We start from the raw sequence: 57,671 nt of genomic DNA, 5'->3' as shown, positions 1-57,671 counted from the left end.
ATTGGCTTTTGCCTGCTGTTTTTGCAATTCCTGGCCGATTTGCTGGGCCTGGTCACAAACCGCACCACGCCCTTCGACATTCCCGAAGACGCCGTATAAGGAGAGCACCTGATGGATCCCCTGCTTCTTGCTGCCCTTGTCGGCATCGCGACCACCCTTGTTCTTTTTTCCGGCATCCCGGTGGGCATTGGCCTTCTGGTGATCAGTGTCGGCTTTCTCATGATATTTGATGGCGTCGGGTCGCTGCCACTATTGCCCGAAATCCTGTTTGGCAAACTGGAAAGTTTTGAAGTTCTTGCCATTCCCATGTTCATTTTAATGGGGGCGGTTGTGGCGTCCTCGCGCGCGGGCGGCGATCTTTATTCCGCACTGGATCGCTGGCTGACCCGTGTTCCCGGCGGGCTGGTGATTTCCAATCTGGGGGCGTGTGCCATATTTTCCGCCCTGTCGGGGTCATCCCCGGCGACCTGTGCCGCGATTGGCAAAATGGGCATTCCCGCCATGCGTGAACGCGGCTTTCCCGATACCGTGGCATCGGGGTCGATTGCCGCAGGCGGCACGCTTGGCATTCTGATCCCGCCCAGCGTCACCATGATCATTTATGGCATTTCCACCGAAACATCGATTGGCCGCCTGTTTTTGGCCGGTTTGCTGCCGGGCCTGATGGTGACGGCCCTGTTTATGACCTGGTCGCTGTATTCCACCTGGCGGCAGGGCCATGCGGGCACGGCGCTGGCATCGGTTTCCTATAGCTGGAAAGAAAAGTTTGAAATCCTGCCGCGCATTCTGCCCTTTCTGGTCATCATTGCCGCTGTGCTGTTCGCCCTTTATGGCGGGGTGGCAACACCGTCGGAAACGGCAGGAGTTGGCGCGCTGTTCTGTCTGATTACCGCGGTGATTGTCTATCGCATGTGGCAGCCTGGCAAAATCTGGCACATTCTGCGCGATACCACCCGTGAATCGGTGATGATTTTGCTGATTATCGGGGCGGCGGGCCTGTTTAGTTACATGCTGTCCAGCCTGTTTATCACCCAGTCCATCGCCCACTGGATTTCCGACCTTGATGTCAATCGTTGGGTCCTGATGGCCTTCATCAATGTGTTTTTGCTGATCAGCGGGTTTTTCCTGCCGCCGGTTGCCGTGATCCTGATGTCGGCCCCGATCCTGCTGCCGGTCATCATCAATGCCGGGTTTGACCCGTACTGGTTTGCCGTGATCCTGACGATCAACATGGAAATCGGCCTGATTACTCCGCCAGTTGGCCTGAACCTGTATGTGATTAACGGCATTGCGCCGGATATTCGCCTGCAAACCATCCTGAAGGGTGCCATGCCCTATGTTGGCTGCATGTTTGTTGCCATCCTCATCCTGTGTGTGTTCCCTGAAATTGCCACCTGGCTGCCCAACGCCATGATCGGAGGAGGCCGCTAATGTCACGCATGTCCGTTCGTAACTGGATTTCATCCATCGCCGATCGCGGGCGCGAGCTGCTTGACCTGCCACTCAGCGCCCCGCAGGACCCGTTCATGCGCCTGGCAACCCTGTGCCATGATCTGGTCTCGCAAAAGGGCGAAGCCCGTGGTACGGCGCTCGCCCGCGAAGTGGTGCGGGGTTGGGAAGATCTGGCGGAAAGCGAGCATCTGCGTTTTTTCAACATAATGCAGAACGAATTTTCCGCCGACCGCATTGCCGTGATCGAAGCCGCAGAGGCCTATAAAGCCGATCCCACTGAAAGCAACCTTGCCACCCTGACCCAGGCATCGGAACCCGCCCGTCAGGAGCTGCTGCGCCGCATCAACATGGCACCGGGGGGCACACGCGCCATTGTTGATATGCGCAATTCGTTGCTGAATGCGCTTAAGGAAAACCGCCATCTTGAACCCCTTAATGCCGATATGCAGCATTTGCTGACAAGCTGGTTTAACCGGGGTTTTCTGGAACTGCGCCATATTGACTGGGAAACATCGGCATCGATCCTGGAAAAACTGATCCGCTATGAGGCGGTACATGAAATTCAGGGCTGGGATGATTTGCGCCGCCGCCTGGCCGATGACCGCAAATGCTTTGCCTTTTTCCACCCCGCCATGCCCGATGACCCGCTGATATTTGTCGAAGTCGCCCTGGTGCATGGTCTGGCCGATAGTGTGCAGGCGCTGCTGGCCCCGGAAATTGATGAAACCGCACAATCCAGGGCCAATACCGCCATTTTCTATTCGATCAGCAACTGCCAGACCGGCCTTCGCGGCATTTCCTTTGGCAACTTCCTGATCAAACAGGTGGTCGAGGAGCTTAAACGCGAATTTCCCAAACTCGAACAGTTTGCCACCCTGTCGCCCATTCCCGGTTTTATGGGATGGCTGCGCACCCGGCAAAAATCCGACACTGACGATGCCAAGCAGGCGGCCGAAATCCTGAAGGCAATGGAAGATGACAGTTGGGTAAATGATGCCGCCCGTGCCGAAGCCCTGAAAAAAAACGCCATGCAGCTTTGTGCCCGTTACCTGGCCCATGCCAAACGTGGCAAAGCGCCGATGGACCCAACGGCACGTTTTCATTTGGGCAATGGGGCGCGGCTTGAACGCCTGAACTGGATGGGCGACATTTCCACCAAGGGACTGCGCCAGTCCGGCGGGATCATGGTGAATTACGCCTATCATTTGAATGATATTGAACGAAACCACGAATCACTGGTTAATGACGGCAAAATCGCGCTTTCGCGTGCCGTTTCACAGCTTGCCGGAAATCAAGGATAGCCTTTCATGTCACAAAACCTGCTTTTAGAATTCATCAAACGGTTCCCGGCCGATCGTTCGCGCCCGTTTCTGGTGGAATATGACGGGTCCGAAGTCAGCTTTGACAAACTTCTGGACCTTACCGGGCGCTATGCCAGCGTTCTGGCGTCTCATGGTGTGGTCAAGGGTGACCGCGTTGCCGTTCAGGTCGATAAATCATCCGATGTGATTGCGCTTTATCTGGCCTGTTTGCAACTGGGTGCCATTCATCTGCCGCTCAATACCGCCTATACTGGTGATGAAATTGCCTATTTCCTGGGCGATGCCGCCCCGCGCGTTTTTGTTTGCATCCCGAACCGCCTTGAAACATCCCAGGACCTTGCCCGCAAAAACAACGTTGCCGCCGTTCTGACCCTGGGCACCAAGGGCGATGGCACCCTGAATGACCAAGCCGCCAGTGCGGACGCCAGCACCGACATTGCCGATGTCACCGAAGATGATATTGCAGCCATCCTGTATACATCGGGCACAACGGGGCGTTCCAAGGGCGCAATGCTCAGTCATGGCAACCTGACGTCAAACGCCCTGACCCTTCATAAAGCCTGGGGGTTCCAGCCGGGTGATGTTTTGCTGCATGCCCTGCCGCTGTTTCACACGCACGGGCTGTTTGTGGCGGTCAATATCATGCTGCTTAATGGTGGCAAGATCATCCTGCTGTCCAAATTCGATGCCGATGACGTGATTGAACGCCTGCCGAAATCCACCGTATTGATGGGTGTTCCCACATTCTATACCCGCCTTCTGGCGCATCCCGGCTTCACCCGTGATGTTACGTCGAACATGCGGCTGTTTGTTTCGGGATCCGCCCCGCTGCTGGCGGAAACCCATGACCAGTTTTTTGAACGCACCGGCCATAAAATTCTGGAACGGTATGGCATGACCGAAACCTGCATGAACACATCCAACCCGCTGGATGGCGAACGCCGCCCCGGTGCGGTTGGCCCGGCCCTGCCCGGTATTGAAGCCCGGGTCTGCGACAAGGATGGCAATATCCTGCCGCATGGCGAAATTGGCGTGCTGGAAGTTCGCGGCCCCAATGTGTTCAAGGGGTACTGGCAGATGCCGGAAAAAACCGCATCCGAATTTCGCAAAGACGGGTTCTTTATCACCGGCGACCTCGCCACCCTGGGCGCGGACGGATATGTCACCATTGTTGGCCGCGACAAGGATTTGATCATTTCGGGTGGCTTTAACGTCTATCCCAAGGAAGTCGAAGAAGTAATTGGCGAGTATGACGAGGTGGGTGAAGTCGCCGTCTTTGGCCTGCCCCACCCCGATTTTGGCGAGGCGGTTGCCGCCGTGATCGTGCCTGCCAATGCCAACGGGTTTGATGAACAGGAACTGATCAACCGCACCCAGGACAAGCTGGCGAAATTCAAGGTGCCCAAACGCATCTGGAAAATTGACGAATTACCGCGCAACACGATGGGCAAGGTGCAAAAGGCACAGTTGCGTACCCAATATGCCGATACCTTCAAGGGTAATGCAAAATAATCTCCCGGGGGACGGGTTGCGGCAGTGGCGGCACCTTCGTTGCACGCGCCCTGCCGCCAACCGATGTTTCACCCTCCCTTGCGCCGGGCAACAAATGCTGTTGTCTGGCGCTTTTTTATTCGGTCAAATCGGATTTATCCGACGTCACGAAGAAAGAAGCATACCATGCCCGATCTTACCGCCCGTCAAATCATGATCGACACACATGGCCCCGCCGGGAACATGATTGTCAAAAACATTCCCCTGGGTGCCCCCGGCCCCGATGAAGTCCGCATCCGCCAAACCGCGATCGGTTTTAACTTTATCGACGTCTATCAACGCAGCGGTGCCTATCCGCTTTCGCTTCCCAGCCCGCTGGGCCATGAAGCCGCCGGCGTGATCGAGGCCGTTGGCCGCAACGTCACCCACCTTAAACCTGGCATGCGGGTAGCCTATATGAATGCGGGCCTTGGCGCCTATACCGATTTGCGCAATGTCAACGCGGACAAGCTGGTACCCCTGCCCGATACAGTATCGGACGAACAGGCCGCCGCCACGATTTTCAAGGGCATGACGGCGCAGTACCTGCTCAAACATACCTGCCCGGTTCACGCAGGCGATATGGTGATTATCCATGCCGCCGCAGGGGGTGTGGGGCAAATCCTGTCGGGCTGGGCCAGGGCATTGGGGGCCTTTGTGGTGGGGACCGCAGGTTCGGACGAAAAATGTGCCATTGCGCGTGCGGCGGGGTGCGATATCGCCATTAACTACCGCAACGAAAACTGGATGGAAGAACTGCTTGATGCGACCAAGGGCCGCAAGGCGCGCGTGGTGTATGATTCAGTGGGCAAAGACACCTTTCTGCAGTCGCTCGACTTGGCACAGCCTTTTGGCATGGTGGTGCTGTTTGGTGCGGCATCTGGCCCGGCACCGGATATTTCGCCGGAAATCCTTAATAAAAAGGGCTGCCTGTTTTTAACCCGGCCATCGGTTTTTCCGCATAATGCGGACCCGGAACGTTTCCGCGCCAATGCGGGCGATCTGTTTGACGCCATCGCCAAAGGCTTTGTCAAAGTGGAAATCGCGGCGCGTTTTGCCCTTGAGGACGCGCCTGCCGCCCACGAACTGGCCGAAAGCCGAACCACAAGCGGGGCGATCCTGCTGGTACCCTGATCGGTCCTGAATGTTCACCATCGCCAGCCCGGTTGCTTTTTTGCCAGAAACCGGGCTGGCTGTTATCTGTCAAACGCACTAGGTTCAAGGACGCACCTTCTGGCAACAGGCAGATAAACATGAAGAATTCGGCCCTTTGGTATCGGCAGTTTGGCGACCCGCTTGACGTTCTTGGCCTTGAAACGGCCCCGCTTAAACCGCTTCAAAGCGGGCTGGTCCGGGTGGAAATGATGGCATCCCCCGTTAACCCGTCCGATCTGATCCCGGTGACGGGGGCCTATCGCCACCGTGTTTCGCCACCGCAAATTGCCGGGTATGAAGGGCTGGGCACCATTGTTGAAAATTCGGCGGGTGACATCTGCCCGTTTTCTGTTGGGCAGCGAGTATTACCCCTGCGCGCAACCGGTACCTGGCAAAACTTTGTTGATGCAGACCCTGCCTGGATGGTCGCCGTACCCGACAATATCAGTGATGACATTGCCCTGCGCGGTTATATCAATCCGCTGGCGGCATGGTTGATGCTTGATCTTTGGCCGGTGAAGGGCAAAAACATCGTTGTTACTGCTGCCGGGTCTTCCTGTGCAGACCTGTTGACCCAGTGGGCATTGGCACAGGGGGCGACTTCTGTTACCGGCATTTACCGCAGCGCCACACGCAAAACCGGCATTGAGGGCCTTGGCGCCCATCCCGTTGATATGACCGACGAAGCCGCCCTGGTTGATGCGGCCAACAGCGCCGATATTGTGTTTGATGCCGTGGGCGGCGACCTTGCCCGGCATTTGCTGACCCATATGCCAGAAGGCAGCATTATGGTGTCCTATGGGCTATTGTCAGGTCAGTTATTTGCTTTGCCGGAAAATGCCGTGGCACGCATTCAGCGGTTTCATCTGCGCGACCGGCTGGAAACGGTTTCACCGGCAAAATGGCAGGGCTGGTTTGATCAGCTCTGGCCGTTATTAAACGATGCCAGCCTGCCGCCCCTGGCCGTTTTTGACCTGGCAGACTGGAAAGACGCCCTTACCTTTTTTCATCAGCCCGGCCGGTTGGAAAAACCGGTTTTGCAATTCTGATACCGGGATCACCCCCACCATCAAACAGGACGATAAACAGATGAACGACACGCAACATCCCAGGGTCGCCTTTGTCACCGGTGGCGCTCAGGGGCTGGGTTTGGGCATCAGTCTGCATTTGCTGAATGCGGGCTGGAAAGTCATGATGTTTGATCTTGATGAAGAAGCAGGCCGCAAGGCAATGGAGGCCCTGAGCACCGAAAAGCGGGAACGCTGCCTGTTTTTTGCCGGGGACGTCGCGAATGAGGATGATGTTGCCCTTGCCATTCAGCGCACGATTGACCGCTTTGGCCGGATAGACGGGCTGGTTAACAATGCCGGCATCGCCAACCCCGATAATGGCCCATTTGAACATCTGGCTTGGGAAAGCTGGCTTCGCGTGATCAATGTCAATCTCGGCGGGGCGTTTCTGGCGGCCAAACACGCCACCCAGCATTTGCGCAAAAACAAGGGTGCCATCGTCAATATGGCCTCCACCCGCGCCTTTCAGTCCGAAGCCAATAGCGAGGCCTATGCTGCCACCAAAGGCGGGATTGTCGCGCTGACCCACGCCATGGCCGTCAGCCTTTCTGGCGCGGTGCGCGTGAATGCCATTGCGCCGGGCTGGATCGAGGTTGCGGACTGGCAAAAATCAGCCAACCGCAGCACGCCGGTCCATAGCGAAACCGACAAAAGCCAGCATCCGGCAGGGCGTGTTGGTATTCCGGCCGATATTGCCAATGCGGTTGCCTTTTTGCTCGATGGGGAAAAATCCGGCTTTATCACCGGGGAAACCCTGCGCATTGATGGCGGCATGACCCATAAAATGATCTATCAGGACTGATCTGTTCCTTCTGCGACTCGTTCGCAATATTTCACTTTCCAGATTTCCCGGCAGGGCTGACGAAAGGGCATTTTCGTCAGCCCTTTTGCATGTCATGGCGCAAAAAACACGCATTAGGAGCAGTTTCGGCAAATTTCGCCAAAATGAACACGCACAGGTTTTATTTGTCTGAAACGGGAAATTGTGAAATTGAGCAATTATATCGCTATTGATAGTCATGATCATTATCATTGAGATTAATTATCAATAGTGATAACTGGAGGGCAGTTTTGCAGGTCAGAAGACCTGCGTGAAATTCTTGGGAAATCGACATGTCACTTTCTGCAAAAAGTCGCAGCCCGTTTGCGGTCGCGCTGCTGGCATCGGCAAGCCTGCTTGCCCTTTCTGTCCCCTCTGTTTCTGCTCAGGAAACCACATCATCGCAACAGGCCGGGGCCGAGGATAAGGCCGTCAAACTGAAGCCGATCACCATTGAAGGCCAGGCCGAACAGGAAGCAGGTGATCCCACCCCGCCCGCCTATGCCACCCCGCCCGCCTATGCGGGCGGCCAGGTTGCCACGGGCGGGCGTGCCGGTGTTCTGGGCAACAAAGATGTGCTTGACACCGCCATCAACAGTTCGGCCTATACCGAAAAACTGATCCGGGACCAGCAGGCCGATACCATTGCCGATGTGGTTGATAATGACCCCGGTGTGATCACCTCCTACAGCTATGGCGGGTCGGGCGACCGTTACATGATCCGGGGTTTTGTGCTGGATGGCGACGATGTGTCGCTGGATGGCCTGTATGGCACGGCACCGCGCCAATTGGTCGATGTTTCGATGTATGAGCGGGTTGAAGTCACCAAAGGTGCATCGGGTTTTTTGAACGGTATGTCACCGGGCGGCAGCGGCATTGGCGGGTCGATCAATCTGGTGCCCAAACGCGCCACCGATACGCCGATCACCCGCCTGACCACGACCTATGGCATGGATAGCGAAGTGGGCAGCCATCTTGATGTCGGTCGCCGTTTTGGCAAGGACAACCAGTTTGGCATTCGCGCCAATCTGAAATACAGCAACGGCAATACCGCAATCGACGACGAGCAGCGTGAAACCATCGCCGGCGCCCTGTCATTTGATTATCGCGGTGATGATACCCGCATCACCATCGATAGCGGTCATAACGAAAAAAACACCGATCATGGCCGCACCTCCATCACGCTCAACAGCGCGCTTACCAGCATTCCCGATGCGCCCTCCGCCTCGCATAATTTCAACGCCGATGGCACCTGGGCCGATTTGCAGGATGATTTCATTCAGGGCCGTGTCGAACATGACTTCAATGAAAATGTCATGGGCTATATCGCACTCGGCACCCGGCATATGGAAGAATCCGGTATTTATTCCACCTCGCGGATTGACGGTACCGATGGTTCCATGAGCTATAGCAGTTCCTATATTGTGCGCAACGATACCACCAACACGGCAATGGGCGGGGCGCGCATAAAATTTGATACGTTCGCTGTCTCACATGAACTGAATGTCGGCGCATCTGGCATGTGGAACAAAAGCCACCAGGCCTGGGCCTTTGCCAGCGGTTTTGCGCGGAACAGCGGCAATATCTATGGCGAAACGCCGTCATCCTATCCGGCGCTGGGGGCGGCCACCGGCGATTTGAACGATCCCGGCCTGCGTAACACCAACGACCTGACCAGCTATTTCCTTGCTGATACGCTTAGCTTCCTTGATGACCGGGTTCATTTTACCGCCGGTGTGCGTCGCCAGTCCGTCACCACACGGCAGTTCGACCTGACCAGTGGTGCGCGCACCATCAATTACAGCGCCGATGAATACACGCCGATGTTTGGTGTCGTCGGAAACGTGACCGAACAGGTCTCTGTCTATGCCAATTACATGGAATCACTTTCGCCGGGTGAAACGGCCCCCTCTGCCGGTTCGGACCCGACCCTGACCAACCCCAGCGAACAGCTTGCCCCCTACACGTCCGAACAATATGAAATCGGCGTCAAGGCCGATTACGGCACCATTGGCGGCAGCATCGCCCTGTTCCAGATCGAAAAGCCGTCGGCCTATAAAAATGCCAGCAACACATTTGCCGCCGATGGCGAACAGCGCAACCGTGGGCTGGAACTTCAGATATTTGGCGAGCCGGTTGAAGGCACACGTATTCTGGGCGGCGTCACCCTGCTGGATGCCCAACTGACCGACACCCAAAACGGCACCAACAATGGCAACAGCCCCATCGCCGTGCCCGATTATGTTGCAAAACTGGGCGTGGAATATGATTTGCCGTTCCTTCATGGGGCGACGGTCAATGCCCGTGTCATTCATACGGCATCACAATATGCCGATGCCGCCAACAGTCTGGAAATTCCGTCCTGGACCCGTCTTGATCTTGGCGCACGTTACGAAACCGATATTCGCACCTATCCGGTCACGCTGCGTGCCAATATCGAAAACGTCACCAATAACGATTATTGGGCATCGGCCAATGGCGGGTATCTGACCATGGGCGCACCGCTGACGGCCAAACTTTCGCTGACGGTTGATTTCTGATCACCCTGCCAACAGGCACACCCCCAATACAAAACGCCACCCGGTTTTTCGGGTGGCGTTTTTATGTGCGCGATAGGTGTTTACCAACGGCCAATCAGGCCACGGGACATCAAAAAATCAGGCCCTTGCCTTGCCTTCTTCCAGGCCCAGTGCCGCCAGGGCGGTGCTGACAATTGCTGCCGCATCCAGCCCGGCCTCGGCATATTGCTTTTCGGGTTTGTCATGATCCAGCAACGCATCGGGCAAGGTCATGGTGCGTACCTTCAGGCCCAAATCAAGCAGGCCGTGGCCCGCCATATGCTGCAAGACCAGCGCGCCAAACCCGCAAATTGATCCTTCCTCGATCGTAATCAGCACTTCATGATTACGTGCCAGTTTCTCGATCAGATCACCATCCAGCGGCTTGGCAAAGCGGGCATCGGCCACGGTGGTGGAAAGACCCCGTGCCGCCAGATCCTCGGCCGCAGAAAGCGATTCAGCAAGGCGGGTGCCATAGGACAGAATGGCAATTTTGCTGCCTTCGCGCAAAACACGCCCCTTGCCAATTTCCAGAACCTGGCCTTCGGCGGGCAGTTCAACCCCCACACCTTCGCCGCGCGGATAACGGAACGCGCTGGGGCGGTCATCAATGGCCCAGGCCGTAGTGGTCATATGGACCAGTTCGGCTTCATCGGCCGGGGCCATCAGCACGATATTGGGCAAACAGCCGAGATAGGCCAGGTCATAGGCCCCGGCATGGGTCGCGCCATCGGCTCCCACCAAACCGGCGCGGTCCAGCGCGAAGCGCACCGGCAGGTTTTGCACCACCACATCATGCACCAACTGGTCATAGCCGCGTTGCAGGAAGGTGGAATAAATGGTGCAAAACGGTTTGTAGCCTTCGCACGCCATACCGGCGGCAAAGGTCACGGCATGCTGTTCGGCAATACCGACATCAAAGGCACGGTCCGGGAAGGCATCGGCAAACAGGTTAACCCCGGTGCCCGAGGGCATGGCCGCGGTAATCGCTGTTACCTTGGCATCCTTTTCGCCCAGCTTCACCAGCGTTTCACCGTAAACCTTGGTGTAGGACGGCGCGTTGGGGGTTGGCTTTGCCTGCTTGCCCGTTACCACGTCAAACTTGGCAACGCCATGATATTTATCCGCCGCATGTTCCGCCGGAGCATAGCCCTTGCCCTTCTGCGTTACGGCATGGATCAATACCGGGCCATCCAGGTCGGCATCGCGGACATTTTTCAAAACCGGCAGCAAATGATCCAGGTTGTGGCCGTCAATCGGCCCGACATAGAAGAACCCCATTTCTTCAAACAGGGTGCCCCCGGTCACCATCCCCCGGGTATATTCCTCGATCTTGCGGGCCGCTTCCTCGATCTGGCGGGGCAGATGTTTGGTCAGGCCCTTGGCCGCGTTGCGCAAGCCCTGATAGCTTTTGCCCGAAATCAGACGAGACAGATAGCCCGACATGGAGCCCACCGGCGGGGCAATCGACATGTCATTGTCGTTCAAAATCACAATCAGGCGCTGATCAGTGGCAGCCGCATTGTTCATGGCTTCATAGGCCATGCCCGCACTCATTGCGCCATCGCCGATCACGGCAATCACGTTTTTGCGTTTGTCATCCGATAGCTGGTTGGCCACCGCCATGCCCAGGCCCGCCGAAATCGAGGTTGAGCTATGGCCCGCGCCAAACGGGTCATATTCGGATTCCGCACGTTTGGTAAAGCCCGACAACCCACCACCCTGGCGCAGGGTGCGAATACGGTCACGCCGCCCGGTCAGAATTTTATGCGGATAGCACTGGTGCCCCACATCCCAGATCAATCGGTCATGCGGGGTATCAAACAGGTAATGGATGGCAACGGTCAGTTCGACCACACCCAACCCGGCCCCCAAATGCCCGCCCGTGACCGAAACGGCATCAATGGTTTCCTGTCGCAATTCATCGGCAAACTGGCGCAGTTGGGCAGGCTGCAATTTACGCAGGTCTGACGGGATCGTAACAGTGTCAAGCAGCGGGGTCTTGGAGGTGGTCATGCCGAACTCGATTTTTGTGTTCTCTCAGCGTTTGATTTCGTGACAACAGGGTGACGCTTTGGCAATCCCATTGCAAGGGGCGTAAAATAGCGGGGTTGGATAAAATTAGCGACCCCGAAAATAAGCCAAATTCAACCGGCATGAACGCGATCGAGAAAATGCGCCACAAGCTGCTGCACACTATGATGAATATGCGGCCTTTCCCGGCCAAAATCCCGGCACAAATGCGGGAAATTTTGCGCAATATATTCCGTACAGGGCGGCAGGAACGAATAATGCCCCGCCCCCTTTATGCGCACAAAACCGGCCCTGCCCTGCAACAACTGGCGAAAACGGGCCGCATTGACATCGTGAAGCAAAACTTCATCGGTTTCCGCCTCTATCACCAGCATCGGAATATCAACATTTTCAAACCCGGCACGGGTTGCCGCCACGCCAAAGGCCGGGGCAATGGCAATGATGGCCGAAATGCGTTCGTCGCGTGCCGGTACAATGGGCACACCATAGCGGCCGCGCAAACGGTCCAGGTCGGTTTGATCAGGCACAAATTCGCAAATCACCCGGTCTGAGTCGCGATTGGCGGCACAATAACGCTGCCATTCCCCGGCATCGAACTGCCAGCCCGCCAGTTTAAAAACCGTCGCCCCGCCCGCCGAATGCCCCAGGGCACAAATGCGGGTGGCATCAATATGCGGGGCAATATCATCCTGTGCCAAAAGCAGGTCCAGTGCCTGTTTCATTTCCAGCGGACGGCGTTCAATAATCGCCAATGACCGCGCATCCGCGGCATCCAGGTAATTATCGCCATTATGCTGCAAGGCCGCGACAATATAGCCGCGCCGGGCCAGATATTCCGCCAGCCAGAAATGCACAAACCGGTGTCCTTCCGACCCGTGCGAAATCAGCACCAGAGGAAAGGGCCCGCCCGGCGCAAAACCGGCATTGCGTGCCGCCGTGCTGGCAACACCCATATGGCGTACCGGCGTTTCTTTGCCGCGCGCCGGATACCACAAGGCCAGCGGGAACGGGTCCTTGTCAAACACCCGGTCCCGAAAGCCCGCATGATAGGCGGTTTTTTCCTCAATCTCCGGCATAAGGCAGCCCTGCTTTCCCAAGGGCTCAGCGTTTGCGGTCAATCACAAAGCGGGCCACGGCGCGAAGCGGTTCTGCCTCGTTATCAAAGGCATCAAGATGACGAATGGCCTGATCACACAGCATCTGTGCCTGTTTGCGCGCCTGCTCCAGACCCAGAAGCTTCACATAGGTGGATTTTGCCTGCTCCTGGTCCTTACCCGCCGTTTTACCCAGATCATCGCTGCTGGCTTCGACATCCAGCAGGTCATCCTTGATCTGGAAGGCCAGGCCCATATCGTGGGCATAGGCCCGAAGCCCCATGCGCATCGTATTGGGGGCCTTGCCCAAAATCGCCCCGGCCTCGCAGGCAAAGGCGAATATTCGCCCGGTTTTTAACAAATGCAATTGCGTCACCTGGGTTTCGCTCAGGCTTTTGCCCTCGCCCGCCAGGTCAATCATTTGCCCGCCAACCATGCCATAGGGGCCCGCCGCCCGCGCCATTGCCCGCACAAGCTGCGTACAGACACGCGGGTCGGGATGGGTTTCCTCGTCGGCCAGCACCTCAAAGGCCTGGGTCAACAGGGCATCGCCTGCCAGAATGGCGGTGGCTTCGTCAAACTGTTTGTGGCAGCTCGGTTTGCCGCGCCGCAGATCATCGTTATCCATTGCCGGTAAATCGTCATGGATCAGCGAATAGGTATGGACCATTTCAATTGCGGCGGCCACACGAAGCGCCGATGTCCGTGACACCTTGAAAAGCGCGGATGATGCCATGACCAAAAACGGTCGCAGCCGTTTGCCTTCGCCCATTGTCGAATACCGCATCGCCTCAAACAGGCGTTCTTCAATCTGCCCGTCAGGACGTGGCAGGATCTTGTCAAGCATGTCGCCAAGATCGGCAGATGCCTCTCCCAGCGCAGAAATCAGGTCATAGCTCACCCGGGACTCCGCCTTGAATGTGGTTATTCGATTTCGGTGGCTGTGGCGGCGGGTTTACCATCCGCGCCCAGCGTAATTTTTTCGATCCGTTCTTCGGCAGCACGCAGTTTTTCCGCGCAATGGCGTTTTAAGGCAGCACCCCGTTCATAGGATGCAATTGCGTCATCAAGGCCCACCTGCCCCTGTTCAAGCTGCCGCACCAGATTTTCAAGCTGACCCAAAGCCTCCTCGAAGCTCAGTTTGGCAATATCTTCGGGAATGACAGGATTTGCGTCCGACATGTTTGCTCCTTTTTATTGGCTGGGCGGAGTTTACGCGCAAGGCCCCCACAGGGCAACACAAAGCCCGGCCCGACTTTGCCCCTATTACGCAATTTGCCCAACAGGCTGCGGCAGGCGGGCGGATCAGCCCGTCATCAATGCCCGCACATGCGCCAATACCGACGATGCCAGGGATGGCAAATCATAGCCCCCTTCCAGAATCGAAACCAACCGGTTCTCGCAACACTGCGCGGCGACCCTCAAAAGCTGTTCGGTCATCCAGATAAAATCACTTTCCACCAGCGAAAGTCCCGCCAGCGGGTCATTGCGATGGGCATCAAACCCGGCAGAAACAATCAGAAGCTCCGGGGCAAAACCAACCAGCCCGGGAACCACATAATCATGAAACGCCTTTTGGATTTCCGCTGTGCCCGCGCCTGCCGTCAGGCCCACATTGAGGATATTATTGGCACATCCCCGGTCCATCGGGTCGCCCGTGCCGGGGTAAAGCGGCCATTGATGGGTGGAACAATAAAACAGGTCGGGATCATGATAAAAAAGATCCTGGGTACCATTGCCGTGATGCACATCAAAATCCATTACCGCAACCCGCTTGATACCATAGGTTTCGCGGGCATATTGCGCGGCCACGGCGGCATTGTTAAACAGGCAAAAACCCATTGCGCGTTCATATTCGGCATGGTGCCCGGGTGGGCGCACCCCGACAAAGGCATTGCGTTCATGCCCCTGCATGACGGCGTCCACCGCAACACAGGCCCCGCCAACCGCCCGCAACGCCGCCTCGCCCGAGGCGGGCGACACATAGGTATCCCCATCGAGCGATACTTCACCCTGTTCGGGTATCCTGGCAAAAATACGATCCACATAGGCCGGGTCATGCACCCGTTTGATCAGGTCAATATCGCCGCGCCGGGCTTCCTCGCGATGCAGAAACATGAATTCTTCGGCTTCAAGAACCCGTTGAATAACCCGCAGGCGGTCCGGTTGCTCCGGGTGGCCGGGCCCAGGATCATGCTCAATGCAGGCACGATGCGAAACAAACAATGTTGCCATACCCGTCTGCTGCCTCCCGTTTATGTGCCGGTCTGTTTTATTTTATCGTCCAAAGCGGCCCCGCCGCCCGAATGACATCATCCCCGGCTTTCTGTAACACTATGTAACACCTGACTTGACGCACCCAGGAAACAATTGCAATTTAATTCTTCTTTGCATCTTTGGGCGCAATCTGCCTTGGCATAAATCACATATATCCTGAAATAAACCCGACCAAAGTCCAATTTCGCCCATTTTTGCACCGGAATTTTGAAGTTTTCTGACAATTTGCAAATCAGACTTTGCGACTGGTCAAATAGACAAATATAATACTTTTGAACAGGGCTGCGGAAGGCAATGCGCGTGCCCCTGTCCGTGACCAACCTGCAAATAAGCCACAGTTGTGAAAAGATGGGCAACGTCCCATCCGTGATAACGGGGTAAATTATCACGCATTCACAACCGGGATCACGACCGGAATGAAATGAGGCACATGGAAATAAAAGAATTAGAACAACAAGCCGGAAGGGCCAGTGCCCTTCTCAAGGCCATGAGCAACCAAAGCCGACTGATGATCTTATGCCAGCTACACAATGGCGAACGATCCGTCGGCGAACTTGAAAAGATCATCGGGTTAAGCCAGTCCGCCCTGTCGCAGCATCTTGCCAGATTACGGCGCGACCATTTGGTCACCACACGGCGTGAAGCACAGACAATCTATTATTCGCTCAACGGAGATGAGGCCGTGCGCATCATCAAGACGCTGTATGACCTCTACTGTTGCGATGGCAAGGACTGCAACGTCGCATAATCGCGCCAGCGGCACTGATTACTGATTGGGCTTTGGCAATGCCGGTTTAGCGTTCCGCGTCGGCAAAACGCGGCACGGCGTGTCATGGCATCATCGGGGTATAAAAAATGGCCTTTCGCACATTTCGGGCGACAGGCCATTTTTCATGTCACATAAAAACCAAACCGCGATCAGTCACATTGCGGCGGCGGCAATTCACGCACCTTGACCAAATCGCCGCGCAGTTTGAAATCGCCAAAATTTTGCACCAGGCCCTGGGTAATCCCGTTTTGCCCGTAATCCACCGACATTTCATAAGCCGGTTGTTCTTCATCATCATCAACCGGGAAAAACGCCATGCTGACGCGATGAAACGGCGTATCAGCGATATGGTTTGCATCAATGGCGGCGTTTTCAGCCTTCATTTTCCCCGAAATCACGGCCGAGATATGATAAACCGGCGTATCACCCGCACCATCAAAAACCCGGTCACTGGCAAACACATCGCCATCAATGGCATGTTGCAACAGCTTGATCGAATGCTGGGTCGGAAACAGGGTATCAACGGGCAGTTCCTCGGTCACATCAACCGGTTTTTCGTAATGAACCACCACCTTGTCATCCAGGCGTTCGGCATTCCCGTTGACTTCATCGGTCAAATAGCCATCCTGAAAATCACGCACCCGAAACCGGTAATGTTTGGCCGCAAAATCTTCCCACTGCGTCATGCTATAGGATGAATTGACAGCACCGCCCTGCGGCCCCTGCAAAATCAGCGAATTGCGATATTCGGAAATCCAGCCGTCACACACCTTTTCAAACCGGAAACCAAAGGCCCCGCGCGCGGCAACAACGGAGCTGTTGGCCCTGGTGGACACCAGTCGCAGCTTGTATTCCGCGACATGCGACACCAAACCATTGGCAGCCGCAGACGGCCCGGCCTGCGCGCTACATCCGCCCAGCGCGGCACCAAAGGCCACTGCGACCGCAAGCGTTGCATAGCGGCCTGCCGCATTTCGCACTATTTTTGGCAAATCTATTCTCCGCTGCCAACGATATTTAAAATCCACGAATCCTTAACGCCATTTTTGGCAGTAGCAAGGCGTAAATCATTTGCCCGTGCCATATTCATTGGACCTACTGCAATTCTAAGATAAGGCCTACCCTCTACCGTCGCCGGAATCAATTGCGGATGATATTGTGAAAACTGGTCAAGGGCCATACGGGCACGCTTCTGGCTGTTAAAACTGCCCAGCACCACATATTTACCTGCACGCACCCCGTCGTATGCCCCTTTTTCAAGGGCATCCCCGCCCGATGCCTGTTTTTGCACATCCGGCCCGACAGCCCCACCTGTTAACGGGGTTTTCTTCAACGTTTTGGATCCAGCCGGTGCAGGTGGCAGGGATGATTGCGAAACGTCGCCATTTTCACCACCGGGCACATCGCGCGGTGCCTCCGGGGGCATGACATCTGGCATAACGCTGGCCTGAAGACCGCTTAAATCGCCGGTTTTTGCTGCTCCCTTGGCCGGTTGCTCTTTGGCTATCGCATCCGCAGCCGCATCAGATGTTTCATCTGATTGGGCCGTTGTGTTCACATCCGGGGCGTCTTCTGGCAGGGGCGCCATATCCTTTGGGGCTGCGATTGGCAGGGTATCGCCGGTATTGGCCTTTGTTGCCTTTGTTGCCTTTACGACGCCGCCCGTGGCGTTCTGCGTGGCGAGCGCCCCGTCAACCTCGTGCGCTTCATCAGCCTCGTCAGCCCGCTTGGTCCCATCAGCGCGATCAGCCCCGTCCCCAAGTACTGGCGGGTCAAGCTGGCTTGCGGCGGGCGGCAGGTCAACAATCATGACATCGGCAGAATTACCAAGCGGATGTACACGTCCGTGGCCGGGTTTGCTCCAATCCTCGACCGGCGCGTTAACCGCATAAACAGTGGAGCGCGCACCGGAAAGCGGCGCAATGGCCGACGCCCCGTTGCGATCAACAAACCCCATTGTCGCCCCGGAACCCACCTTGCAATCCCCATTGCCAAACAGGGACGCATCCGTTCCGCAGCCCTGACCCGCAACCAGGGTGCGCTGATTTTCGGCAACAGTGCGCCCCGTCGTGACATAACTGATCAGATCATCCGCCAGCCTCGATAACGTCGTATCGTCCCCCGATCCGCCACATGCACTTAGCAACAGGGGGGCGGCTGCTATCAGAAACTTTTTCACGGCCCGTCTCCCATCGAATAAACGTCCTTGATCAATTCTGACCGACAGCACCTTAATATAAGGGTAACGCCAGTTGCAAATACGCAACAAAAAAGAGCGATCAGCCGGGCCAATCGCTCTTTTTGGAGATTTACGTCACGGACAAAGGCCGTGATCAGTCTTTTTTCGCCTTGGGCGGCAACTGTACCCGCAAATGCAGTTCCTTAAGCTGGCGGTCTTCAACAACCGAAGGCGCATTCATCATCAAATCCTGGGCCTGCTGGTTCAGCGGGAAGGCAATGACTTCGCGAATGTTCGGTTCATCGGCCAGCAGCATGACGATACGGTCAACACCCGGGGCCGAACCACCGTGCGGCGGCGCGCCGAATTTGAAGGCGTTCAGCATGCCGCCAAAGCGTTCTTCAACCACTTCCTTGCCATAACCGGCAATGTCAAACGCCTTGTACATGATGTCCGGGCGATGGTTACGAATGGCACCCGAGGACAGCTCGATACCGTTACAAACGATGTCATACTGCCAGGCTTTAATATCCAGCGGGTTCATGTTTTCCAGCGCGTCCAGGCCACCCTGGGGCATCGAGAACGGGTTGTGGCTGAATTCGATCTTGCCGTCGTCGTCTTCCTCGAACATCGGGAAATCGACAATCCAGCAGAACTTGAACTTGCCTTCTTCGCGCAGGCCAAGGTCATCGCAAATCTTTTCACGCGATTTACCGGCAAATTTGGCTGCCGGCAGCGGCTTGTCACAGGCAAAGAACACCGCATCGCCATTGGCGACACCGGTGGTTTCCTTGATCGATGCAATGCGTTCGGCATCCAGGTTCTTGGCAATCGGGCCTTTGGCTTCGCCGTTTTCATCATAAACGATGTAACCAAGACCGGCTGCACCCTCTTCCCGGGCCCAGGCATTCAGCTTGTCAAAGAAGCTGCGCGGACGGTTGGCAGCGCCCGGTGCCGGAATGGCACGCACCACCGAACCTTTTTCGATATTTTTGGCAAAAATACCGAAATTCGAGCCACGGAATGCTTCGGTCACATCCGAGATAATCAGCGGGTTGCGCAGGTCGGGCTTGTCCGAACCATACTTTGCCATCGATTCATCAAACGGAATGCGCGGGAACGGATAGCTGGTCACTTCACGACCCCCACCGAACTCGACAAAAATATCATGCAGGACCGGTTCGATGGCCTCGAACACGTCATCCTGGGTGGCAAAGGCCATTTCAAAGTCAAGCTGATAGAACTCGCCCGGCGACCGGTCGGCACGAGCGTCCTCATCGCGGAAGCACGGTGCGATCTGGAAATAACGGTCAAAGCCCGAAACCATCAGAAGCTGTTTGAACTGCTGGGGTGCCTGCGGCAGGGCATAAAACTTGCCCGGATGGGTGCGCGAGGGCACCAGAAAGTCGCGTGCGCCTTCCGGCGAGGATGCGGTCAGAATGGGCGTCTGGATTTCAAGGAACCCCTGGGCCGTCATTTTCTGGCGCATCGCCGAAATCACCTGCGAACGCAGCACGATGTTTTTATGAACACTTTCGCGACGCAGATCGAGGTAACGATGACGCAAGCGAACTTCTTCGCCATATTCAACATCGCCAAAAACCGGCATCGGCAGCACATCGGCCGAGGACTGGACTTCGATATTCGAGGCATAAACCTCGATCTCGCCCGTCGGCAGGTTCGGATTGATGGTTTCGGGGGTCCGCTTAACCACCTTGCCGTCAACCGTAATCACGCTTTCGGCGCGTGATTTGTCCAGAACCTCGAAAAGCGGGCTGGAAATGTCGATCACGACCTGGGTGATACCATAATGATCGCGCAAATCGACAAACAGAAGGTTGCCGTGGTCGCGTTTGCGGTGAATCCAGCCAGACAGGCGGACTTGGGCGTCGGCATCGGAAACGCGAAGTGCATTGCAATTATGAGAGCGATAAGGGTGCATGGTCTTTCCAGGTTGCGTTATATTTTGGGCCGCGATTGGGCCGCAAAGGTGCATGGCTGACCGGCGCTGTCAAACAAAAAACGCGCAAATCTGCCGTGCTCTGTGCCAAAACGGCACCCGACCCGGCTTATTTGCGACAACATCCTTATCTGACACGCCTGTCAGCATCCGAATTTTCCCGTATAAAACGCTTCTCGCCTGCCCGCGTCAAGTATTGGCAGACGCATCCCCTGCACCGGTTGCGGCATCGTCCGAACCAGACGGGATTTCCCCTTGCAATTGCTTGACCTTGATGAACCGCTGCAACTGCCCGCCACGCCATGTAATATCGGCCCAGTCATCAATCTCGAAGGTGAAATGGCATAACGCACAGGTGGGAAATTTGCGCTCCATCTCCGAACGAAACCCGTTGCTGTCATCGCCGATCAATTCCAGGGCAAAACTTTCCATACCGGGATTATGACCCACCATCATCACGGTATCGGCATCGTCATGGGTTTGCTGCAGGCATTTCAAAAGGGCGGTTTCGCGCGCCATATACAGGTCTTCGGCATAAATCACCCGGTCGGTTTCGGCAAATTGCCGCCCCAACAGCCCCAGTGTTTGCACCGCGCGCACCGCCGTCGAACACCAGACCAGATCGGGCATCAGCCCCTCGCGCAGTAAAAAACGGCCCATAACCGGGGCGGCCTTTTCCCCGCGCGGATTGAGTTCGCGGTCATGGTCCGCCCGGGCCGGGTCCTCCCAGCTTGATTTGGCATGCCGCAACAACAACAACGTCTTCATGAACATTTGGCCCGTTTATGATGGATCAATGTTTTCGCCCACAGACATGCCATAAGGTGAACGTCGATACCATGTAAAAAACTGACACATAATTGTAGGATTTCAGGACGCTTTTTTTGACTATTCTGCCGCGTCGAATCTATTTGACCATCATTGGCGCAATTGCTTTTTCCGGGTTACAAATTGCAGTTTAACAATCAGTTATCGTATACTCGCAGGCAAGAGAGATGGTGGCGTTTTAATTCCAACACCATATGGCTCATGGCAGGAGGCTTTGCGTGAAACACGCTGCGGCAATTCAATCAAGTGCAATCACCATTGATTCGGAAAAACGCTTCATCAATCGTGAACTTTCCTGGCTTGCCTTTAATGGCCGCGTTCTCGAAGAAGCGCAGAATCAGAACCACCCGCTGCTTGAACGGCTGCGTTTTCTGTCCATTTCGGCCAGCAACCTGGACGAATTTTACATGGTGCGTGTGGCGGGCCTGGTGGGTCAGGTCCGTGCGGGCATGACCAATATCAGCCAGGATGGTTTAAGCCCGTCCGAACAGTTGCGCGCCATTACCTTTGATGCCAACCAGCTTTTGCAGGACCAGCAGCGCATCTGGCAGCAATTGCGTGCCGACATGCACCAAAAGGGCATTTCCCTTATTCAGCCCGACGATCTGACCCAGACAGACCGCAAATGGCTCGATGGCTATTTCATGCGGGAAATTTTCCCCACCCTGACGCCGCTTGCCATTGACCCGTCACACCCCTTCCCGTTCATTCCGAACCTGGGGTTTGCCATTGTCATGCAGTTGTTTGACCCGTCCGACGGGCACAATATGCGCGGGCTGATCCCGATGCCGCCCAAAATTGGCCGTTTCCTGCGCCTGCCCGGCCGCACCGAACGGTACCTGCCGCTGGAACATGCGGTTTTGATGTATCTGGATAAACTGTTCCCCGGATTCGATCTGATCGAACACGGAATGTTCCGCGTGATCCGCGACTCTGACGTGGAAATCGAGGAAGAGGCCGAAGATCTGGTGCGCGTGTTCAAAACCGCGCTCAAACGCCGCCGTCGTGGCAGCATCATCCGGCTGAAAGTCAATGCCTCCATCCCCGAGGACCTTCTGAACTTCGTGATCGACGAACTCAATGTCGCGCCCGAACAGGTGGTCAAGGTTGACGGCCTTCTGGGGGTTGTCGATGTTAAACAGCTGATCGATTCCGATTTGCATCACGACCTGCTGTTCCCGCCCTATGCCGCACGTTACCCCGAACGGGTGCGCGACTTTGGCGGAGACTGTTTTGCCGCGATCAGCAAAAAGGACCTGGTGGTTCATCACCCGTTTGAAGATTTCGACGTGGTGGTGCAGTTCCTGTTGCAGGCCGCGCGCGACCCCGAAGTTGTCGCCATCAAGCAAACGCTCTATCGCACATCGGAAAACAGCCCGATCGTCAAGGCGCTGATCGCCGCCGCCGAAGCCGGGAAATCCGTTACCGCAATGGTCGAGCTCAAGGCCCGCTTTGACGAGGAAGCCAATCTGCGCTGGGCGGCAGACCTTGAACGCGCCGGGTGCCAGGTGGTTTATGGCTTCCTGGAATGGAAAACACATGCCAAGATTTCGCTGGTGGTGCGCCGCGAAACCCACGGCCTTCGGACCTATTGCCATTTTGGCACCGGCAACTATCACCCGATCACGGCCAAATTCTATACCGACATTTCCTTTTTCTCGTGTGATCCGGCCCTGGGCCGCGATGCGGGCAGCATTTTCAATTTCATGACCGGCTATGCCACCCCGCGCTCGCTGGAAAAAATCGCTATTGCCCCGCACACATTGCGCCCCAGCCTGGTGGCTAATATCGAAAAGGAAATCGAAAACGCCCAAGCTGGCAAACCCTGTGGCGTATGGGCCAAAATGAACAGCCTGGTGGACCCGGTTGTGATTGATGCGCTTTATCGCGCTTCTCAGGCCGGGGTGCCGGTGGAACTGGTGGTGCGCGGGATTTGCTGCCTCCGCCCGGGTGTGCCGGGGCTTTCGGAAAATATCCGTGTTAAATCCATTGTCGGGCGGTTCCTGGAACATTCCCGTATTGTGGTTTTTGCCAATGGGGCAAAGCTGCCCTCGCGCAAGGCCAAGGCGTTCATTTCCTCGGCCGACTGGATGCCGCGCAACCTCAATCGCCGGGTTGAATGCCTGGTTCCCATCGAGAACCCCACTTGCCATCGCCAGATCATCGAACAAATCATGATTGCGAATTTAAAAGACACCGCCCAAAGCTGGTATCTGCAACCGGACGGGTCTTATGAAAGGTGCGAGGCGGACAAGGATGCGTTTTCGGCCCACAACTATTTCATGACCAATCCGTCCCTATCGGGCCGGGGCAGCGCCCTTGACGAAGACAATATGTCTTCTGTTCCGGTGCTGGTTCTTGACGAATAAATAACCGGGTATTTTCAGCCACATGCTTACCGATCAACGGGTCTCAAAGCGCATTGCCATCATTGATGTCGGGTCAAACTCTGTCCGGCTTGTCGTTTTTGATGGTCAAACGCGTGCTCCCGCCCCCATTTTCAACGAAAAGGTCATGTGCGGTTTGGGCCGTGACCCGGATGGATCAGGAAAACTGAATCCGGAAGGGGTTGAAATGGCAATCGGTGCCCTGCGCCGCTTTGCCACCCTGTTACGCGCCATGAAAATTTCGCGGGTGGATGTTTTGGCAACCGCAGCCGTGCGTGCGGCCAGCGACGGTGATTATTTCTGCCGTCGTGTGTTTGATGAAACCGGCCTGACCATCAAAATCATTGATGGCCTGGAAGAAGCCCGTCTTTCGGGCCTTGGCATCATTTCCGGCGACCCGCACGCAACCGGCATCATGGGCGATATTGGCGGCGGCTCGCTTGAGCTTGTACTGCTTGATCAAGGGCAGATCCTGGAACGTGTCAGCCTGCCACTGGGGGCGATGCGCCTGCATACCGTGTTTGGCAGCAACCGCAAGGCACTGGAAGACGAGGTCAACCAGCATCTTGATAGCGTTCCCTGGCTGACCAAACATGAAAAACTGCCGCTTTTTGCCGTTGGCGGCTCCTGGCGGTCCATTGCCAAACTTTATATCGCGCAGGAAAACTACCCCATTTCGGTCGTGCATAACATGACCATGCCGTTTGGGGAAATTTCCGATTTAACACGTATCATCTCGCAGCAAAGCCGCGCCTCGCTGGAAAAAATCGGCGGGGTTTCCAAACGCCGGACCGACAGCCTGCCCCATGCCGCCCTGGTCATGCACCACCTGATCAACCGCATGAAGGCAAAAAACGTCATCTTTTCGGGGCATGGGCTGCGCGAGGGCTGGATGTTTGAAGCCCTGCCCGAAGAAGTGCGCGACCGCGACCCGCTGCTGGAAACCTGCCTGAGCTTTGCCGAGGATAGCGAACGTTTTCATCAGCACGGCGAAGAGCTTTATCGCTGGACCGACCCGATCTTTCGTGACCAACCAGCCAATTTGCGCCGCCTGCGCCTTGCAGCCTGCATCATTGGCGATATTGGCTGGAACGACCATCCCGATTACCGGGCCGAACAAAGTTATAACCGCGTCGTCAGACATCCCTACCTTGATCTGAGCCACATTGACCGTGTGTTTCTCGCCTATACCATCGGGTCGCGCTATACCGGCAATTTCCGGGGCGACGCCGCCTGTGACCGCCTGTTAGACGAAGATACCCGCAAAACCGGCCGCCTGTTTGGCCATGCCATTCGCCTTGGTCACACCCTTTCGGGCGGGGTCGAGGGCATCCTGCCGCATAGCGAACTGGTGCTTGATGACAAAACCCTGATCCTGCGCCTGGACCGCAAAATTGGCGACCTTAATGGCGAAGTCGTCGATCAGCGCCTGTCCAAACTGGCAAAATTAATGGAATGCGACAGCAAAATAGAAATTGTTGATGCAACCTGATAAGGGAGTGATCACAATTTGATTCGCCGTTTAAAAGGGGGCATTTGGGCCCGGTCTGACGGCGGATTATTGAGTGATAACGCGCAACAATAGGATCGCAACGAAATGAGTGGCACAAAAACGGTAAATGAAGACATTGCGCGCGGTGTCCTGAATATCGATGTGCTTAAGAAGCAGTCCCGCACGCTGCTGAAATCGTTGCGCGCCAACGAAGCCGATGCCCGCAAACGCCTGCTTGAACATCATCCCAAAGGGGCGCATCGCAAACCCGAGGAATTCAAGGTTTCCGATGCCCAGCAAATTCTGGCCCGCGAGCATGGCTTTATCAGTTGGCCGGAAATGAAAACCCATATCGACCAGATGGTGTTAACCGAACAGCAACTTGCCACCGGCTGGATGACCGTGCCCGATACCCCCGGCACATTGCATATCCGCTGTGGGTCGGACATTCGCAACACGCTGGAGCTGGCCGGTTTTCGCGGCCATTTTCAGGAATTTTCCGATCCCTTCTGTCAGGGGCCGGTGCCCGACCTTCCCCTGCCCGTGCTGATGCAGACCCGGGCCGATTTTATCGCCAATGCCTATGATCTGGATAGCGAAGAAACCCAAACCCGGCAACATGCCGAATATAGCGCCCTGATGGCGGCGGGCGATTATCGCCATATCGTTTTGTGGTTTGAACATGACAGCTACGACCAGCTTATTCTCGCCTTCCTGCTCGATTTTTTCGGCGCGCTCCGCCTGCCTGCCAGGGTCGAACTGATTTGCATTAATTCGGTGCCCGATATTGAAAAATTCACCGGCCTGGGCCAGCTAAGCCCGGATCAACTGCGCTGGGCGTGGGAAAATACCCGCACCCTGGTGGGTGATTCACACTATGATCTGGGCCGCAAGGTATGGAAAGCGGTGCGCACTTCCGACCCGGCGGAACTCGCAACTTTTGCCAAATCATCCTCTGCCACCCGCCCGATTGGCCTGATGGCAAAGGCGTTGCAACGCCACCTTGCCGAACTGCCTGCCAGCGACAATGATTTGTCCCTGACCCAGCAACTGGTTTTGGAAATTCTCGATGAAGCCGGGCCGTTAACCGCCGGTCGCGTGTTTGGCCGCCTGATGCGCGACAAGGAACCCCTGCCTTTCCTCGGCGATCTGATGTTCTGGCATGTCCTGGACGACATGACGACCCTGTCGGCAGGCAGCGAAGGCCTGTTTGACATGGATGATGCCACCCTGCCCTGGCCGGAACGCACCCTGACGCTGACCCAAACCGGCCGCGCCGTCATGCAGGGCAACAAACGCTTTTTTGACATCTATTGCGGCACCCGCTGGGTCGGTGGTGTTAAAATCACGGCCGATGGCAAATGCCCGCATTGGGATGTGGCACGCAAGGCGCTTGTCTGACATATCGCCTGACGCGCGGCTCAAACACGCGGCCCGTCCCCCTGTTTATCACCGCTATTGGCAATGGATCGCGCGATCTGAAATATCTGGTCGCGCAACCAGCGGTGCCCGGCCGAGGACGCATTACGCACATGCCAGCTTTGATAAAACTGGACCGATGGGATATCCAGCGGACAGCGGCAGGAGGCAAAACCGGCCATCACCGTATCGGCCAAACGCGAGGGCAGAGTCGCCATAACCGCCGTACCGGCAATCAGGCGCGGGATCATGTGGAAAGAAGACACCTGCAAAACCGTGCGCCGTGAACGCCCCATTTGCGCCAGGACCTCGTCTATCGGGGCACTTTCATCATCACCAAAAACTATACGTGCATGGGATGCGGCGCAATAGCGGTCCAGCGTGTCGGGCGGCTGCGCATAAAATGCCGGATCATAATAACATTTTATATCTTCATCGAATAAGGCCCGCTGGATGATATCGCCGGCATCGCCGCGATAATCGGCGGTAATGGTCAGATCAACCGAACCATCACGCAATTTGGCGACCTGTTCCTGATAGCTGCGCACCGGACGGATTCTCAGCGACACATCCGCCCGATAGCTTTGCAAGCGCCGAAAAAGCCGCGACAAAACAACCGTCACATCATAATCATTTGCGCCAATCACGCAGTGAAGGCTGTGTTCCGGGTTCGTTGGATCAAAACTGTTCAACCGTGTCAGGCTGCGCATTTCCTCCATCATCTGGCGGATGCGCGGGGCCATTTCACTGGCATGGGCGGTTGGAATAATGCCGCGCCCGGCCCGCACAAACAGCGGATCCCCCACAATTTTGCGCAATCTTTCCAACCCGTGGCTGACCGTGGGCTGCCCCACCCCCAAAACCGACGCCGCCGCTGTCACCGATCCCTGATCATAAATGGTGATGAACAGATGCAACAACCGAAAGTCCAGATCAAACTCATCTAATTTCATACATGAATTCCATTCATTTCATCGAATTGATTGTATGCCATTTTCGCGGCACGATCAGTGACAAACGCAGCTACTGCCCATGAATTCGGAGAAAATTGATGAAAAAGCTGATCACCGGCGCATCCGGACATTTTGGAACCCTGGCCCTGGACCATGCCCTACACCGTCTTACCCCAAACGACCTTGCCGTTAGCACCCGCAGCCCGGAAAAGGCCGACGCGATTGCCGCCAAAGGCATTGAGGTTCGCAAGGGCGATTTTGATGACCCGGCATTGATGGAACAGGCCTTTACCGACATTGACACGGCATTGATCATTTCGGCCGAAGCCGACAATGAAACCCGCATCCGCCAGCACCGCAATGCGATTACGGCGGCGAAAAATGCCGGGGTCAAACATGTGATCTATACCAGTGTGATCGACCCGCGCACCGACAGCGCCTTTACCTATTCCGCCATCCACGCCGATACCGAGGCCTTCATTCACCAAAGCGGCCTGAATTATACCATCCTGCGCAACAGCTTTTATGCTGATCTGCTGTTGGGTGGCGTGCCCCATGCCCTTGAAACCGGGCAATATGCAGCACCGGCTGGCGATGCGGGCATTACCTTTATTTCGCGGAACAATCTGGCGGAAATTGCCGCCATTGTCCTTGCCAACCCGGAACAGCACGTTAACAAAACCTATGAACTGACCGGGACCAAGGCGATCACACACAGTGAAATCGCCGCCATCATCAGCAAGGCAACGGGCAAGGACATCCATTTTGCCGACCTGCCCGACGACGTTTACCAGGGTATTTTGCGCAATATCGGCCTTCCGGAACATGGGGTAATCGCCATTTCCGGGCTCTATGTCGGCGCAAAAAATGGCGATTACGACAAAGTCAGCCCGGATGCCGCCATGCTTTTAGGCCACCAACCGCAAACAGTTGAAGATTTTCTGACCGACGCATTAGCACAAGAATAACCCCTTTCATCTGATCGGAAATCACAACAAAAAAGGCGGGTGCACCACTGGCATCCGCCTTTTTCATTTCCCCATGACCTGCAGTGCATCCGCCGATTGGCACGCGCCCATCGCAAAATCAGTCTTGGGCGATTGCCTCTATCGGCTCTGGCACAGGTCTCAAGTCAGCCCATTTCAGCAGCGCATCCAGCACAGGGCAAAGCGATTGTCCCCAATCCGTCAGGCAATATTCGACCTTGGGCGGCACCTGATGATACACAATGCGCTGGACAATTCCGTCGGCCTCCATCTGCCGAAGCTGCTGGATCAGCATCTTCTGTGAAATGCCGTCAATCGCCCGTTCCAGTTCCGAGAATCGCTTTACCTGCCCGCCAAAAAGGTGAAATAAAATCACCAGTTTCCAGCGGCCTTCCAGCATTTTCAAAATTTCTTCGACACCGGCGGCGGGCGTATCGGCCCCAAAACCCCATTTCTTACTCACAGGTAAGTACCTTACTTTTTTGTCGGTTCTTGTCCTTTTTTCATCATATCGGCAGCCTGTCCTCACGACAATAACGGCGTGCTTGCGTCACGCCCTAACGCTGCAAGGTATGAACCATGACAATTCAGCTTCCGCCGTCCATTCACGGCTTTTTCGACCATTGCAACCATCGGGACTGGGCTTCTGTCACGCGCTGCTTTACCACCGATGCTCAAATTCATGATGAAAAACAAAATATCGATGGCCGTGATGCCATCGGAAAATGGATATCCCGTGCCGTTGGGAATACCGATGCCATCCACGACCTAATCGATGCAACATCCGTTTCATCCGATGTCCCCACTTCCACCCTGCTTGCACCCCAAACAACGGTTAAAATCTCTGTCAGCGCCCGGGTTTCGGGAAATTTCAAAGGATCACCTGTCACGCTGGGTTATCTCTTCACCCTGCAAAACGACAAAATTTCCGGGCTGGAGATCGAATAATGCACAAATTTCCCTATGAAATTGACCAAACCGAATTCAAAGGTCGCCGTGTTCTGGTAACAGGGGGGACCAAGGGTATGGGCCAGGCCATTTTGCATCGCCTGCATAATGCCGGTGCCACGGTTGCCAGCACCGCACGTAGCGCGCCGGTCGAACATCCCGGCCTGTTTATTCCTGCCGATATTTCCACCGCCGAAGGCACCGCAAAAATCGTCGATACCGTCATAGGTGAACTGGGCGGCATTGATATCCTGATCAATAATGTTGGTGGCTCTGTCGCTCCCGGTGGTGGTGCACTGGGCCTGTCTGACGAGGACTGGGCCTATAGCCTGAACACCAACCTGATGGCGGCAGTGCGCCTGGATCGCGGTTTTCTGCCCGGCATGATCGACCGTCAGGATGGCGTTATCCTGCATATCTCATCCATCCAGCGCCGCCTACCCCTGTTCGAGGCCACCCTTGCCTATGCCAGTGCCAAGGCCGCACTCAGCACCTATAGCAAGGGACTGGCAAAGGAAATGGGGCCGAAAGGTATTCGCGTAAATACAATTTCGCCGGGTTTTATCGAAACCACCGCCGCCACCAACCTGATCAACCGCCTTGCAACGCAGGATGGCTGCAGCGCCGATGAAGCCCGCGATAAACTGATGCAATCGCTCGGCGGCATCCCCATTGGTCGCCCTGGCCGCCCCGATGAAGTTGCCGAACTGGCCGCTTTTCTGACGTCAAACCGGGCCATGTCCATCCATGGTGCCGATTACACTATCGATGGCGGCACCGTTCCCACTGTGTAAACGGTAAAACCCAGTACACGGCGTAAAGATCGCAAACGACCCAAAGCAAAACCCCGCTATGCTAGCGGGATTATTGATCATCTGGCGAGCTGGCTGTCTAAAACCCGAGCCGGTGTTTGTCAGGAATTCGGCTCAAGCTCGACCAGAGCCACTTCACCCTTTTCAAGCTTCAGGGCGATTTGCCCATGCTTCAGACGCAGGGCATATTGCCCGAAAAGCTCGCGGCGCCAGCCATGCAGGGCGGGAACATCGGCATTGTCATCCGCCGCAATGTTTTGCAAATCATCGCTCGAGGCGACCAGACGCTGGGCCACCCCCTTTTCTTCGCTACAGAGCTTCAACAGAACTTTCAAAAGTTCCACCGTCGGGCCGATACCGGCGGGAAGGTCTGTTCGGGCCTTAGGTTGCGGCCAGGTTTCCTGGGGTTGCGCCAGCGCATTTTTGATGGCCTCGATAATCGCCTGGCCGGGTTTACTGGCGCCAAAATTACGCCCCACCCCGCGGGTTTTATCCAGATCAGTCTCGTTTTGCGGCTGACGGGCTGCAATATCAAGCAACGTATCATCGCGCATAACGCGATTACGCGGCAGGTTCTTGCGCTGTGCCTCGGTTTCACGCCATTCGCCCAGCGCCTTTGCCACCGCCAGGAATTTGGGGCTGTTTGACCGGGTTTTAAGCCGCAACCAGGCATCCGCCGGATCAATGGTATAAATGCCCGGATCGGTCAGACGTTCCATTTCCTCAAACAGCCACGGGGCGCGGTCATTGGCCGTCAGCCGTTCGTGAAAATCCTCGTATATCGTGCGCAGATGTGTGACATCCGACAGGGCGTAGCTTAATTGTTTGCTTGACAGCGGGCGACGGGACCAGTCGGTAAAGCGCATTGATTTATCAATGTTTTTACGCGCCACTTTATTGACCAGCGTTTCATAACCCACCTGGTCGCCAAAGCCGAGAACCATTGCCGCAACCTGGGTATCAAAGACCGGATGGGGCACCTTGCCATTCAGATGGACAAATATCTCGATATCCTGGCGGGCGGCGTGAAACACCTTGATCACGCTTTCATCCTGCATCAGCTCGAAAAGCGGGGTCAGGTCAATCCCATCGGCCAGCGGATCCACCGCCGCCCCGGTATCGGCTGCCTCGGGGCTGCAAAGCTGTACCAGGCATAATTGCGGCCAATAGGTCGAATCGCGCATAAACTCGGTATCGACCGTGACATAATCATATTGGCGCAGCTTTTCGCACAAAATGCGAAGGTCTTCAGTTTTTGTAATTGTTTCCATGAACCCTGCTATAACATTGCCCGGCGCATGGCGCCAGTGACTTGCCGGTTATCATACGGATTTAAGCACACGGGTTAAATGATTTCGTCTTCATCAAGCAGCGGATCGGACTGAAGATGCGTTTCGATGGCATCCATCCGCTCCTGCAATTCCGCCGGACGCTTGATTGCGGCCACATGAAACAGCGCATCCCCCTGATTGACAATCGGCAGGTTGGTCCGGCCAATAATCAACCCGTCCTGCTTTGCCAGCACTTCGGTATCGCTTTGTCCAAACGGGTCGGACACCGCCGCCACAACATCCCCCGTGCGCACAAAGTCGCCTGCCAGCTTGAAGGTGCGTAACATGCCGCCCACGGGGGCCCGCAACCATTGACTGGCGGACGATTTGAACGATGGCAAACGCGGGGCGCGCACTGCCTTTTCCGCGACCATTCCCAATTCACGCATCACGCGCAAAACACCGGAAACCCCGGCACGAATGGCCATTTCGTCAAAGCGCAGCCCCTCGCCCGCTTCATAAAGCAGGATCGGCACGCCCGCATCCTTGCCCGCCTGGCGCAGCGATCCTTCACGCAAGGGCGATGTCAGAATAATCGGCGCGCCAAAGCATTCGGCAAATTTCATGATACGGTCATCGCCTTCATTCACACGAACCTGCGGCAAATTGACCCGGTTTGCCGCCGCGGTATGAAGGTCGATGCCAAAATCGGACCGTTCGACAATTTCTGTCAAAAACAGATGCGCAAGCTGGGCCGCAAGCGACCCGTGCGCACTGCCGGGAAAGCAGCGATTAAGGTCGCGCCGGTCCGGCAGGTACCGGGTATGGTTTAAAAACCCGAAGGCATTGACCACCGGCACCGCCAGCAAAGTGCCCCGCAAATGGCGCAAAACAGGCGATTTCAAAACCCGGCGGATAATTTCAACACCGACAATTTCATCCCCATGTACCGCCGCACTGACAAACAGGGTTGGTCCCGGGCGTTTGCCATGCACCACATTCACGGTCAGATTAACCGGGGTATGATTGGATAACAGCGAAATCGGCAGATCGACGAGCTGGCGGGCACCAGGTGCCACAATCCTGTTTCCCAATTTGAAATCAGGGTTTTTCTGGCGCTTTCGGGCTGGCGTTTCGTCGTATCCCGTCACTATTTTATCCTTTGCCTTTGGTCTTGACCTTGCCGGGGCGGTAATCACGTTCCATGAATTCAATGATCATGCCCGCAATATCCTTGCCGGTCGCCCCTTCAATGCCCTCAAGCCCCGGCGAGGAATTGACTTCCATCACCACCGGGCCGTGGTTGGAGCGTAAAATATCTACGCCACAAACATTTAGCCCCATTGCCTTGGCTGCTTCAACGGCGGTTGCGCGTTCCTGCGGGGTAATACGTACGGCACGCGCCGCACCACCACGATGGATGTTGGAGCGGAAATCACCCGGCGCACCGGTGCGTTCCATGCTGGCGACAACCTTGCCGCCGACCACAAAACAGCGAATATCGGTATTGCCCGCTTCCTTGATGAATTCCTGCACCATGATGTCAACATTGGCCCCCCGGAAGGCCTCGATCACGGATTTGGCCGATTTTTCGGTTTCGCCCAAAACCACGCCAATGCCCTGGGTGCCTTCCAGAAGCTTGATCACCACGGGGGCCCCGCCAACAATCGAGAGAACCTCGTCGGTTTTGCGCGGATCATGGGCAAAGGCGGTTACGGGCAGGCCAATGCCACGACGGGCAAGAATTTGCAGGGATCGCAGCTTGTCACGCGAGCGGCCAATGGCGACCGATTCATTCATCGGATAAACGCCCATCATTTCAAACTGGCGCAACACGGCGAGACCAAAAAACGTTACCGACACACCGATACGCGGAATAACGGCGTCATAACCACTTAGTTTCTGGCCGCCATAATACACTTCGGGCTTGAGCGAGGTGATGTTCATGGTTACACGCAGGGTGTTGATGACATCAATTTCGTGACCACGCGCCTGGGCGGCCTCTACCAGTCGTTTGTGGGAATACAGATTGGCGTTCCGCGCAAGCATCGCGATTTTCATAAAATGGACTCCCGTTAAAACATGACTGGGTGGTATACCCAAGATACCGGCCCCTAAGCGCCGGATGGCTTTATTCAGTGACCGAAGGATCGGCCATATAAACCTGTTCCGGCTTTCCCGCCAGATAAGATTTTGCCGGTTGAACCAAAAATCTTCCGGCCTTGATTGCCGTGCGCCCCAGCAGCATGGGAAACCCCATTAACGACCGGTTTGCCAGCGATATTTCGACCTTCACCCGATGATGCCCCACCGCGATATGGCTTGAAATAATATAGCGTTCATCCTGCTCGCCGTTGGAACTGCGAATACCGCGTATGGCGACCAGCGGTGCCGTGCAATGTATCGGACCATGCCCATCCCCGCGATAATGGGGCAAGACAAATTTGACGAATTTTTTATGATCAATTTCGACCAGTTCGATCTGCATCGCATGAATCGACGACGTTCGTGCCCCCGTATCCACCTTGGCCTTGATCAGGGGAACCCCAAAATCGGGCAAGCCGATCCATTCCCGCCACCCCAAAACATGCCCCCGTGCCACCAGGGCATCGGTCTGCGTTTTAAGAGACTTTTTAGCAATAGTACGTTTTTCGATCACTCATCTGATCCCGCCTGTTAATGGAACGCCCTGTATAACGCAACTTTTGCCAAATACAGGACTTTTTCACTTTGGCATGATCTGAACGCATTGCAAGCAACGCCACAATACCACCCTGCCCGTCGGGCGCGCCATACGCCCTGCCAGGTCATACAGAAAGACCGATGGCAAAACGGCATGATGACGGCATTACTGTTTTTCCTCCATGACCGAACGCACCAGCGGCAGGGTCACGGCGCGTTTTTCGGCCAGGGCGCGGCGGTCAATTGCCGCAACCAGTTGCGTTAAGGCCGCAAAAGACCGTTCAATGCGCGGCACGATATAGGCCACGATTTGCGGTGATGGCGCAATTTGCCGGTCGGCAAACAGTTTGATCAGCAAACCGACCAGCAAATCATCGTCGGGCGGGGATATTTCACACACCAGTGCGGCCCCCAAACGCGAGCGCAAATCCGCCAGCCGAACCTTCCAGCGCGATGGCGGCTGCTGGGCGGTAAGCAGCAAATGGCCGTTCCGTTCCTTGAGCATATTATACAGATGAAAACACACGGTTTCATCAATTGCCATATCGGCATCTTCAATCACCAGCCCCGTATCATCGCCCAAAAGGCGATCAGGATCCGCCCCGATCAAATCGCTGCCCGCAACACTTGAGGCACCAGAGCGCGCGCGCCACACCTCGGCCAAATGGCTTTTACCCGAGCCCGCCGGACCATACAGGCACAAGGCGGGCACCGGCCATTCCGGCCAGCGGTCAATCCAGGTCACAGCCTCGCGGTTGCAATTTGCCACCATGAAATCGGCACGCGCCAGCGCCGGGCGCATTTCCAGCGCCAGCGGCAATTGTTGCGGGATCAGGGTTTCCACGGTTGGTGCCGTCATTATTTTGCTGTCACATTCATCATGCAGGCGCATCCGCCGATGCGTCCGGCTTGTGGCCGCCTGCCCCGGACGTTTTATCCGCACTGTTACTTTCATTCACATCCGGATCATCCTCATGCGCCATTTTCGCCAGTTCGGATGGCGCATGATCATACAGGCGGCTATCAAGATACTTCGCCAGGGCATAGCGTACCAGAACCCCAATGGCGGCTGCCACCGGTACGGCCAGCATGACCCCCAAAAAGCCAAACAAAGCGCCCCCTGCCAGCAGGGCAAACATCACCCAAACGGCATGCAGGCCCACCTTGTCGCCCACCAGTTTCGGGGTCAGGAAATTGCCTTCCATCAACTGGCCCAGCAAAAAGACGCCAATGACAAAAACAACGTTCAGCCCCAGTCCAAATTGCGCAACGGCCACGCCGACGCCCACCGCAAAACCCACCAGCATGCCAAAATAAGGCACAAAGGACAGAATGCCGGTCATAAGGCCGATCAGAAAGCCGAACTCAAGCCCGACCAGCGTCAAACCCAGCCCGTAAAACAGCCCGAGTAACAAACACACCATTGATTGCCCGCGCACAAAGCCCGCGAGTGTCAGGTCAATATCGCGCGCGCACTGGCGAATGTCGCCAGCCAGCCAGCGCGGCAACCAGCTATCGACCTTTCTCACAATCTTGTCCCAGTCGCGCAGCAGGTAAAAAGATACCACCGGTGTAATAAAAACCAGACTTAGGAAATTAAGGACCGCCAGGCCGCCGGTTAAAAGGTTGCCGGCAATATTCCCCGCCCATTTAATCGCATTGGCCGTTTGCCCCTTGATCGATTCGCCAACACTATTAAGCGTTTCAGGCGCGATTTTATCGGTAATATGCTGGATATAAGGGGCAGCCTGGTCCCGAAGATTGCTGATATAACCGGGAAACCGTTCCAGAAAACCGGCCAGCTGGCTGCCAATCAATGGCACGATCAGCACCAGGACAAAGACCAGAAACAGGAAAAACAGCGCGGTAATAATGGTGGTGGCAATGGTGCGGCTTATGCCGCGTGCCTCAAGCCTGTCAGCCAGCGGGTCCAGGAAATAGGCAATCGCCATGCCTGCCACAAAGGGCAGCAAAATGCCCGAAAACAGCCAGATCAAAAAGAAGAACGCGCCACAGGCCAAAAGCCAGAAACGCACCTGATCGCGGATTGTCATGTTGGTTTTCCGTTTCCCTGTGACGTTCAATGGCAACCGCCACCCCACCCCGGAGCAGCGGCGAATAACGCGCAATATCATCAGGATCAACCCGTGATGACATCGAAAGGCAAAAATACGGGCACACGTCCCATGATCGTGCGCCCGTCAATTTATATAACCGATTATCGCCTTATAACATCGCCATATCACGGCGAAAGGCAATTTCCCGGTTTAGGGATGACCCATCAGTTTTGACAGCCGGTCGCTGCCCGATGGCTCAACAAACCACAACTGGTCAATCTGTTTAAGATTCAGGTTCTGTTGTGCCAGGGCAACGCGGAACTGGTCGGTGGTACCGGCAAATTCAACATCAACCTGCACTTCGCGGCGTGACATGGCAACAACCCGCATCAGCTTGATCACCGGCAGGTTTTCCAGCCGGTTTTCAATCCTGGCCCAATCATCCATGCCGGTGATGGGAATAAACAGCATCAATTCGCCACCCGCGCCATAATCGATCATGTTGGCCTGTTTCCAGCTATTTTCCAACTGGGCCCGCACATCGGTGGCCGCACGCTGCAACACATCAGCAACCGATTCGCCTGCCGCCATGCTTTCATGCACCCCAAAAACCTGCGGCGCGCCCGAGGCATCGTAGCGCGTTACCGAAATATCAACAGCCTGCGCATCGCCCGTGCCGCTCATCTCGGCATCCGCCACGGCAACATTGGCCCCGTAACGCTGGCCGATCCGGTCAAGCGCGGCCTGGTCGCCCGACTGCGCCTGTTCCACCGAAATGGTGCTGATATCGTCAAGGTCGCCCACCGGAAGCGTGATCGGCACAAGGCCGCTTTCCCCGGAAACCCGGCTCCAGGCATCGCGCCACGGGTTGGGGTCATCCCACAGGCTGGTATAACCCTGGCTGGAAAATACCGGCAAAATCAAAACCTTGCGCGCAATCGTCTCGGCAAAGGGAATGTTGCGGTTTTGCAGGAACTGGCGCACCTGATCGGGTTTGAAGCGCACGCTCATATCGGCGATATAGCGCACCGACGAGGTTTTTTCATTGGTGACGCCAAAATCACGCACCATATTGATAATGGTGTTTTGGTCCGCCATGCCCGCCGCCGCACCAGGCCCCATCAGGGTCAGGCGGCTGATCAGGCGGGAAAAGGCAATCTGCTGCCCGCTTGCCAGGGCCGCGTCGCGTGCCTGTGTGGCACTGGCGGCACTTTTGTCTACATGAATGCCGCTCACGGTATATAAATCCTGCGCTGCGGCGGATGTCGCCATACCGCCGGAAACCAGCACAAAAATACCGGTGATCATTCCGGCCAGCAGGTGAATTGGTTTTAATCGGTCCAGCACGTTTGCCTCTTTGCCCGTTTCATCGTGGTTCAGGCCCCTGAAATTGGTTTGCCTGCGCCTTCTGGCAGCGCGGCGATACAAAGACCTTGTTGCATAGCTAACGCATGACGGAAAGAAAAGTCTCCCATGCGCAGCAGATCATTGCATTCAGCACGGGTTTGAGTATTTTCGGCCCAGCGGAATTTATCAAGTCCGCGTTTATCATCGCTACCAATGTTACCGGTTTGCGGGTAGCGATGATAAACGCGGGCTTTCCCGCTTTTCCTTTTAAATCCAGTGAGTGCGAGGATCGCCCATGACCGCCCGCAACGGCCTCACCTATAAGGACTCCGGTGTTGATATTGATGCCGGAAACGCCCTTGTCGATGCAATTAAACCCCTGGCCAAGGCCACCAGCCGTTCCGGTGTTTCCGGCGGACTGGGTGGATTCGGCGCACTGTTCGACCTGAAAGCAGCCGGTTATAACGACCCGGTGCTGGTTTCCTGTACCGATGGCGTTGGCACCAAGCTGAAAGTCGCCTTTCTGGCGGACAAACACGATACCGTGGGCATCGACCTTGTCGCCATGAGTGTGAATGACCTGGTTGTTCAGGGGGCCGAACCGCTGCTGTTCCTGGATTATTTTGCCACCGGCAAGCTTGCCGTTGAAAAGGCAACCGATGTTGTTGCCGGTATCGCCGAGGGCTGCAAACAGGCAGGTTGTGCATTGATCGGTGGTGAAACCGCCGAAATGCCGGGCATGTATGCCGATGGCGAATATGATCTGGCCGGTTTTGCCGTGGGTGCGGCCGAACGTGGCGAACTGCTTGATGGCAGCAATGTTGCCGAAGGCGACGTTATTCTGGGCCTGGCATCCAGTGGCGTTCATTCCAACGGTTATTCGCTGGTGCGCAAGGTCGTTGAAACTGCGGGCCTTGCCTATGATGACGAAGCCCCGTTTGCACCGGGCAAAAAAGTGGGCGAAGCCCTGCTGGAACCCACCAGAATTTATGTCAAAAGCTGCCTTGCTGCCCATAAGGCCGGTTTGGTCAAGGCCCTGGCCCACATTACCGGTGGCGGTTTGACGGAAAATGTCCCGCGCGTTCTGCCGGAAAATGCCACTGCCGTTTTTGATGCCGATTGCTGGGATTACCTGCCGGTTTTCAAATGGCTGGCAAAGGAAGGCGGCATTCCGGCAAGCGAAATGGCCCGTACCTTTAACTGCGGGATTGGCATGTGCGTGATCGTCTCGGCGGATAAAGCCGACGAAGCCGAAGCCCTGTTGCGTGAACATGGCGAAACCGTCAGCCAGATCGGCACCATCGGCCCGCGTGCAGGCGATGGCCCCCAGGTCATCATCAAAAACATGGGCCGGGCATGGGAAAAGTAAAACGGCTGAAACTGGCGGTTCTGGTTTCGGGCAGTGGCAGCAATTTGCAGGCCATCATTGATGCCTGCAAAACGGCAAGCTTCCCTGCGGAAATCGTTCTGGTTTTTTCCAACCAGCCCGATGCCAAGGGCCTGGATCGTGCCCGCAATGCCGGGATCGAGGCCAAAAGCCTGGCGCATAAAGGTTATCCCGGCGGGCGCGAGGCCTATGACCATGCCGTTAGTGAACTGATCGCGCAAAGCGGTGCGGAACTGGTGGTTCTGGCGGGTTATTTGCGCCTGGTCAGCGAAAGTTTCGTTAAACGCTGGGAAGGGCGGCTGATCAATATTCATCCGTCCCTTCTGCCATCTTTCAAGGGCCTGCATGCCCACGAACAGACCATTGCCGCCGGAGTTAAATATTCCGGCTGCACGGTCCATTTTGTGGTGCCCGAAATGGATGCCGGGCCCATTATCGCCCAGGCCGTTGTGCCGGTCCTGGCCGATGATGACGCACAAAGCCTGGGGCAGCGCATTTTGCGCCAGGAACATCAGATCTATCCGCAGGTGATCCGCGCGATTGCCGAGAACCGGGTTTCAGTCGGTGACGACGGACGCGTGACCGTGCACGATTCGCACAGCCCGGATTTCGCCCAGATCAATCCGGTACTGGCAAACGGATGAAAGCGCCGCTGGCGCCGGTTATGGCGCCAGCTATAGCAAACCGCCTTTTTCAACCGTGGCATTTTACGCAATTGGTTGAATTGGGTTGTCAAAACCCGTCTTGCACGCGATGATACCCGCCGTTATATAACAAGAATGACTCCAGAACAGCCTGTTCCGGCCTGTGCACCCTATGACGAATGGCAGGTCATCAGGCAATTTATATGGTCTTTTGGCACCATGCGGTTCTGGCTGGACTCTTTTATCGGATGGAGGGCCCAAATGCAGGGAAATGATTACGACCTGACCAGCACCCACAAAAATATCTATGACGGCTATGTACGTTTCATAAAATATTCCACCGGCAGCGTGATTGCGATTGTCGTTCTGATGGCGCTTTTTTTGCTGTAAAAACAGAAAGCTGATCCTTTAAAATTACACCCGCGCAACAATGCAGCCCGGGAAAATGAAACCGCCTGTCACATGCAGGCGGCTTTTTTTTGCCTTTTTGAAATTAAAATTTCCGGCAGATGATCCCACCTATCCATCTGAAATGGTTCAATTTTCGTGACATTTTTTAAATGTGATCGCCATTAAATTGTTACATTCGCGGCACAAATTCACCTTTGTGGTGTTGCTTGATGATTTCGTCAAAAAAGGGTCACATCAACGATGACCCGCTGCAACACCCGTCTTGAAGGAGGATGACATGCAAGGCAGCGGATATGACCCGGACCTTGTCCGGCAACCTCAAAAATCATGGCAGAAAATTGCCTGGTTTTTGTTTGCCAATGTGCTGGCGGCGGCGGCGACATTGCTGCTTCTCTTGGTCTTTTTTCTCTAAGACCGGTTGACGGCCATTGCCCCCGGCGGAGCATCATGCAGCCATGAATTGCATCGCGCAAAGTAACAAAACGTAAAAATATAATAGCTGCTTTTAAGGAATCTAATGTTAATCAGAAACATGCAATAGATATTGAAAAAGCCCCCACGAAGTACAAAGTGAAAAATCACGTGTTCATGGGGCAAAAAATGTCACTCATACAAAATATCAGTCAGCGACTTTTTATGGCGTTCACGGTTATGGCCGTCCTGATCGCCTCTATTGGCATTGCCGGTATGTATTTTACTGTTACAACCGGCCTGGAAGGCGACAGGGTTGCTGTTGAACTGGCCCCGCTGGGCGACGCCGCGATGGAAATTAAACTGTCGGCGACCAAGGCGCATCTGATTTTTGAAGAAATCATGTCGGGTGACGGCGGCGAAAACATCCAGGAAGTCTGGGATCTGCTTGATGAAAGTGCCTGGTATGCCAATGCCATTTTAAACGGCGGAGAGAATGACGAAGGCACATTTGTCGCCAGCACGTACCCCGCCGTTCAGGAAAAAATGAAAAAGGTCGTCATCGCGATTGGCGAATTCACGACTGTCGCGCATCAAAGATACGATTCCCTGCAATCAGGTGGTTCCGGCTCAAGCCTCAAGGCAGGCTCTGCCGCCGATGAAAAATTCGACGACTCATTTGATAAATTCATTACATTGGCCGACGAAGCCGAAGAATTGATCCATGATCAAATGGATCAGGGTGTTGCCGAGATGCGTGGCAATGTCAGAACGTCGGTGCTGACAATGGCGATTATCACGATTCTGGGCTTTATCGTTGCAACGATTTTTGTCCTCTATGCCCGCAAAAACATCTCGCAGCGCATTACCCGGCTGGCCCACAATATGAAGGACCTGTCGTCAGGCAAGGCAAGCACTGAAATCACCTATCTTGAAGATGCCGATGAAATTGGTGAAATGGCGCGTTCGGTAGAGGTCTTCCAACGGGCAATGGACCAGGCCAAGACCCTGACAGCCGAACGGGAACGCCAGCAAAAAAGCCTGTCGCTTGCCAATGAAAAACGCAATGCCGCGATTTCCGGTTTTGACAGCGAAATTGCAACCGTGGTGTCAAATGTCACCCGGGCAGCTGGCAAAATCTCTCAGACATCCGAGAACCTGACGCACAATGCCCAAACCAGCGTCACCACCTCCGAAGATGTTGCCAATGCGTCCTCGCAAGCCAACAGAAGTGTGCAAACGGTTGCCACCGCCGCCGAAGAGCTGACCCAGTCGATCCGGGAAATCACCCAGCAGGCAAATAACTCGTCGGAAATTGCCCGGCGTGCGGTTAATCATGCCCAGCACACCAATGAACTGGTTGAGGGACTGGCGAATTCGGCCGATCATATTGGGGAAGTATTGGGCCTGATTTCCGATATTGCCAATCAGACCAACCTTTTGGCCCTGAATGCCACCATCGAAGCCGCGCGTGCCGGCGATGCGGGCAAAGGCTTTGCCGTTGTGGCATCCGAAGTCAAAAATCTTGCCACGCAAACTTCGCGTGCGACAGATGAAATCAGCAGTCAGATCACGGGGATCCAGTCTGCCACCCGGGAATCGGTCACAGCCATTCAGGAGATTTCACACATCATTGCGCAAATGGACGAAATCGCCTCTGCCATTGCCGAGGCCATGTCCCAGCAGGCCGAAGCCACGCGCGACATTGCCCAAAATGTGCAATCGGCATCGGACGGCACCCATCAGGCCGCGCAAAGGGCCCATGCGATCCGCGAGGTCGCCAATGAAAGCCAGCTTTCGGCAACCGACCTTGCCGCCGCCGCCCAGCAGCTTGCCGCCAGCGCCCATTCACTGCGCCAGTCGGTGGATGGATTTTTCAGGCAGGTCCGCGAATAGGCACAATCAAGATCACCCTGCAACGCAAAACACCCCGCGCCTTTCGGTGCGGGGTGTTATACTTCTGCGCCACACTTTAATGCGGCAGGCCCGAATTAACCGACGATGTCGGTCTGGGCAAAGAAGTAAGCAACTTCAATCGCTGCATTTTCAAGCGAGTCAGAACCATGAACCGAGTTGGCTTCGATGGATTCTGCAAACAGCTTGCGAATGGTGCCTTCCTCGGCATTTGCCGGGTTGGTTGCACCCATGACTTCGCGGTATTTGGCAACGGCATTTTCGCCTTCCAGAACCTGGACGACAACGGGGCCGGAAACCATGAAGTCCACCAGTTCGCCAAAGAACGAACGTTCCTTGTGAACGGCATAAAAACCTTCTGCCTGTTCACGGGTGAGACGGACACGCTTCTGAGCAACAATGCGCAGACCAGCTTCTTCGATCACGGAGTTGATCTTGCCGGTCAGGTTACGACGGGTTGCGTCAGGCTTAATGATCGAAAAAGTATGTTCGATAGCCATTGGTTTCACCTAGCTACTTGTAAAATTTCATTACCCCCAAGACAGGTTGGCGCTATATAAACGTCCTGACCGGTCAACGCAACACATAGTTAACCTTTCGCATCACAGCTCTGCGTTTCACGCAACGGCGCACAATCAGCCCTGCGGTTGCCAGCCCTGCATAAATGCCCGCTTTTCTGCGCCCTTGCCGCGGCGATGCCGATGCGCAAACAGCTGCGTTACAATTTGAAGAATCCTTGCCTAACGGCCAGCCCTGCCCTATTGAAGGTCAGACGAAACAACAGATTCCCTAATACAGGCGCCGTTATGCTGAATATATCGAACGTCACCTACCGCATCGGCGGCCGGGTGATCCTGGATCAAACCAGCCTTACCATCCCGGCCGGCCACAAGGTTGGCCTGATCGGCAGCAATGGTGCGGGGAAATCAACGCTTCTGAAACTGATCGCAGGCCAGCTTTCGCTTGATGGCGGCGACATTACGCTGAATGCCCGGGTGCGCATGGGTATGGTCTCCCAGGAGGCCCCTGCCGGGTCGCGCTCCCTGCTTGATACCGTACTGGCCGCCGATACCGAACGCGCATCCCTGCTGGCCGAGGCCGAAACCGCGACCGATGGCCACCGCATTGCCGAAATCCATACCCGCCTGGCCGATATTGATGCCCACACCGCCGAGGCGCGCGCGGCTGCCATTCTGTCGGGTCTTGGTTTTGATGCCGAGGCCCAACAGCGCCCCTGTGATGATTTCTCCGGTGGCTGGCGCATGCGTGTGGCCCTGGCCGCCACGCTGTTTTTACAGCCCGACCTGCTGTTGCTCGACGAACCGACCAACCACCTGGACCTTGAAGCCACCATCTGGCTGGAACAGTATTTGATCAGCTATCCCGGCACGATCATCCTGGTCAGCCATGATCGCGATCTTTTAAACCGGGTGGCAAAACAGATTGTGCATTTGCATAACGCGCAACTAACGCTTTATGGCGGCAATTACGACAAATTCGCCAAAACCCGGCGCGAGCAAATGGAGCTTGCCTCCAAGCAATATGAAAAGCAGATCGCGCAGCAAAAGCACCTTCAATCCTTCATCGACCGTTTCCGCGCCAAGGCCAGCAAGGCCAAACAGGCGCAAAGCCGTATCAAGATGCTGGAAAAAATGGGCCCGGCCATCGCCGTGGTCGAAGATAAATCCATCAGCTTTGATTTTCCCAGCCCGCAGGAACTGCCCCCGCCCCTGATCACCATTGATCATGGCGAGGTTGGCTATAACGGCAAGGCGGTGCTGCGCAACCTGAATTTGCGCATCGACATGGATGACCGCATCGCCCTTTTGGGGGCCAACGGGAACGGTAAATCGACCCTGGCAAAGCTTTTGTCTGACAAACTGGACCTGATGGCGGGCGAAAAGAAAGCATCCAGCAAGCTTCGCATTGGCTATTTCGCCCAGCACCAGACCGACGAGCTGATCCTGGAAAACACCCCCTATGATCACCTTGCCGCCCTGATGCCCGATGCGATTGAAAGCAAGGTGCGTGCCCAGCTTGGCCGTTTCGCCTTTGAAGGCGACAAGGGCAACACCAAGGTTAAAAACCTGTCGGGCGGGGAAAAGGCACGGTTGCTGTTTGCCCTGATGACACTGGATGCGCCGCATCTTCTGATCCTCGACGAACCGACCAACCACCTTGATATTGATGCCCGCGATGCCCTGAACCACGCGCTGAACAATTACGAAGGGGCGGTGATCATCATCAGCCACGATCCCTATTTGATCGAGGCCTGTGCGGACCGCCTGATTCTGGTGGCCGATGGCACGGTGACAAACTTTGATGGCGATGTGAACGAATATCGCCAATACCTGCTGGACCGCGCCCGGGCAGACCGCAAGGCAGGCAAGGAGAATGCCCAGACGCCGGAACAAAAGCGCGACCGCAAGGCCGAACGCCAGGCTGCCGCCGAAAAACGCAAAAACGCGGCCCCCTTGCGCAAGGAAATCGAAAAGCTGGAAAAGCAGATGGCGCAATGCACCACCAAAATTGCCGCCATCGAAGCCGAACTGGCCGATGAAAGCCTGTATAGTTCGGGCAATAGCGAGCGTTTGAACAAGCTGCAAATTGATATGGCAAAGATCAAATCCGATCTGGCCGAAACCGAAAATGTCTGGCTTGAAAAACAGGAAGAATATGAAGGGCTAGTGGCCTAACGCGCCCCTATCCCCTTATAAACGCTTGCCAGTTTAACCAACAGGCCGCACAAATACCCGCCCGCATGTGGCGGGTCTTTTTTATGCGAGGATCCGATGCCAAATGCCGCCAACAATCCGGTTCTGATACACCATCCTCGCATCACCCTGCGTGATTTCACACCTGCCGATGGCGAGGGTTTTGTTGCCTATCAAATGGATGCCCGCTATCGCGCCCTTTATCACCAGCCCGACAGCGCCGAAACCCGCGCCACCAGCACGGCCCTTTTTCAGCGTTTTTTAGGCTGGCAGAGCGAAACACCGCGCCAGAATTTCCAGATTGGCATTTTTGATGGCAAAACCGGTGCAATCCTGGGCTGCATCGGCCTGCGCCAGCAGGATATGCCCGCTCATGTCGCGGTTATGGGCCTGGAACTGGCCCCGGCCTGCTGGGGGCGATACCGGCTGGCATTGGATGCCATTACCCTGATGCTCGATTACGGATTTACCCAACTGGGCCTTGCTACCATTACTGGGTCAACCGGTAATGGCAACCGCCGCATCACCCACCTTGCCACCTGGTTTGGCGCCACCCTGACGCAAAGCCGCTCCGGCCCGGACTGGATGACCCAAAAAGGCTGGCACGAAGTGGATTGGTCGCTGACCCGTGAGGCCTGGCTGGCAAGAAATAATGCGACATAAACCAGCATAAAGCACAGACCACTCGCAAGGTCGCTTGCCTAAATATCGCCAGCCACATGGGTCCGAACGGCTTCGCGAACCAGCCCACGCATCCACGCCACAGCCGGGTCGTCCTGCATTTCGCGCCGCCACACCAGCGACACGGGATAGCGCCCCAAATCCAGTGGCGGCGGGCATGTTTGCAAACCGCTGATCCGTGCCAACGCCATTGCCGCATGGGTCGGAATGGTGGAAACCGCCGCCACCCCATGCAAAAACGAGGGCACGGCGGCAAACTGGGTGAGGCCGGTCTGGATTTTGCGGCTGCGTCCCAGTGGGCGCAGTTTTTCATCGACAATGCCTTCGCGCCCGGAATAGGAAATCAGGACATGCGGCAGGGCCAGATAATCATCCAACGACAAGGGCAGATCACAACCACACGCCTTTGCATCAAAAAGGCAGGCATAGCCCGATTGTGCCACCTGCTGTGCCATCAGCCAGGACCGCTCCGGCGGGCGGGCAATCACCGCCAGGTCCAATTCGCCGGTTTCGAGCATTTTTTCCACGGTATGGCGGTTGCTTTGATGGAAGGAGACCGAAACATTCGGCGCATCTTCCAACAACCGCCGGGAAACAGCCGGGCCTACCGCCAACTGAAAATCGTCCGACATGCCCAGCGAGAAATGATGTACCGCCGCTGCCGGATCAAATTCCTGCCCGCGGCCAAAGGCTCCGCGAATAAGCAACGCGCCCTGCTCAATGCTTTTTGCCATCTCGATCGCACGCGGGGTTGGCTGCATCGCGCCACGAGTGCGCACAAATAACGGGTCCCCTGCCGCGTCGCGCAAACGCGCCAAGGCCGCACTGATCGCCGACTGGCTTAACGATAAACGGTCCGCCGCCTTTGACACACTTCGTTCCTGCCAGATCGCCATGAAGGCAATGGCCAGGTTAAAATCAAAACGCGCAATATCATTTAAATTGATAGTTTGAACCATAAACAGCAATTTGACTGATAAAAATACCCCCGTCAAGATAACCGGCATGACCATCCCCCGCATATCAGGCAGCAGGTTTTCCATGTCGCAATCGCCCGTAAACTCCCATTCTTCATCGCAACATCGTGTTGCTGTCATTCAGGCCGGAACATCGCTTTTTGATACCCCACGCACACTTGAACGCATGTCCGCCCTGTGCGAGGAAGCCCGGCAAAACAGTGTTGAACTGGCGGTTTTTCCCGAGGCCTATGTGGGCGGATATCCCAAGGGGCTGGATTTTGGCGCGCGTGTTGGCACCCGGAGCGAGGCAGGCCGCGACGATTATTTGCGTTACTGGAAATCCGCCATCGAGGTGCCTGGCCCGGAATGCCGCACGATTGGCAGCTTTGCCGCCAAGATGAAGGCGTATCTGGTAACGGGCATTATCGAGCGCGACAAAGGCTCGCTTTATTGCGCGGTTCTGTTTTTCGGCCCGGATGGCAGTCTTCTGGGCAAACGCCGCAAATTGATGCCCACCGCCAGCGAAAGGCTGATCTGGGGCCAGGGCGATGGTGCCACCCTGCCGGTTTTCAAAACCCAGATTGGCAATATCGGGGCGGCGATTTGCTGGGAAAACTACCTGCCACTGTTACGTCAGACCTATTATAACAAAGGCATCAATATCTGGTGCGCGCCCACGGTTGATGAACGGGAAATCTGGCAAACATCCATGCGCCATATCGCCTATGAGGGCCGCACCTTTGTGCTGAGCGCCTGCCAATATATGACGCGCACCGATGCACCAGAGGATTATGACTGCCTGCAAGGCAATGACCCCAACACGGTCCTGATTAAGGGAGGCAGCGTGATTTTCGACCCGATGGGCAACCGCCTGACCGACCCTGTCCTGGACCGCGAAGCCGTTATCTGGGCCGACATCGATACCGATCAGTGCATTCGTGGCCGATACGACCTGGACGTTGCGGGCCATTATGCCCGGCCCGATGTGTTTTCGTTGCATGTCAACGAAACGGCATTTCCGTCACACGCACCCATATCGGTGCCGGAATCAGATACACCGCCAAATCCGGTCGAGGGCGATCCTGCGCCCTAAAACCGCCTTCCCCAAAAATAAAACAGCCCCGGCAGATCAATGCCGGAGCTGAATGATTTGGTCGCTTGTCAGACCGGTATCTTAGAATACCGGAACCACGGCCCCATCGTATTTCTTGTTGATGAAATCACGGATGGTATCCGAGTTATAGGACTCAACCAGGGTTTTCACCCAGGGCTTGTCCTTGTCTTCGGTGCGCGTCACAATGACATTGGCGTAGGGGCTGTCTTTGCTTTCAATCGCAATTGAATCGCGGGTCGGGTTCATGCCGGCTTCGATCGCATAGTTGGTATTAATCGCAGCGGCATCCACATCGGCCAGCGAACGCGGAAGCTGTGCGGCATCAAGCTCGATGAAATCAAAACCCTTGGGGTTTTCCGTCACATCCAGCGGACTGACAACCAGGCCCGCATCCGGGTCAACCTTGATCAGGCCTTTTGCCTGTAACAGAAGCAGGGCACGACCGCCATTGGTCGGATCATTGGGGATCGCGATTTTGGCACCGTCGGGCAGGTCATTCAGGCTTTTGAATTTGTCGGAATAAATGCCCATCGGGGTGACAAAGTTATAACCGACAACCGACAGCTTGTAGCCGCGATCCTTGATCTGGTTATCAAGGTAAGGCACATGCTGGAAGCTGTTGGCATCCAGGTCGCCATCATCCAGCGCCTGGTTGGGCAGCACGTAATCGGTAAAGGTAATGATGTCGAGCTTCAAGCCCTTTTCAGCCGCCACCTTGGCGACCTGTTCCATGATTTCTTCGTGTTCACCAGCGGTTACACCGATCTTGATTTCGTCCTGGGCAAAGGCCGGAATGGCAAGGCTGGCCGTCAGAATAATCGCGGCACTCAGGGATTTAAGAATCCGCATGGATAGCTCCTTTTAGCTGCATTTAAACGGAAAATGCGGGAAGTTTTAAAATCGTCAGATATTGCGTTTATCCGCCCGGCGCGCCAGATGGTCGCCCAGCATTTGCACCGCCTGCACCACCACAATCAGGGTGATCACAACCGCGGCCATCACATCGGGGCGGAAACGCTGATAGCCATAACGAATGCCAAGGTCGCCCAGGCCCCCGGCCCCGACAGCCCCCACCATTGCCGAATAGCCAATCAGGGTGACAGCCGTCAACGTCAGGCCGTGAATGATGCCCGGCAGGGCTTCGGGCAACAAAACCTTGATCACCACCTGAAGCGGGCGCGCCCCCATCGCATGGGCGGCTTCGCTCAGGCCGCTGTCAACCTCGCGCACGGCCCCTTCGATGATGCGGGCAATAAACGGGATGGCCGCCACGGTTAACGGCACAATCGCGGCCGAGGTGCCAATTGATGTGCCAACCAGTAACCGGGTAAAGGGAATGATCGCGACGGCCAGAATGATAAACGGCACAGAGCGCGTGGCATTGACAATCGGCCCGATGGTTTTTTGGAAAACCGGCGCTTCAAACAGTTCGCCCCGGCCCGATGTTGCCAGCAACACCCCCAAAGGCAACCCGATCGCGGTGCCAATGGCAAGGGAGGCAAACACCATATAAAGGGTTTCCAGTGTCGCCTGCCCCAAAATGGGAAGAAGTGTGGACCACATGGCTTACCCCTCCGTTCCGTTAGAAAGCGTTTGCGCCACCGGCCCCGACGAAACCGGAGAAGCGGAAACACCTGCCGGATGTGCCGGCTTGAAATCCAGAAATTCATCGGCCAGCAGGGATTGTGTCGTCGGGTGTTGCGGGTCGGCAAAAATACCCTCGACCGCGCCCTGTTCAACGATCACGCCGCCATCCATGACCGCAACCCGGTCACATAGCTGTTTGACCACCGCCATTTCATGGGTGATGACCACCATCGTCAGACCCAGGCGTTTGTTAATATCGCGCAGCAATGACAGGATCTGCCGGGTGGTTTCCGGGTCCAGGGCCGATGTCACCTCGTCACACAAAACAACCTTGGGGTTGCTCGAAAGCGCCCGCGCAATGCCGACACGCTGTTTCTGCCCGCCCGAAAGTTCGGCAGGGTAACGGTCGCGCTTGTCTTCCAAACCAACCAGCGGCAAAAGCGGATCAATGGCAGCAGCAATTTCGGCCTTGCTGGCCCCGGCCAGTTCCAGTGGCAGGGCGATATTGTCATACACCGTGCGCGAAGAAAGCAGATTGAAATGCTGAAACACCATGCCAAGTTGGCGACGAAATAACGGCAAATCCCGCTTTGACAGCGTCGTCACATCGGTGCCATCCACAATGACGCTGCCCGATGTCGGCCGTTCCAGCAAATTGATACAGCGGATAAGGGTGGACTTCCCCGCGCCCGAGCGGCCAATAACGCCGACAATCTCGCCTGCTGCAATATCAAGGTCGATACCGCGCAAGGCAACATGTTCCGGGCTGCCCCGACGGGCAGGATAAGTCTTGTGGACGTTCGAGAGCCTGATCATGGTCCCAACCTTTCCGAACATAAAAAAACCGCCGCGGCATTTCCGAGGCGGTCGTACATCCGGAGCGTGCACGCCCTCTCGCTTTAGCCGCATTTTTATCGCGCCCGCAAGCTGAGGAGCAAATCGGCGCGTTGAATGGCGCTGATATAAACATGCCTGAACCTGTATTTCAACGCCTGACCATATGCGTTTTACGCATGGCATGTATGAATCGCAAACGAATAACACTTATTTTTTGTTATTCATGGTGAATAATCAAATCAGATAACACCACATCAAACAGGGATCTTACGCCCTATTGTCAGCTTTCGGCCTTCTTTTCCCACGAACCGCCGGGTGTTTGCTGCCAGTAGGACAGCTTGTGCCCGGCTTCCTTCCAGCTTTTCCAGCGGGTGCGGGCCTCGGCCACGGCATCGTGGTCGCGGTCATCAAACAGCATGATCACCCGTTCATAATCGGCCAGTTTTTCGCTATTGGCCCGGTCGGTCAAAAACAGGAATTGGGCACCATTGGGGTTTTCATCGCCAACGGTCAGCCAGACAGGCTGCAATTCCGCATCGCCATCCTGCGCACTGCCATGCGGCAACCAGCTGTTTTTATCATAGGTCCAGAGCAGGGTATTCAGCGCCTCCAGCCGTGCATCATTGCTGGTCATCACCACAGCACGTTTTTCCCGCTCCATTGTTTTAAACAACAGGGTCGGCAAGGCCCGTTCCAGCGGGGTGTTGGTCAGGTGGTAGAACCAGATGTCGCTCATGACGCAATCGTAAATCGGCTGTGGGTATCGTTGCAAAGGAAAACCGGGGCAAGGTTGCCCCTGCCCCGGTTGATCCCGTCAAAATCAGGCTTCGTGGTTATCGGCCACAAAACGGTCGAGCAGGCGCACGCCATAACCGGTGGCGCCTTTCGGCGTTACTTCGCTGTCCTTGGTGGCCCAGGCCATTGCCGCAATATCCAGATGCGCCCACGGGCGATCCTTGGTGATAAAGCGTTTAAGGAACTGTGCCGCCGTGATCGATCCGGCCGGACGACCGCCGACATTTTTCATATCGGCAATGTCGGATTTCAACTGATCATCATAAGCCTTGCCCAGCGGCAAACGCCAGACGGGTTCATTCACCGCCAGGCCCGCATTGGTGATCTGGCTGGAAAGATCATCATTGTTGGAAAACAGACCGGCATGTTCATGGCCGAGCGCAATAATGATCGCCCCGGTCAGGGTTGCCAGATCGACAATCAGGCTCGGATCATATTTTTCCTGCACATAGGTCAGCGCATCACACAGCACCAAACGGCCTTCGGCATCGGTATTGATGACTTCAATCGTCTGACCGGACATGGATGTGACCACATCGCCCGGACGCTGCGCAGTGCTTGATGGCATGTTTTCCACCAGGCCAATCACGCCAATCACGTTTGATTTGGCATTCCGGCCTGCCAGGGCCTTCATCAGGCCCGAAACAACACCGGCACCGCCCATGTCAAACTTCATGTCTTCCATACCGGCAGCGGGTTTCAGCGAAATCCCGCCGGTATCAAAGGTCACACCCTTGCCAACAAAGGCAATCGGCGCGTCTTTTTTCTTGCCACCATTCCAGCGCATCACCACCAGATAGGGCTTCTGTGCCGAACCCTGTGCAACACCCAGAAGTGCGCCCATGCCCAGCTTCTTCATTTCCTTTTCGTCAAGAACATCAATCTCGACGCCAAGCTTTTCCAGCGCCTTGACTTCATCAACGAAACTTGCCGGATACAGAATGTTGGAGGGTTCCGACACCAGATCGCGGGTGAAGAACACGCCATCAACCACTTTTTTGGCGTTTTCAAACTGCTTTTTGGCGTCTTTCGGTTCTTTGGTTGCCACCGCAACGGATTTAAGCGCGGGCTTGTCATCCTTGGTTTCGGTGGTGCGGTATTTGTCGAACCGGTAATCGCGCAGGGCGGCACCGGTGGCAAAATCGCTGGCAAGGTCGTCCATGTCAAAGAGGACAGTCACTTCCTTTTCACCGGTTCCCTGTGCAGCAACCGTGACCTGCCCGCCCAGTTTCTGGGCGGCAACCACGTCAAATTCGGCTTCGCTGCCAATGCCGACAACAATGACGCGCGACAGTTCGACATTTGCGGGTGAAAGGACCTGCAGGTTTTGCCCGAACTTGCCCTTGAAGGTCGATGCCTTGATCGCGCGGACAATGGCACCGCCGGTTGCCTCGTCGAGCGCAACGGCACTTGGCATCAGATCGCCGCCCTCGGTGGCAAAGGCCACAACCGCGCCGGAAGCCGGAACTGCGAGATCGGAAAAAGTGATCTTCATATCGGAAAGGACTCCTGAAATTTTCTGGGTCTGTGAATTGGTTTCGGCCCGCCACCCGTTTGCGGACATATCCCGTCCGGGTCAAAACCCGATCTCTCCAATTTAACGTGATGCCCGCCGAAAGAAAGGGTTATCCGAAAACAAGACGCAAAAAATCCTGTTGGCGCTGATGCTGGCATTGTTGCGCCGTATCCGGGAAGACAAACAGCTTCCACACAACAGCGCGGCTCATCCGTCATCAATCGCTGCATGATCATCCCTGATCCATCGAAAAACCGCAAAAAAACAGGAGCCGCTTATGTCAAACCAGAATAATAGAACCGACCCATACCAGGCGAGCATTTTCAATCTGTGCATGGCAGCCAATGCGGTTGCCGATATACCGACCTGTCAAACGGGATCCGATACCGAACTCACACACTATATGAAGGCGGCCCTGACAGGCGGCATCCTTCCCCAGACGTCCCTTCACGGGGTGTTCCATGATTATGACGGTCCGCCGCTACCGGGCTTTTTTGCCACGCAGAACAAATACCTTGCTGGCGGAGACTGGGACCTGGTGTGGGGACCGTGCGTCTATGTTGCCCCGCATAAAAAAGCGGGCTCGACCAAAGTGAATTATGCCATCAATTCAATGTATGTCGCCTACAGCCCGTCGCAAAATACCCATGTGGTTGCCATTGCCGGAACCAACCCGAAAAATGTGCAAAACTGGTTGACCGAAGATCTGGATGTCTCGGCCCGTCATACCGCCCTTTGGCCCCTGAAACTGCCGTTTTCCGTGGTGGATCATGATCCATACCCCAAAACCGACGCCCAGATTTCGGCGGGCACCGCAACAGGGATCAACGATTTGATATGCAATATGACCGACACGGCAACCGGCACAAACATCCAGGATTTTCTTGCCGGGATTGAAGCCACCCCAAACCCCGGCACGCTGGTTTTCACCGGCCACAGCCTTGGCGGGGCGCTGGCACCCGCACTGGCCTTTTATCTGTATCCCAATCCCGAACCAACAAAATGGGCCGCGATCAGGGTTTTTCCCTATGCCGGGGCCACGCCGGGCAATGACGTCTGGCTGACACAGTTTAACACCGCCTACCCTTCAACCACCGATGTCGTCAACGCCCATGATGTGGTACCCACCGCATGGAACAATATCCGCACTATTGTTTCTAAAAAAGCCACATTCTGGAGGGAATGCCCGCGATATGACAGCATCTTCACCGTGCTTGACGCTGAACTCGGCATCGAGATCAACGGCATGGTGGATATGGTCATCAAACGCCCCGCTGGCGTGGATTATGCCAATATTCCCCATCAGACCTTTGGCGGGGATACCGACGCCACCTGGGGCACCTATCGCTGGACGGAGACCAAAACGCCAAACGGCAAATTTCTGCTGAAATCCGATCCGCAATGGGTGAACTGGGCGGAAGGAACACGGGAAAAACCGATCACCAAAAACGCTCCGGCCATCCCGAATTCAACCGAAAAGCCGACATCAGCCCGGCAGATTGGCAATTTGATCATGGCGACCCATATTGCCCAATATTTTCAGGCACTCGGGGTTACGCCCATGCAATATCTGCCCGGGCTTGTCGATCCCAAATCCTTCACCTGCCAGAACTGACCGGGAAAATGCCCTTTACGCGGGACGGTGTGATGCAACTTGCCGTCCCGCTTGCGTTTTTCGCACATCCTGTTTTGCCCCTCGGAGGACTCAATGCAACGCTCCATCGGAAATTTGTCAAAAATCAATGCGGACAGGGCATAAACTGACAGAATGCACCTGATAATTGAAATCTTTCAATCAGGTACCGCCGATGACCCAGCGCCCCATTCCCATTTCGATTACAGAACCCGGATCCCGGTCCACCGGATCAATGGGACATCCCTTCTGGTCCGGGGCCTTTCGCCCGCTTTTTCTCTTTGCCGGTTTGCAGGCGATTATCGGGGTTGTCTGGTGGCTCGGTGCCATGATCCACGGGCTTTGGGCCCCGCAACTGGGCACCACATCGCTTTGGCATGCCCATGAAATGATTTTTGCCTTTGGAGGGGCTGCCCTTGGTGGCTTTCTGCTCACAGCGATTGCCAACTGGACCGGGCGACCGGCCCTGAAAGGCACGCCGATCATCGTGCTCACCACCCTGTGGCTGGCAGGCCGGGTGGCGATGGTTTTTGCCGCCCAAATCAATATTGCCTTATTGCTGGTGCTGGAGCTTGCCTATTACCTTGCCCTGTTGGGTCTTGCCGCACGCGAGCTGATTGCTGGTAATAACCGCCGTAACCTTAAAATCCTCGTCATTATCGGGCTTCTTGCCGTGATTGATGCAATGTTTGTGCTGGCCGCCTCCGATGCCATTCCGCTGGATGCCGAGCTGTTTCCACGGGCGGGTATTTTCATTTTTCTGCTGCTGATCGCGCTTATTGGCGGGCGCATCATTCCCGGCTTTACCCGCAACTGGCTGATGCGCAATGGCAAACTGCCCGCCATTGCCGAACCGGTTTCGTTTAACCGTTTTGATGCCCTGTGCATGGGGTCGCTGGTCGCCGCCATCGCCCTTGTCTTTACCCCGTGGCATCAGGGGGCTGCCGTTATGCTGATGGCAAGCGGGCTTTTGCATTTCACCCGCCTGTCGCGCTGGCGCGGTATTCACACCTTTGCCGATCCGCTGGTGATCATGCTGCATGCTGCCTATTTCTGGCTGCCGCTCAGTTTGCTGTTGATCGGATTTTCCATGCTGCGGCCAGACCTTTATGCCGTCAATGATGCCCTTCATGCTGGCGGGGCCGGGGCAATGGCCTGCATGATCATGGCGGTTGGCGGGCGCGCCGCCCTGGGCCATAGCGGGCGGCAACTTGTGGCCGGTAAAATCTTTACCTCCGCCTTCGCCCTGATCTGGCTGGCAACGGCATTGCGCCTGCTCGCCCCGATTTTCGGCGCCAGTTACCTCACCCTGCTGGCGGCGGCGACCCTGTGCTGGGTGGCAGGCTGGCTGCTGTTTTTACTGCGCTACGCCCCGGTTCTGATCGGCGCGCCGCTTAAAAAGGCCTGATCGAATAAAACTTCTTGGATGTGACGGAATGTCAAACCGGGCGGTCCAGCATCTCGTCACTCCAGAAACCCTCCGCACCATCAACACGACCCTTGATATATTCCACCTGCCCGCCATCGGCATCGCCGGTTAAAATCCAGCCATGCCGCTCATAAAATCCATGTGCGCGCACATTCGGGTTGGCATCGGTGGTCAGTGATATTTCCCGACATCCGTGATCAAACAGCCAGTCCTCCGCCACTTTCAACAGGGCCGATCCCACACCGCGCCCTTCAAAATCCGGGTCCACAAACAGCGCCCAAAGCGTGGCTTCCTTGGGTATGGCAATGGCAAAACCGGCAATATCATCGCCGATTTGCGCCACCCAAATCCCATAGCCTTCCTTAAACCAGCCCGGCCACGCGGCCCTGGTAATGCCGCGCGCGGCAAGCTCTGCCGGTGTCAGGGCATTTTCCCGCACCTTCAGGCGAATGGCAAAAACGGCATCTACATCGCTTTGTATTGCGGGTCGTATGTTCAATCGCACCATCCTGTATACCGGGCAGCCCCCTGCCAGCCCTTGGGAAAGGCTATAGCAGCCCGCGCGGTCCCCACCCATAATTGTTTATCATATAAAGCCAATTGGTGGGTGTTCACGTCGCCCTTCTGGCAGGCAGCAACCGCACCGGCTGGCGTTTGCGGCCCCACTGCCCCGGTTGCGCAGCAAACACCCCGGCACAGGCGGTTCCGCATTCGCTGCAATTGCCCTGTTCATCCAGCTTCCAGTCCGAAAGCTCATACCAGTCCCGGCCAATCAGGCGGGACTGGCAGTGATGGCAATAGGTGCTCGATGCCGCATGGTCATGCACATTACCGACATAGACATATCGCAACCCATTTTGCCGGGCGATGTCGCGCGCACGGGTCAGTGTGGTGGCCGGGGTGCGCGGCATGTCCATCATTTTCCAGTCCGGGTGAAAGGCGCTGAAATGCAGGGGCACATCGGGGCCAAGATGCGCCATGATCCAGCGTGTCATGGCGTCAAATTCATCATCGCCATCATTTTCACCGGGAATGATCAGATTGGTCAGTTCAAACCAGACCCCGGTTTCGCGTTTTAAATAAACCAGCGTTTCCAGCACATCCTCCAAATGGGCCGAACACAGCTTGTGATAAAACGCCTCGGTAAAGCCTTTCAAATCGACATTGGCGGCATCCATATGGCGAAAAAACTCCACCCTGGCTTCAGGCCCGATATAACCCGCCGTCACCGCAATGGTTTTAATCCCCGCCGCGCGGCAGGCCTTGGCCACATCCACCGCATATTCCAGAAAAATCACCGGGTCGTTATAGGTAAAGGCGACGGCCGAACAGCCCCACTGTTTTGCGGTTTGCACAATCATATCGGGGGTTGCCAGACTGCCCACCGCATCCATTTGCCGGGCCTTGGAAATTTCATGGTTCTGGCAAAACTTGCAGGTCAGATTGCACCCTGCCGTACCAAAGGACAAAACCGGGCTTCCGGGCAAAAAATGGTTCAGCGGCTTTTTCTCCACCGGGTCAATACAAAACCCCGATGACCGGCCCCAGGTGGTCAACACCACCTGGTCATTCTGCCGGGCACGGACAAAACAAAGCCCGCGCTGCCCCTCGCCCAGCTTGCAATAACGCGGGCAGACATCGCACTGAATGCGACCATCGGTGAGATGATGCCAGTAGCGACCATCAACGATAGATTGCATTTTAAGAATCCATTTTAACGATAAAATTATCTATTCAAAAAATAAACTATTTCGTCCCATCCTTTGCAATCTTTACATATCGCACATCCCCCCAATCAACCATACCGAGAAACTTTTGTTCCGGCGATCTAATCAACACTCCTCTTTCCATCGACCTCAACAACAAAACATCAGTCATCTGCACACCATCTTTAAACTGGACCAAAACATTTCCTTTTTTTGCAACAGCATCTCGTCGCGCTTCCAAATCTCCAACATATGCAACAACAGCAAACACTACAGGCAATAGTATAAAGACTGGTTTCCAAGGCTTCGGAAGCTGTTTCAACCACCCCCCTTCGTCAGAAACAAACACCATAAAAAGCAACCACACAAATGCACCAAAAATGAAATAATCGACAACATTCATCTCAAGAACGAAAATAAACAAAAATGAAATAACAATTAAAAAAGAAGACACAAAGAACTTAAAAAAAACAGAAAAAAGAAAATTGAATTTATAATAACCCCTTGGGGATTTGAAAGAAATACCCAAAA

At 55.6% G+C, this 57,671-nt stretch carries 52 protein-coding genes and 1 pseudogene (2 of these 53 cut by a window edge); 25 read left to right on the top strand and 28 right to left on the bottom strand.

All coding sequences use genetic code 11. The features are described 5' to 3' along the window. From TH25_RS11235 to TH25_RS11200, 8 genes are all read left to right on the top strand, one after another. Positions 1-99, top strand: the 3' end of a protein-coding gene (locus tag TH25_RS11235; protein WP_114088511.1) for a TRAP transporter small permease. It extends 600 nt beyond the left edge of the window; only the last 99 of its 699 coding nucleotides appear in the window; the start codon falls outside the window, past its left edge; its stop codon occupies positions 97-99. Between the two features lie 12 nt (positions 100-111). Then, positions 112-1,431 carry a TRAP transporter large permease gene (locus TH25_RS11230; RefSeq protein ID WP_114088510.1) on the top strand — a complete coding sequence of 440 codons (1,320 nt, stop codon included), beginning with the start codon at positions 112-114 and terminating at the stop codon, positions 1,429-1,431. After that, the gene (locus tag TH25_RS11225; protein ID WP_114088509.1) at positions 1,431-2,753 is read left to right on the top strand and encodes a malonyl-CoA decarboxylase; all 1,323 of its coding nucleotides are present in this window, start codon (positions 1,431-1,433) and stop codon (positions 2,751-2,753) included. Before TH25_RS11230 ends, TH25_RS11225 begins: the two co-directional genes overlap by 1 nt. A gap of 6 nt (positions 2,754-2,759) precedes the next feature. Continuing rightward, the gene (locus TH25_RS11220) at positions 2,760-4,286 is read left to right on the top strand and encodes a malonate--CoA ligase (protein ID WP_114088508.1); all 1,527 of its coding nucleotides are present in this window, start codon (positions 2,760-2,762) and stop codon (positions 4,284-4,286) included. Between the two features lie 165 nt (positions 4,287-4,451). Next, entirely contained in the window at positions 4,452-5,438 is a 987-nt protein-coding gene (locus tag TH25_RS11215; RefSeq protein ID WP_258549119.1) for a quinone oxidoreductase family protein, read from the top strand. Positions 5,439-5,557: 119 nt separating this feature from the next. Then, the gene (locus tag TH25_RS11210) at positions 5,558-6,508 is read left to right on the top strand and encodes a zinc-dependent alcohol dehydrogenase family protein (RefSeq protein WP_114088507.1); all 951 of its coding nucleotides are present in this window, start codon (positions 5,558-5,560) and stop codon (positions 6,506-6,508) included. 40 nt (positions 6,509-6,548) lie between these two features. After that, complete coding sequence (locus TH25_RS11205) at positions 6,549-7,331, top strand: SDR family oxidoreductase (RefSeq protein WP_114088506.1); 783 nt, start codon at positions 6,549-6,551, stop codon at positions 7,329-7,331. Positions 7,332-7,642: 311 nt separating this feature from the next. Further along, positions 7,643-9,889, top strand: coding sequence for a TonB-dependent receptor (locus TH25_RS11200; RefSeq protein WP_114088505.1), 2,247 nt, complete (start codon positions 7,643-7,645; stop codon positions 9,887-9,889). Positions 9,890-10,006: 117 nt separating this feature from the next. On the opposite strand, the gene dxs is transcribed toward TH25_RS11200, so the two are convergent. The 5 genes from dxs to TH25_RS11175 form a co-directional block, all read right to left on the bottom strand. Next, on the bottom strand, positions 10,007-11,923 hold the full coding sequence (gene dxs / locus TH25_RS11195) for a 1-deoxy-D-xylulose-5-phosphate synthase (protein WP_114088504.1): 1,917 nt from the start codon (positions 11,921-11,923) through the stop codon (positions 10,007-10,009). A gap of 131 nt (positions 11,924-12,054) precedes the next feature. Continuing rightward, positions 12,055-13,017 (bottom strand): alpha/beta hydrolase family protein, encoded by a 963-nt coding sequence (locus tag TH25_RS11190; protein ID WP_114088503.1) that lies wholly within the window; start codon positions 13,015-13,017, stop codon positions 12,055-12,057. A gap of 25 nt (positions 13,018-13,042) precedes the next feature. Continuing rightward, positions 13,043-13,882 carry a polyprenyl synthetase family protein gene (locus TH25_RS11185; protein WP_114088605.1) on the bottom strand — a complete coding sequence of 280 codons (840 nt, stop codon included), beginning with the start codon at positions 13,880-13,882 and terminating at the stop codon, positions 13,043-13,045. Positions 13,883-13,959: 77 nt separating this feature from the next. After that, positions 13,960-14,217: an exodeoxyribonuclease VII small subunit gene (locus tag TH25_RS11180; RefSeq protein WP_114088502.1), complete on the bottom strand. Its 258-nt coding sequence runs from the start codon at positions 14,215-14,217 to the stop codon at positions 13,960-13,962. Between the two features lie 123 nt (positions 14,218-14,340). Further along, positions 14,341-15,270: a histone deacetylase family protein gene (locus TH25_RS11175; protein ID WP_114088501.1), complete on the bottom strand. Its 930-nt coding sequence runs from the start codon at positions 15,268-15,270 to the stop codon at positions 14,341-14,343. Between the two features lie 472 nt (positions 15,271-15,742). Between TH25_RS11175 and TH25_RS11170 the strand changes: the two genes are divergently transcribed. Continuing rightward, the gene (locus TH25_RS11170) at positions 15,743-16,060 is read left to right on the top strand and encodes an ArsR/SmtB family transcription factor (RefSeq protein WP_114088604.1); all 318 of its coding nucleotides are present in this window, start codon (positions 15,743-15,745) and stop codon (positions 16,058-16,060) included. A 170-nt stretch (positions 16,061-16,230) separates the two neighbouring features. Here TH25_RS11170 and TH25_RS11165 read toward each other — a convergent pair whose 3' ends face one another. From TH25_RS11165 to TH25_RS11150, 4 genes are all read right to left on the bottom strand, one after another. Then, positions 16,231-17,073: an EipB family protein gene (locus TH25_RS11165; protein WP_114088500.1), complete on the bottom strand. Its 843-nt coding sequence runs from the start codon at positions 17,071-17,073 to the stop codon at positions 16,231-16,233. A 2-nt stretch (positions 17,074-17,075) separates the two neighbouring features. Continuing rightward, the gene (locus TH25_RS11160; protein WP_114088499.1) at positions 17,076-18,260 is read right to left on the bottom strand and encodes a hypothetical protein; all 1,185 of its coding nucleotides are present in this window, start codon (positions 18,258-18,260) and stop codon (positions 17,076-17,078) included. A 154-nt stretch (positions 18,261-18,414) separates the two neighbouring features. After that, positions 18,415-20,202, bottom strand: a complete 1,788-nt coding sequence (gene aspS, locus TH25_RS11155; protein ID WP_114088498.1) for an aspartate--tRNA ligase — start codon at positions 20,200-20,202, stop codon at positions 18,415-18,417. Between the two features lie 207 nt (positions 20,203-20,409). Then, positions 20,410-20,988, bottom strand: coding sequence for a SixA phosphatase family protein (locus tag TH25_RS11150; protein ID WP_114088497.1), 579 nt, complete (start codon positions 20,986-20,988; stop codon positions 20,410-20,412). A 278-nt stretch (positions 20,989-21,266) separates the two neighbouring features. Here TH25_RS11150 and TH25_RS11145 point away from each other — a divergent pair, with 278 nt between their 5' ends. The 3 genes from TH25_RS11145 to TH25_RS11135 all read left to right on the top strand — a co-directional run bounded on the left by TH25_RS11145 (position 21,267) and on the right by TH25_RS11135 (position 26,328). Continuing rightward, positions 21,267-23,417: an RNA degradosome polyphosphate kinase gene (locus TH25_RS11145; protein ID WP_114088496.1), complete on the top strand. Its 2,151-nt coding sequence runs from the start codon at positions 21,267-21,269 to the stop codon at positions 23,415-23,417. Positions 23,418-23,439: 22 nt separating this feature from the next. Further along, positions 23,440-24,927 (top strand): Ppx/GppA family phosphatase, encoded by a 1,488-nt coding sequence (locus TH25_RS11140; RefSeq protein WP_114088495.1) that lies wholly within the window; start codon positions 23,440-23,442, stop codon positions 24,925-24,927. 105 nt (positions 24,928-25,032) lie between these two features. Next, a complete protein-coding gene (locus TH25_RS11135; RefSeq protein ID WP_114088494.1) occupies positions 25,033-26,328 on the top strand; it encodes a DUF1835 domain-containing protein in 1,296 nt (431 codons plus the stop codon). Positions 26,329-26,348: 20 nt separating this feature from the next. On the opposite strand, the gene TH25_RS11130 is transcribed toward TH25_RS11135, so the two are convergent. Then, entirely contained in the window at positions 26,349-27,299 is a 951-nt protein-coding gene (locus TH25_RS11130; RefSeq protein ID WP_114088493.1) for a LysR family transcriptional regulator, read from the bottom strand. A gap of 98 nt (positions 27,300-27,397) precedes the next feature. Between TH25_RS11130 and TH25_RS11125 the strand changes: the two genes are divergently transcribed. Then, on the top strand, positions 27,398-28,267 hold the full coding sequence (locus TH25_RS11125; protein ID WP_114088492.1) for an SDR family oxidoreductase: 870 nt from the start codon (positions 27,398-27,400) through the stop codon (positions 28,265-28,267). Positions 28,268-28,385: 118 nt separating this feature from the next. On the opposite strand, the gene TH25_RS11120 is transcribed toward TH25_RS11125, so the two are convergent. Beyond that, on the bottom strand, positions 28,386-28,748 hold the full coding sequence (locus TH25_RS11120) for a winged helix-turn-helix transcriptional regulator (RefSeq protein ID WP_473243023.1): 363 nt from the start codon (positions 28,746-28,748) through the stop codon (positions 28,386-28,388). 116 nt (positions 28,749-28,864) lie between these two features. Between TH25_RS11120 and TH25_RS11115 the strand changes: the two genes are divergently transcribed. Then, entirely contained in the window at positions 28,865-29,233 is a 369-nt protein-coding gene (locus TH25_RS11115; protein ID WP_114088490.1) for a nuclear transport factor 2 family protein, read from the top strand. Beyond that, positions 29,233-30,027, top strand: coding sequence for an SDR family oxidoreductase (locus TH25_RS11110; protein WP_114088489.1), 795 nt, complete (start codon positions 29,233-29,235; stop codon positions 30,025-30,027). The genes TH25_RS11115 and TH25_RS11110 overlap by 1 nt, the downstream gene beginning before the upstream one ends. A 119-nt stretch (positions 30,028-30,146) precedes the next feature. Here TH25_RS11110 and rnd read toward each other — a convergent pair whose 3' ends face one another. From rnd to TH25_RS11075, 7 genes are all read right to left on the bottom strand, one after another. After that, complete coding sequence (gene rnd, locus TH25_RS11105; RefSeq protein ID WP_114088488.1) at positions 30,147-31,316, bottom strand: ribonuclease D; 1,170 nt, start codon at positions 31,314-31,316, stop codon at positions 30,147-30,149. Positions 31,317-31,390: 74 nt separating this feature from the next. Further along, positions 31,391-32,467 carry a succinylglutamate desuccinylase/aspartoacylase family protein gene (locus TH25_RS11100; RefSeq protein WP_114088487.1) on the bottom strand — a complete coding sequence of 359 codons (1,077 nt, stop codon included), beginning with the start codon at positions 32,465-32,467 and terminating at the stop codon, positions 31,391-31,393. 4 nt (positions 32,468-32,471) lie between these two features. Next, complete coding sequence (gene rimK / locus TH25_RS11095; RefSeq protein WP_114088486.1) at positions 32,472-33,377, bottom strand: 30S ribosomal protein S6--L-glutamate ligase; 906 nt, start codon at positions 33,375-33,377, stop codon at positions 32,472-32,474. Positions 33,378-33,447: 70 nt separating this feature from the next. Next, the gene (locus TH25_RS11090; RefSeq protein ID WP_114088485.1) at positions 33,448-33,975 is read right to left on the bottom strand and encodes an ATP-dependent zinc protease family protein; all 528 of its coding nucleotides are present in this window, start codon (positions 33,973-33,975) and stop codon (positions 33,448-33,450) included. A gap of 189 nt (positions 33,976-34,164) precedes the next feature. Then, the gene (locus tag TH25_RS11085; RefSeq protein WP_114088603.1) at positions 34,165-34,857 is read right to left on the bottom strand and encodes an HdaA/DnaA family protein; all 693 of its coding nucleotides are present in this window, start codon (positions 34,855-34,857) and stop codon (positions 34,165-34,167) included. A 19-nt stretch (positions 34,858-34,876) separates the two neighbouring features. Continuing rightward, entirely contained in the window at positions 34,877-36,052 is a 1,176-nt protein-coding gene (locus tag TH25_RS11080) for an AI-2E family transporter (protein ID WP_114088484.1), read from the bottom strand. Between the two features lie 213 nt (positions 36,053-36,265). Next, positions 36,266-37,402 carry a DUF2066 domain-containing protein gene (locus tag TH25_RS11075; protein WP_258549118.1) on the bottom strand — a complete coding sequence of 379 codons (1,137 nt, stop codon included), beginning with the start codon at positions 37,400-37,402 and terminating at the stop codon, positions 36,266-36,268. A gap of 295 nt (positions 37,403-37,697) precedes the next feature. Here TH25_RS11075 and purM point away from each other — a divergent pair, with 295 nt between their 5' ends. The 5 genes from purM to TH25_RS11050 all read left to right on the top strand — a co-directional run bounded on the left by purM (position 37,698) and on the right by TH25_RS11050 (position 42,151). Then, on the top strand, positions 37,698-38,771 hold the full coding sequence (gene purM / locus TH25_RS11065) for a phosphoribosylformylglycinamidine cyclo-ligase (protein WP_114088482.1): 1,074 nt from the start codon (positions 37,698-37,700) through the stop codon (positions 38,769-38,771). Further along, a complete protein-coding gene (purN, locus tag TH25_RS11060; protein ID WP_114088481.1) occupies positions 38,759-39,433 on the top strand; it encodes a phosphoribosylglycinamide formyltransferase in 675 nt (224 codons plus the stop codon). The genes purM and purN overlap by 13 nt, the downstream gene beginning before the upstream one ends. A gap of 261 nt (positions 39,434-39,694) precedes the next feature. Further along, on the top strand, positions 39,695-39,823 hold the full coding sequence (locus TH25_RS11055; protein ID WP_114088601.1) for an aa3-type cytochrome c oxidase subunit IV: 129 nt from the start codon (positions 39,695-39,697) through the stop codon (positions 39,821-39,823). 298 nt (positions 39,824-40,121) lie between these two features. Further along, a complete protein-coding gene (locus TH25_RS25415) occupies positions 40,122-40,256 on the top strand; it encodes a hypothetical protein (protein ID WP_258549117.1) in 135 nt (44 codons plus the stop codon). Between the two features lie 188 nt (positions 40,257-40,444). Next, entirely contained in the window at positions 40,445-42,151 is a 1,707-nt protein-coding gene (locus tag TH25_RS11050) for a methyl-accepting chemotaxis protein (RefSeq protein WP_181847563.1), read from the top strand. Positions 42,152-42,246: 95 nt separating this feature from the next. Here the strand turns inward: TH25_RS11050 and ndk are convergent, their stop codons facing one another. Then, a complete protein-coding gene (gene ndk / locus TH25_RS11045; RefSeq protein WP_114088479.1) occupies positions 42,247-42,669 on the bottom strand; it encodes a nucleoside-diphosphate kinase in 423 nt (140 codons plus the stop codon). A 306-nt stretch (positions 42,670-42,975) separates the two neighbouring features. On the opposite strand from ndk, the gene TH25_RS11040 reads away from it, so the two are divergent. Both TH25_RS11040 and TH25_RS11035 read left to right on the top strand, forming a co-directional pair. Next, positions 42,976-44,865, top strand: coding sequence for an ABC-F family ATP-binding cassette domain-containing protein (locus TH25_RS11040; protein WP_114088478.1), 1,890 nt, complete (start codon positions 42,976-42,978; stop codon positions 44,863-44,865). A gap of 96 nt (positions 44,866-44,961) precedes the next feature. Further along, the gene (locus TH25_RS11035) at positions 44,962-45,546 is read left to right on the top strand and encodes a GNAT family N-acetyltransferase (RefSeq protein ID WP_114088477.1); all 585 of its coding nucleotides are present in this window, start codon (positions 44,962-44,964) and stop codon (positions 45,544-45,546) included. Positions 45,547-45,584: 38 nt separating this feature from the next. Here the strand turns inward: TH25_RS11035 and TH25_RS11030 are convergent, their stop codons facing one another. After that, entirely contained in the window at positions 45,585-46,607 is a 1,023-nt protein-coding gene (locus tag TH25_RS11030) for a LysR family transcriptional regulator (RefSeq protein ID WP_258549116.1), read from the bottom strand. Between TH25_RS11030 and TH25_RS11025 the strand changes: the two genes are divergently transcribed. Beyond that, the gene (locus TH25_RS11025) at positions 46,606-47,616 is read left to right on the top strand and encodes a carbon-nitrogen hydrolase family protein (protein ID WP_114088476.1); all 1,011 of its coding nucleotides are present in this window, start codon (positions 46,606-46,608) and stop codon (positions 47,614-47,616) included. The two genes, TH25_RS11030 and TH25_RS11025, sit on opposite strands and share 2 nt — an antisense overlap. Positions 47,617-47,697: 81 nt before the next feature. Here TH25_RS11025 and TH25_RS11020 read toward each other — a convergent pair whose 3' ends face one another. The 5 genes and pseudogenes from TH25_RS11020 to TH25_RS11000 all read right to left on the bottom strand — a co-directional run bounded on the left by TH25_RS11020 (position 47,698) and on the right by TH25_RS11000 (position 52,351). Then, entirely contained in the window at positions 47,698-48,486 is a 789-nt protein-coding gene (locus TH25_RS11020; protein WP_114088475.1) for a MetQ/NlpA family ABC transporter substrate-binding protein, read from the bottom strand. A 54-nt stretch (positions 48,487-48,540) separates the two neighbouring features. Further along, complete coding sequence (locus TH25_RS11015) at positions 48,541-49,200, bottom strand: methionine ABC transporter permease (RefSeq protein ID WP_114088474.1); 660 nt, start codon at positions 49,198-49,200, stop codon at positions 48,541-48,543. 111 nt (positions 49,201-49,311) lie between these two features. After that, a pseudogene (locus TH25_RS11010) lies at positions 49,312-50,040 on the bottom strand (methionine ABC transporter ATP-binding protein); the annotation flags it as partial. Between the two features lie 301 nt (positions 50,041-50,341). Next, the gene (locus TH25_RS11005) at positions 50,342-50,797 is read right to left on the bottom strand and encodes a DNA polymerase III subunit chi (RefSeq protein ID WP_114088473.1); all 456 of its coding nucleotides are present in this window, start codon (positions 50,795-50,797) and stop codon (positions 50,342-50,344) included. A gap of 84 nt (positions 50,798-50,881) precedes the next feature. Further along, positions 50,882-52,351, bottom strand: a complete 1,470-nt coding sequence (locus TH25_RS11000) for a leucyl aminopeptidase (protein WP_114088599.1) — start codon at positions 52,349-52,351, stop codon at positions 50,882-50,884. Positions 52,352-52,649: 298 nt separating this feature from the next. Between TH25_RS11000 and TH25_RS10995 the strand changes: the two genes are divergently transcribed. Together TH25_RS10995 and TH25_RS10990 are read left to right on the top strand one after the other, a co-directional pair. Continuing rightward, complete coding sequence (locus tag TH25_RS10995; RefSeq protein WP_114088472.1) at positions 52,650-53,987, top strand: lipase family protein; 1,338 nt, start codon at positions 52,650-52,652, stop codon at positions 53,985-53,987. 193 nt (positions 53,988-54,180) lie between these two features. Beyond that, positions 54,181-55,413, top strand: coding sequence for an NnrS family protein (locus tag TH25_RS10990; RefSeq protein WP_114088471.1), 1,233 nt, complete (start codon positions 54,181-54,183; stop codon positions 55,411-55,413). 31 nt (positions 55,414-55,444) lie between these two features. Here the strand turns inward: TH25_RS10990 and TH25_RS10985 are convergent, their stop codons facing one another. From TH25_RS10985 to TH25_RS10975, 3 genes are all read right to left on the bottom strand, one after another. Continuing rightward, positions 55,445-55,933 carry a GNAT family N-acetyltransferase gene (locus TH25_RS10985; RefSeq protein WP_181847561.1) on the bottom strand — a complete coding sequence of 163 codons (489 nt, stop codon included), beginning with the start codon at positions 55,931-55,933 and terminating at the stop codon, positions 55,445-55,447. A 112-nt stretch (positions 55,934-56,045) separates the two neighbouring features. Then, complete coding sequence (gene amrS / locus TH25_RS10980; protein ID WP_114088469.1) at positions 56,046-57,134, bottom strand: AmmeMemoRadiSam system radical SAM enzyme; 1,089 nt, start codon at positions 57,132-57,134, stop codon at positions 56,046-56,048. Positions 57,135-57,180: 46 nt separating this feature from the next. Further along, positions 57,181-57,671, bottom strand: partial view of a hypothetical protein gene (locus TH25_RS10975; RefSeq protein WP_147253009.1) — the 3' portion only. 259 nt of this gene lie beyond the right edge of the window; 491 of the gene's 750 nt are visible here — the last part of the coding sequence; its start codon lies off the right edge, out of view; it ends in the stop codon at positions 57,181-57,183.

The sequence above is a fragment of the Thalassospira profundimaris genome, assembly GCF_003326755.1.
GTDB lineage: Bacteria > Pseudomonadota > Alphaproteobacteria > Rhodospirillales > Thalassospiraceae > Thalassospira > Thalassospira profundimaris_B.
The sequence above is the reverse complement of the archived record's forward strand: the minus strand, read 5'-3'. Positions and strand labels throughout refer to the sequence as shown.

Coding starts and splice junctions, on each gene's coding strand:
- TH25_RS11185 (WP_114088605.1), bottom strand. CDS start 13,882: ATGCTTGACAAGATCCTGCCACGTCCTGACGGGCAGATTGAAGAACGC.
- dxs (WP_114088504.1), bottom strand. CDS start 11,923: ATGACCACCTCCAAGACCCCGCTGCTTGACACTGTTACGATCCCGTCA.
- TH25_RS25415 (WP_258549117.1), top strand. CDS start 40,122: ATGCAAGGCAGCGGATATGACCCGGACCTTGTCCGGCAACCTCAAAAA.
- TH25_RS11190 (WP_114088503.1), bottom strand. CDS start 13,017: ATGCCGGAGATTGAGGAAAAAACCGCCTATCATGCGGGCTTTCGGGAC.
- TH25_RS11050 (WP_181847563.1), top strand. CDS start 40,445: ATGTCACTCATACAAAATATCAGTCAGCGACTTTTTATGGCGTTCACG.
- TH25_RS11150 (WP_114088497.1), bottom strand. CDS start 20,988: ATGAAGACGTTGTTGTTGTTGCGGCATGCCAAATCAAGCTGGGAGGAC.
- rnd (WP_114088488.1), bottom strand. CDS start 31,316: ATGGAAACAATTACAAAAACTGAAGACCTTCGCATTTTGTGCGAAAAG.
- TH25_RS11230 (WP_114088510.1), top strand. CDS start 112: ATGGATCCCCTGCTTCTTGCTGCCCTTGTCGGCATCGCGACCACCCTT.
- TH25_RS11085 (WP_114088603.1), bottom strand. CDS start 34,857: ATGACGGCACCAACCGTGGAAACCCTGATCCCGCAACAATTGCCGCTG.
- TH25_RS11215 (WP_258549119.1), top strand. CDS start 4,452: ATGCCCGATCTTACCGCCCGTCAAATCATGATCGACACACATGGCCCC.
- TH25_RS11170 (WP_114088604.1), top strand. CDS start 15,743: ATGGAAATAAAAGAATTAGAACAACAAGCCGGAAGGGCCAGTGCCCTT.
- TH25_RS11200 (WP_114088505.1), top strand. CDS start 7,643: ATGTCACTTTCTGCAAAAAGTCGCAGCCCGTTTGCGGTCGCGCTGCTG.
- TH25_RS11015 (WP_114088474.1), bottom strand. CDS start 49,200: ATGTGGTCCACACTTCTTCCCATTTTGGGGCAGGCGACACTGGAAACC.
- TH25_RS11000 (WP_114088599.1), bottom strand. CDS start 52,351: ATGAAGATCACTTTTTCCGATCTCGCAGTTCCGGCTTCCGGCGCGGTT.
- TH25_RS11005 (WP_114088473.1), bottom strand. CDS start 50,797: ATGAGCGACATCTGGTTCTACCACCTGACCAACACCCCGCTGGAACGG.
- TH25_RS11030 (WP_258549116.1), bottom strand. CDS start 46,607: ATGGAAAACCTGCTGCCTGATATGCGGGGGATGGTCATGCCGGTTATC.
- purM (WP_114088482.1), top strand. CDS start 37,698: ATGACCGCCCGCAACGGCCTCACCTATAAGGACTCCGGTGTTGATATT.
- TH25_RS11225 (WP_114088509.1), top strand. CDS start 1,431: ATGTCACGCATGTCCGTTCGTAACTGGATTTCATCCATCGCCGATCGC.
- TH25_RS11220 (WP_114088508.1), top strand. CDS start 2,760: ATGTCACAAAACCTGCTTTTAGAATTCATCAAACGGTTCCCGGCCGAT.
- TH25_RS11110 (WP_114088489.1), top strand. CDS start 29,233: ATGCACAAATTTCCCTATGAAATTGACCAAACCGAATTCAAAGGTCGC.
- TH25_RS11035 (WP_114088477.1), top strand. CDS start 44,962: ATGCCAAATGCCGCCAACAATCCGGTTCTGATACACCATCCTCGCATC.
- TH25_RS11205 (WP_114088506.1), top strand. CDS start 6,549: ATGAACGACACGCAACATCCCAGGGTCGCCTTTGTCACCGGTGGCGCT.
- TH25_RS11080 (WP_114088484.1), bottom strand. CDS start 36,052: ATGACAATCCGCGATCAGGTGCGTTTCTGGCTTTTGGCCTGTGGCGCG.
- TH25_RS11210 (WP_114088507.1), top strand. CDS start 5,558: ATGAAGAATTCGGCCCTTTGGTATCGGCAGTTTGGCGACCCGCTTGAC.
- purN (WP_114088481.1), top strand. CDS start 38,759: ATGGGAAAAGTAAAACGGCTGAAACTGGCGGTTCTGGTTTCGGGCAGT.
- amrS (WP_114088469.1), bottom strand. CDS start 57,134: ATGCAATCTATCGTTGATGGTCGCTACTGGCATCATCTCACCGATGGT.
- aspS (WP_114088498.1), bottom strand. CDS start 20,202: ATGCACCCTTATCGCTCTCATAATTGCAATGCACTTCGCGTTTCCGAT.
- TH25_RS11175 (WP_114088501.1), bottom strand. CDS start 15,270: ATGGCAACATTGTTTGTTTCGCATCGTGCCTGCATTGAGCATGATCCT.
- TH25_RS11140 (WP_114088495.1), top strand. CDS start 23,440: ATGCTTACCGATCAACGGGTCTCAAAGCGCATTGCCATCATTGATGTC.
- TH25_RS11025 (WP_114088476.1), top strand. CDS start 46,606: ATGTCGCAATCGCCCGTAAACTCCCATTCTTCATCGCAACATCGTGTT.
- TH25_RS11125 (WP_114088492.1), top strand. CDS start 27,398: ATGAAAAAGCTGATCACCGGCGCATCCGGACATTTTGGAACCCTGGCC.
- TH25_RS10990 (WP_114088471.1), top strand. CDS start 54,181: ATGACCCAGCGCCCCATTCCCATTTCGATTACAGAACCCGGATCCCGG.
- rimK (WP_114088486.1), bottom strand. CDS start 33,377: ATGAAAATCGCGATGCTTGCGCGGAACGCCAATCTGTATTCCCACAAA.
- TH25_RS11020 (WP_114088475.1), bottom strand. CDS start 48,486: ATGCGGATTCTTAAATCCCTGAGTGCCGCGATTATTCTGACGGCCAGC.
- TH25_RS11040 (WP_114088478.1), top strand. CDS start 42,976: ATGCTGAATATATCGAACGTCACCTACCGCATCGGCGGCCGGGTGATC.
- ndk (WP_114088479.1), bottom strand. CDS start 42,669: ATGGCTATCGAACATACTTTTTCGATCATTAAGCCTGACGCAACCCGT.
- TH25_RS11135 (WP_114088494.1), top strand. CDS start 25,033: ATGAGTGGCACAAAAACGGTAAATGAAGACATTGCGCGCGGTGTCCTG.
- TH25_RS11055 (WP_114088601.1), top strand. CDS start 39,695: ATGCAGGGAAATGATTACGACCTGACCAGCACCCACAAAAATATCTAT.
- TH25_RS11130 (WP_114088493.1), bottom strand. CDS start 27,299: ATGAAATTAGATGAGTTTGATCTGGACTTTCGGTTGTTGCATCTGTTC.
- TH25_RS11115 (WP_114088490.1), top strand. CDS start 28,865: ATGACAATTCAGCTTCCGCCGTCCATTCACGGCTTTTTCGACCATTGC.
- TH25_RS11180 (WP_114088502.1), bottom strand. CDS start 14,217: ATGTCGGACGCAAATCCTGTCATTCCCGAAGATATTGCCAAACTGAGC.
- TH25_RS10995 (WP_114088472.1), top strand. CDS start 52,650: ATGTCAAACCAGAATAATAGAACCGACCCATACCAGGCGAGCATTTTC.